The sequence below is a fragment of the Paenibacillus sp. JT22N12 genome (assembly GCF_056269365.1).
In genome coordinates this window covers 1-57,671 of the sequence record NZ_JBWDNU010000007.1, presented here as the reverse complement: position 1 = coordinate 57,671, position 57,671 = coordinate 1, and the positions used below count along the sequence as shown (strand labels likewise).

Here is a 57,671-nt window from a genome sequence, read left to right as displayed (position 1 = left end):
GATTATGTTGTGACGCGTTGCAGATTGATTCCATTTATTTCGGATGTGATTGTAGCAACCTCCTATCTTACTTCGGATAACCCGATCGAAGAATGGTGCCGTAATCATGAAGTCGACTATTTTCGCGGATCCGAGGAAGATGTACTATCACGTTATTACGAATGTGCAAAAAATTACAAGCCTGATTATATTATTCGAGTTACAGCGGATTGTCCTTTTCTGGACTACCATCTGGCAGAAAAGATAGTGAAAGCTATACTTGAGCAACCCTCAGATTTGGTTGTAGTAGAAGGGGAATTACCACGAGGCTTGTCAATCGAAATCATTTCTTTTAGTGCGCTGAAACGTATTCATGAGATTGGTCAAGAGCCTAGACACAGGGAACATGTTACTTATTTTGCATATGAAAATCCTAAAGACTTTAAACTTGTAGTTGTTCATCCGGAGAAGTCTATTCAACATCCGGAACTACGCATCACGCTTGACACAGATGAAGACTACTTGTTATGTCAAGCGGTAGCTGAAGTCTTTTCATGCCATAAGGATACACCTTCCCGCGACATTATTGCCTATCTTACTGAGCATCCCGAAGTAGCAAGTATAAACGCTCATATTGAGCAAAAGCCGGTGATCTGAGTATGACACGAAAAGTTGTCTTTCGTGTGGACGCTTCTTTTGTTATCGGGACGGGTCACGTTATGCGTTGTCTTACGATTGCAGATGATTTAAATGCACAAGGGGTCGAGATATCTTTTATCTGTCGTTCACTGGAAGGGCATATGGTTGATTACATTAAACAGCGTGGATATCAGGTCTGCCTTATTAGAGAGACATATGCTCTTTCAGAACTGAACTATGAATCAGATGCACTTTTTACGGCTCAAGCTATTGCTGATGATATTGCCACCGATTGGTTAATTGTGGATCATTACGAGATTGATGAGAGATGGGAACGAATCGTTCAACCGGCCGTCCGTAAACTATTCATTATCGACGATTTGGCCAACCGCAGACATTGTGCAGATATGCTTCTCGATCAAAATGCCCATGACCTTCCTGAAGCCAGATATGACAGTCTGGTTCCTGAACATTGCCGTCTCCTCTTGGGCCCAAGATATCTTCTTCTTCGTCCATCCTTTTATGATGAACGTAAAGAGCTCGGTCTAAGGACAGGTGAACTACACAGACTGCTTGTTTTTTTTGGGGGAAGTGACCCTACGGATGAAACCACTAAAGTTCTCGAATCACTTTTAGAACTTGGAAAACTAAAGCTGAAGGTTGATGTTGTCGTTGGGCAAGCCAATGGACAGATTGAAAATATTGAAAGACTTTGTACTTTACTTGCTGATACTACGCTGCACATTCAAATTGAGAATATGGCTCAGTTAATAGCCCGAGCTGACTTTGCGCTTGGTGCGGGGGGCATATCTATGTGGGAGCGATGTTATCTCGGTTTGCCATCGGCGGTTACAATTGTGGCGGATAACCAATCTGATTCTGTCCATAAAGCAGCGACCTATGGAGCGGTTTGGAATATAGGATGGTATGAACAAAAGAATTCCAGCCTTTATTCCGATATATTACTTAATGCGGCCTATGCACAATCAGAATTGCGACAAATGAGTCGCCTTGCCTTGAAATTGACGGATAGTCGGAGAGATAATGCACACAGCCTCGCCATTAAAGCTATTATGGGGGAATAATTATATGTTTAAAGCCGTTCAGATAGCTGAACGTTTCATAGGAGAGCAATATAAACCTTTCTTGATCGCTGAGATGTCTGGTAATCATAACCAGTCGCTTGCAAGAGCTTTAGAAATTGTGGATGCAGCCGCTGACGCAGGCGCTGATGCCCTCAAGCTGCAAACCTATACAGCTGACACAATGACATTAGATATTCATGATGGTGATTTTTATATTAACGACGCCAATAACCTTTGGCAAGGGACGTCTCTCTATAAGCTTTATCTGGAAGCCTACACACCTTGGGAATGGCACAAACCAATTTTTGACCGGTGTAAGGAACGAGGGATGCTGGCATTCAGTACGCCTTTTGACTTTACGGCTGTAGAGTTTCTGGAAACATTAGAAGTACCTGCATACAAAATTGCTTCCTTCGAAAATACGGATCTCCCTTTAATTCGTAAAGTAGCAGCTACGGGAAAACCATTAATTATATCGACCGGAATGGCGTCAATTGCTGAGCTGGATGAAACGGTACGTGCAGCTAGAGAGGCTGGTTGTGACCAACTCGTGCTGTTGAAATGTACAAGTACATACCCAGCCACGCCAGCTAAATCAAACTTAAATACTATTCCCCACATGAAGCATTTATTCCAATGCCAAGTTGGCCTTTCTGACCACACAATGGGTATTGGTACAGCTGTGGCGAGTGTTGCTATAGGGGCTGCAGTGATTGAGAAACATTTTACCTTATCTCGCGATGAGGGGGGCGTGGATGCGGCATTCTCACTAGAACCTCAAGAATTCAAAGCATTAGCCCATGAGATAGAGAGAGCCTGGGAGTCCATGGGTGAAATCGTGTATGGTGCTACGGACGCCGAACTTGCTTCCAAGAAGCATCGCCGATCCTTATATATCGCAGAGGATATAAAAGCGGGAGAGAGCTTTACGGACAAAAATGTGCGTGCCATTCGACCGGGTCTCGGATTGCCTCCCAAATATCTGGATCAGATTATGGGTAGACAAGCCAAACAAGACCTGGTAAAAGGAACCCCGTTGTCTTGGAACATTCTTTAAAAAATCACTTACCGGCATAGAAAGTTGAGGGTATTCATGGTAGATAAACAGCGAGAATTATCAGAAATGAATCGGTTATTTGATCAACTCTTTCCTATTTGCCGCAGTATTACAGGACAGGGTGTGCGGGACACTATCTCTCTGCTGTCGGAACAGCTTCCTTTGGAATTATTTACCGTCTCTACGGGAGAACAAGTATTTGATTGGGAGATTCCGAAGGAATGGGTCATTCGAGAAGCATGGCTGAAGGGCCCGAATGGTGAAATTATAGCGGACTTCAAGAAGCATAATTTACATGTACTCAATTACAGTACGCCAATCGATAAACATCTGACATTATACGAGCTAAAAGAACATTTGCATTCCATTCCTCGTCTGCCTGACGCTATTCCTTATGTAACATCTTACTATAAGCCCAGATGGGGATTCTGTATTACACATCACCAGTTGGAGATGCTGCCTGAAGGCGAATATCATGCTTATATTGATAGCGAGATGATTAAGGGAGAATTGAATTACGCTCATGCGATATTGCAGGGAGAAAGTGAACAGGAAATATTAATTAGCACATATATTTGTCATCCATCTATGGCAAACAACGAATTAAGCGGACCAATAGTAGCGGCCTTTTTATATAACCGGATTTCAAAATGGAGAAATCGCCGATTTACTTATCGTTTCGTCTTTGTTCCTGAGACAATCGGCAGCATAGCTTATTTACATCGGTTCGGCAAACAAATGAAAGCACGTACACATGCAGGCTTAGTATTAACCTGTTTGGGTGGCCAAGAGAAATTAAGCTATAAATTGTCGCGTTCCGGTGAGAATCCACTTGACCAAATTTGGAAAAAAATGGTTGATTCTGGTCAATGGGAGGGGAGAACAAGACCATTTACCCCTAAATCTGGTTCAGATGAAAGGCAGTACTGCTCGCCGGGTTTTAATTTGCCAGTTGGGCAGATGGCTCGTACCGTTTACGGTAATTATCCAGGATACCATAATTCGTTAGATACGAAAGAATCCATGACGATCGAGGCACTTCAGCAAAGTCTCGATGAGCTAGAGACTTTACTGCTTATCAATGAAGCGGAAGGATATTATATCAATCGATTTCCTTATGGAGAAGTCAAACTTGACAAGCACGGGCTATATCCGGATATGAACTCCCCCACTACACGATCCTTTTCGTCCAATGAAGTTATGGATAGCCGAACTCAGCTTAATCTTATTCTAATGCTGCTTAATTATTCAGATGGTATACATTCGTTGCTGGATATTGCGGAATTAAGCAAATGCAGTATTTCTGAGCTTATGCCCTTTGTGAAACAACTTATTGACAAAGAGATTCTGAGAGGACCATTTCATGATAAAGGGAGAGAGTTAGGGTGAAAATGATTTTGCTCACTGGGTCACATCCCCGACACCTGTACGTCGCAAAAAAATTATACGATGAAAACTTACTATCCGGATTATTGATTGAAACTCGTGAAGAATTCATGCCAGTTCCCAGCCACGAATTATCAAATATTGATCGGCAAAACTTTGAACGACATTTCCTGAGCCGTCAAGCAAGTGAAGAACATTTCTTTGAATATATGGATGATTCTTATTTCAGGGATATTCCGGTTTTTCATATTTCCAAAAAAAAACTCAATGAAGATTCAACCAGGCAGTGGATACAAAAGCTCCAGCCGGACGTTGTTGTGAGCTATGGTATTCATAAGCTCAATAACGATATTTTGGACATTTTGCCGGCGTTCGCCTGGAATATCCATGGTGGGTTGTCTCCCTGGTATCGAGGAAACACGACTTTGTTCTGGCCGTTCTACTTCCTGAAGCCAAACTGGGCAGGAATGACCATTCACAATTTGACTTCAAAGCTGGATGGAGGAGACATTATTCATCATTCTGTCCCCCTATTGGAACGAGGCGATGGTATACATGATGTCGCCTGCAAAGCGGTTATCCAAGCATCGGAGGATTTAATACGTCTCCTCCAGCTAGTCAGAGAAGGCGCTGCTATTCAGGCGGTTCCGCAGAAATCCAATGGAAAGTTATTTACTTCAGCCGATTGGATGCCACAGCATCTAAGACTGATTTATAATACCTTTAATAATGATATTGTAGATCATTATTTGGACGGAAAGCTAGAGAGAACCGAGCCGAAATTAATAAGAGCTTTATAGTTTACTTGCCCAGAACGCAATTGTAGCCACAAAATTAATGTCAGATCTATAAGGCCAGAAAGGATCCCCAAAACATGAATATACTACTTACCGGCGGAGCCGGCTTCATCGGCCGCTGGGTCACGGATCGTCTGTTGAAGGACGGCCACCAGGTTTGGATACTGGATGACCTCTCCAATGGCAGAGAGGCGAATCTTGCAGAATTCCGCGAACATAGCGGCCTGAGGGCTTTTATCCCAGGCTCTATACTCGACGAAGTCCTGCTCAGCCAACTATTCAACCGGCACCAATTCGATATTTGCTATCACCTCGGCGCCTCCATCAATGTTCAGGACTCTATCGATGACCCGCGGACGACTTTTAACAACGACACGACAGGCACTTTTTACATCTTGGAGCAGTGCAAGCAGCACAACGTCAAAGTGGTCTTCATGAGTACCTGCATGGTCTATGACCGTTGCACGGAGGAGAGCGGTATCACGGAGCTTCATCCGACCAAACCGGCTTCCCCATATGCGGGTGCAAAGATTGCTGCCGAGAATATGGTTCTCTCCTATTATCACGCCTATGGGCTTCCGACAGTCGTGATTCGCCCCTTCAATACATACGGACCTTATCAGAAGACCGGCGGGGAAGGCGGCGTAGTCGCTATATTCCTAAAAAATAAGCTGGCAGGCAAGGACCTGAATATCTACGGGGAAGGTACGCAGACGCGTGATCTGTTGTATGTCGAGGATTGCGCGCGTTTTGTTGTGGAAGCGGGCTACAATGACAGCGTTAATGGCGAGGTCGTAAATGCGGGACTTGGCCGTGATATCAGCGTTAATGAACTCGCGCTTATGATTGCCGGTAACGGGAGCCGAATTAAACATGTTGAGCACATCCATCCTCAAAGTGAAATCCAGAAGCTGCTGTGCAACTCCAGCAAGGCAGAGAGATTGTTGGGCTGGAAGCCGCATACTACACTTGAGGAAGGAATCCGCAGAACGGAAGAGTGGATTCAATCGACGGATTTGATCTAATGCATCGAAGGTGGGAAGGAGGTTAGCTTCTTGTCAAATAAAACGATTCCGGGCACACAGCCCGTACGCAGCACGTTGCTTCCTTATGGCAGGCAGTGGCTGGAGGAAGAAGATATCGACGCTGTTCTTCAGGTGCTCAGGAGCGACTTTATTACACAAGGCCCGCAAATCGATCGTTTCGAGCGAAAGGTGGCGGATTATGTCGGCGTGAAATACGCTGTTGCCTTCTGTAATGGCACAGCGGCACTGCATGGTGCATGCTTCGCGGCTGGTATCGGTCCTGGTGACGAAGTCATCACGACTCCAATTACATTTTTAGCGAGCAGCAATTGTGTTCTCTATATGGGCGGAAATCCCGTATTTGCAGATATCGATCCTGAAACCTACAACATCTCTCCCGAGCAGATCAGGGCTAAGATCACCTCCCGGACAAAAGCCATCATTCCAGTCGATTTTACGGGTCAACCCGCTGAAATGGATGAGATTGAAAAGATCGCATGTGATCACGGCCTCACCATCATCCATGATGCTGCGCATTCCTTGGGAGCATCTTACGAAGATCGCAAAGTTGGGACATTCGGCGATATGACCATGTTCAGCTTTCATCCGGTCAAGCATATAACGACGGGTGAGGGCGGGATGATCGTAACGGATAATGAGGCATTCTACCAACGTTTGCTGCTCTTCAGGAATCACGGGATGACGCGGGACGCGAAGCTGCTGCAGGATAATGATGGTCCGTGGTATTACGAAATGCAGGAGCTTGGGTTCAATTGCCGGATGACGGATATTCAAGCTGCGCTGGGTGTGACGCAGATGGACAAGCTGGATCGGTTCGTGGAACGGAGGAGGCAAATTGCGGTGCAATATAATGAAGCTTTTTCCGGTTTTAACGGTCTGATTATTCCTCACCAGCATATGTCCGCTCAGTCCAGCTGGCATTTGTATGTGCTGCGATGGAACCTGGAGCACTTCATAACTGACCGCAAAGGAATCTTCGAAGCCCTGCGCGGCGAGAATATCGGGGTCAATGTTCATTATATTCCTGTATATAAGCAGCCATATTATCGGGAGCATGGATATGCGGATGAATCATGTCAGAACGCCGAACAATTTTATCAATCTGCAATATCTCTTCCTGTCTTCCCAAAAATGTCACAAGAAGATATTCAAGACGTCATTTTGGCTGTTTCAAAAGTCTATTATCGCTTTATAAAATAGTAGGTATAACTGCCGGTATAAGTGCAATGTATTCGCTTACACAAATTCGTTGACAATTGTGTGACAACGGTGGTATATTCGATTTGCGGGCCACGCTTACCGTGATCTCGCAGCTATTTGAAGATGAAGGGAATGTTATGCATGCAAGGTAAAGTAAAATGGTTTAACGCTGAGAAGGGTTACGGATTTATCGAGACTGAGCAAGGCGGCGACGTATTTGTTCATTTCTCCGCAATCCAATCCGAAGGGTTCAAAACGCTGGAAGAAGGCCAATCGGTCGAATTCGACATCGTGGAAGGCGCCCGCGGACCGCAAGCTGCAAACGTTAATAAACTGTAATCATCCGGCTGTTAAGCGGCCACACCATATATGGTTCACGCTTAACCAAGAATGCAAGCAGTGCCCTGGGAAACCAGGGCTTTTTATATTTGATCACACCTGAATTTCCTCTTAAATCTTAAACAACGAAATCTTCAAAAGTTTTATCTAAAATATTCAAATTATTCAGAAAAAAACAACAAAATGCTTTTGAGATCGCCCAGAGGGGTATGATATAATAAGAACATGTAAAGGAGGAGTGCCCATGAAATACAATGTTCGAGGTCAGCACATTCAAGTGACAGACGCTATGCGTGATTATGTCGTGAAGAAGCTTAGTCGCCTGGATAGGTATTTTGAAGAGCCAATCTCCGAATCAACCGTGACGATGTCCGTCACAAAAGGGAAACACGCCGTTGAGGTGACGATCCCTCTGACCAATGCTTTTCTCCGCGCCGAAGAAAAGAGTGATGACATGTACGCCTCAATTGACGTTGTGGTGGACAAACTGGAGCGGCAAATTCGTAAACATAAAACAAGAATCAATCGCAAGTTCCGCCAGGAGAGCGGAATCAAAATGTTGTTCAAGGATGAAACTTCCCCGGTCAAGGTGCTGGAGGAGGATGATTATGAGCTTGTCCGCACCAAACGCTTCATGCTGAAGCCGATGGATGTGGAGGAAGCGATCCTTCAAATGAATATGGTCGGCCATTCGTTCTTCATGTTCGCCAATGTGGATACCAAGGAAGTGAACGTGGTTTACAAAAGAGACGATGGCAAATACGGCTTGCTTGAACAATACTAAACTTAACTTCTATCATTCATGAATATTCAAGGGCAGGCTTCCTCGTGAAGCGCTGCCCTTTTACAATGCAAGAATAACCATTGGCGGAAAATGTCGCTGACGCTATACTCGCATTGCGGGAAGTGCCGCAAACTGATACAATTTATCCATTAGGCGTAACCACGAAAGGGGAAGACCATGCTCGGACTTGTAAAGAAAATATTCGGAGATGCGAACGAACGGGAAGTCAAGCGTCTCATGCGCACTGTAGAGCAAATTAATGAATTGGAACCAAAGATTTCACAATTATCTGACGAGGATCTTCGGGGAAAAACCGCCGAGTTCAAGATCCGTTTGGCCGAAGGCGGCGATGAGCTGATTGACCTGCTGCCGGAAGCATTTGCCGTTGTACGCGAAGCCTCCGTTCGCGTGTTTGATAAACGTCATTATGACGTTCAACTGGTTGGGGGAATGGTTCTTCATGAAGGCAAAATTGCCGAAATGAAAACAGGGGAAGGGAAGACGCTCGTTGCGACTCTCCCGGTCTACTTGAATGCTCTCCTCGAAAAAGGCGTCCACGTGGTAACGGTCAATGATTATTTGGCCTCCCGCGACAGCCAGCAGATGGGGCAGCTTTATAACTTCCTCGGACTTACGGTAGGCTGCAATATGCATGGCTTATCCCATGCCGAGAAACAAGAGGCATACGCCTGCGATATCACATACGGAACGAATAATGAATTCGGCTTCGATTATTTACGTGATAATATGGTGCTGTACAAGGAACAAATGGTACAGCGTCCGCTTTATTTTGCCGTTATAGATGAAGTGGATTCCATCCTAGTCGATGAAGCGAGAACGCCGCTTATTATATCCGGACAGGCCGCCAAATCGACAGAGCTTTATTTTGCAGCCGACCGTTTCGTAAGCCGGCTTCAGGCGGAGGATGATTACACGATCGATGTCAAGCTCCGCTCGGTGACGTTGACGGAAGCGGGCGTGGAGAAGACCGAACGCGCTTTTGGCATTGAGAATTTATTTGACCATGCCAATGTGCTGCTGTACCACCATATCCAGCAAGCGCTCAAAGCGCATGCGATTATGAAACGCGATGTCGATTATATCGTGCAGGATGACGAGGTTATCATCGTCGATGAGTTTACCGGCCGTCTGATGGCAGGTCGCCGCTACAGCGATGGGCTGCATCAAGCGATTGAGGCCAAGGAACAGATCAAGGTTCAGAACGAGAGCATGACGCTCGCAACGATCACATTCCAGAACTACTTCCGGATGTACCGCAAGCTGGCCGGGATGACCGGTACGGCGAAGACGGAGGAAGAAGAGTTCAAGAAAATCTATGGTCTGGATGTCATCCAGGTTCCAACGAACCGGACCATGATTCGTGATGATATCGCCGATGTCGTCTACAAAACCGAGAACGGGAAGTTCAAGGCGGTTGTAGAGGAAATCGTGCAGCGTCACGGCAAGAATCAGCCGGTGCTTGTCGGTACCGTCTCGATCGAAAACTCGGAAAAGCTGTCGGAGATGCTCAAGCGCCGCGGTGTGGCCCATAAGGTACTCAATGCCAAATACCATGCCGAGGAAGCGGAAATCATCTCACGCGCCGGGCAAGCCGGATCTGTCACCATCGCAACGAACATGGCGGGCCGGGGTACGGATATTTTGCTCGGTGATGAGGTTGCCGGTATTGGCGGACTGCATATCATGGGCACGGAGCGACACGAGAGCCGGCGGATTGATAACCAGCTTCGCGGTCGTGCCGGACGTCAAGGCGACCCGGGTTCTTCCCAGTTTTATTTGTCGCTTGAAGATGAATTAATGCGCCGTTTCGGTGCGGACAACATTATGAGCATGATGGAGCGTCTGGGCTTCGAGGAAGACCAGCCCATTGAGAGCCGTCTGATTTCCCGGGCCATCGAATCCGCACAGAAGCGTGTGGAAGGAAGCAACTTTGACACGCGGAAGATCGTACTCCAATATGATGATGTTATGAATCAGCAGCGTGAGATCATATACAAGCAGCGCCGTGAAGTGCTGTACTCGGATAACATCCGCCAAATCGTGCAGGATATGATTACACCGGTTATCGACCGGATTGTCGGCGCGCATTGTCCCGATGATGAGGTGCCGGAGAACTGGGAGCTGCAGGAGATCGTCGATTATGCCCAGGGCACGTTCCTGTATGAAGGCATGATCACGAAAGACGATCTGTGGGGCAAAGAGAAGGAAGAAATTGTAGAATTTCTGAACGAAAAAGTGAGTGCCCTGTACGACCAGCGCGAGGAAGAAATCGGCGTCGAAACGATGCGCGAATTCGAGAAGGTTGTTGTGCTGAGGGCTGTTGACAGCAAATGGATGGATCACATTGATGCGATGGATCAACTGCGTCAGGGGATTCACTTGCGTGCATACGGCGGAACGGATCCGCTGCGCGAATATCAATTTGAAGGCTTTGAAATGTTCAAGGAAATGATTGATAACATTCAGGAAGAAGTCACCAAATATATTATGAAGGCCCAGGTTGAAAGCAATCTGGAGCGCCAGGAAGTCGCCAAGGGACAGACGGAGACCGGAGGCAGCAGCGAGCCGAAGGAGAAGCGCCCCGTTAAGAAGGACGAACGTGTAGGACGTAATGATCCATGTCCGTGCGGCAGCGGCAAGAAATACAAGCAGTGCCATGGTCAACAGGCCTAAGCGCGCTGCAAGATGCAGGGCAATCGACAGGATGAGGTGAAGGCGTAACATGATAGATATTACAGTGAAACAAGATATGCGTGAAATGGCTAAGCGACTCCAGGAACTTAGGGGGTCTCTTTGACTTAGATCTTAAGCAAGAGATGATTGCCAACTTCGAAGAGAAGATGACAGCACCTGATTTCTGGGATGATAATGACCGGGCGCAAAGCACCATAGCGGAGCTGAATGCCGTTAAGTCCGTAGTCGATGACTACAACCAAATGAACAATGAGCATGAGGATTTGTCTACTATGCTGGAATTGGCTGAGGAAGAGGGAGATGAGTCCCTGGAAGCTGATTTGGCCAAGAGTGTGACTGCGCTTGTGAAGAAGGTAAGCGACTTCGAGCTGCAGCTCCTTCTCAGCGAACCCTACGACAAGCTGAATGTAATCCTTGAGCTCCATCCTGGAGCTGGAGGCACCGAGTCGCAGGACTGGGGTCAGATGCTCTATCGGATGTATACGCGCTGGGCCGAGAAGCATGGCTTCAAGGTGGAAGTGCTGGACTATCTGGCAGGCGATGAAGCAGGCATCAAAAGTGTGACCATCTCCATCAAGGGCTATAATGCCTACGGGTATTTGAAAGCGGAGAAAGGCGTTCACCGTCTTGTGCGCATATCGCCTTTCGATGCCTCGGGACGCCGGCACACTTCGTTTGCCTCATGCGATATCATGCCGGAAATTGATGACACCATCGAAATTGACATTCGCTCGGAAGATCTGAAGGTCGATACGTATCGGGCCAGCGGCGCAGGCGGGCAGCATATTAACAAAACGGAATCGGCTATCCGCATCACGCATATTCCGAGCGGCATTGTTGTATCCTGTCAAACACAGCGCTCCCAGATTCAGAACCGCGAACGTGCCATGCAGATGCTCCGCTCCAAGCTCTATGAACGCAAGATCGAAGAGCAGAAGAAGCATCTGGCGGAGATTCGCGGCGAGCAATCAGAGATCGGCTGGGGCAGTCAAATCCGCTCTTACGTGTTCCACCCTTACAGCATGGTCAAGGATCATCGGACCTCTGTAGAGACAGGAAATGTGGGAGCCGTGATGGACGGCGATCTGGATATTTTCATCGACGGCTATTTGCGCAGCCAGATTCGTCACGAACAAACATAAACTTACTCAATTCATGCATAGGCAAGGGCAAGAGTTCCGACACTGTTAAAGTGTTGGAGCTCTTTTTTTTGTTCAACTATAGAGAGTTTAAAATTGGATCTGTATTTTGCTTGTTTTAATAGGGGCGCCGCCTGAGGACAGATCCGGGACGTCTGGCTCGAGATTCGTACAGCTTCGCAGAGACCGTGAATATTGAACAGCCGCGTCCTCCTCCGCACAGGAGGATGCGAACATACAACCATATTATAAGTTGAGGATGGTATCCTCAATTTGAGAAGGAGGAGCCCCCATGATCGAAAAACAGCAAACGAGGAGCAGAAGCGAGACGTTCTCCCCCCAACGCAAAAAGCCAAATAAAGGCAACGGCAGCAGAAGCCGCTACTCGGAGGCAACGATCAACATCGCGCTCCTGCTGATCGGCTCTCTGCTGATTGCGGCGAGCTTCAATCTGTTTCTCGTTCCGTTGGGTATCGCATCAGGCGGGGTGTCCGGTATCTCCATCCTGGTACAGCGGGCGACGGGATTCCCGCCGGCGTTTACGCAGTGGGCGATCAATGTGCCGCTGTTTCTGCTGGGGCTATGGCTGCTGGGCGGCCGTTTCGCGATGAAGACGGCGCTGGGTTCGTTTGTTTTGCCGCTGCTGGTCCTCCTGACCTCACACTGGCCGGCTCCCACGGACAACGCGCTGCTTGCGGCGATCTATGGCGGCATTGGTGTCGGGGCAGGTCTGGGCCTTGTTTTCCGCGGGCGCGGGTCCACGGGCGGACTGGATCTGGCGGCACAGCTGCTGCATCGTTATACAGGCATGCGCCTGGGGCTTGCCGTGGCTTGTTTCGACGGTTTTGTCATCGCCGCTGCAGGAATATTGATTGCGCCTGAGAATGCGCTTTATGCTCTGATCGGCTTATATGCGACGAGCAAGACGATTGATTTTGTCCAGACCGGAATTGCGATCTCCAAGGTGGCTTTCATTATTACCGATTGCCCGGAAGCCATCATCCAGGTGGTGCTTCATGATTTGGACCGCGGACTGACCAGGCTTGACGGCCGCGGCGGATTCACCGGCGATGAGCGCTCCGTGCTGATGGTAGTGGTTGGGCGGGGTGAGGTGTCCAAGCTGAAGCAGCTGGTGAAGGCGGTTGATCCGAAGGCTTTTGTCATCATCAGCGATACGGCGGAGGTTCTGGGGGAAGGCTTCAATTTGCCCTGAAACAAGCTGTGGCGACCAGGAATTTAGTATTGAATTATTATAATTATGAATGTATAATAATACAAAAACCTGGCTATTTCCTCTGTCTCTCGCTTCGTGTAAAATGGATAGTTAGGAAGTTAGCGGATGGGAGAGGGCATGTATGGGCTCAAAACTGAAAACAGCCATTATTGGTTCAACCGGCTACGGGGGCGTGGAACTGATCCGGCTGCTCGCCAGCCATCCTCTGGCAGAGGTGACATCAGTCATATCCTCGTCGAGCGCAGGATCGCCAATAGCCGAAGGTTATCCTCATTTAACAGAAATTCGCACCGATTTGCTTGATGATGTGGATCCTGCACTTATCAAAAGCAAAGCGGATGTTGTTTTTATAGCGACACCCTCCGGAATCGCCAGCAAGCTGGCGCCATCAATGCTTGAAGCAGGTCTCAAAGTGATTGATCTCTCCGGCGATCATCGTTTGAAGTCACCCGAAGTCTATGAAACCTGGTACAAAAAAACACCTGCCTCCCAGAATGCTCTGGATCTTGCCGTATACGGGCTTGCGGAAATATACGGCGATGCGGTGCGCGATCAGACGCTCATCTCAAACCCCGGCTGTTATTCGACAGCCACGCTGCTGGGTTTGATTCCAGCCGTTAAGGCGGGCTACATAGATCCGGCCACGATTATTATTGATGCCAAATCCGGTGTATCCGGAGCGGGGCGCGGCGTTAATCTGGGCTCGCATTATTCCGAGGTTAATGAGAATTTCAGCGCTTATAAACTGAATAAACACCAGCATATTCCGGAGATTGAGCAGGTGCTTTCTGCGGAAGCCGGTTATCCGGTCGTTACCACATTCTCCACTCATTTGGTGCCGATGACCAGGGGCATTATGAGCACGATGTATGCCACGGTCAAGGATGGGAGAAGCACGGACGAGTTTATTGCGTTGTACCGCAGCTTTTATGAAGGACGACCTTTTGTCCGCGTTCGCCAAGCCGGAACCTGGCCTTCCACCAAGGAAGTATGGGGATCCAATTACTGCGATATCGGCTTCGCCGTGGACGAGCGGACGGGGCGGGTAACCATCGTATCGGTCATTGATAATTTGGTCAAGGGCGCGGCAGGGCAAGCCATCCAGAATTTAAATCTGATGATGGGCTGGGACGAGACGCTTGGCCTGCAATTTGTACCCGTTTATCCGTAAGCAATCATTCATCTATCCACCTGAAGAAGGAGACTCGATCAAATAATGGGACAGGGGAACATAGCGGCCGCCTACACGGTTGTGCCGGAGGGCTCGATTACAACTCCCAAAGGTTTCACGGCGGGAGGTCTTCACTGCGGTCTGAAAAAAACGACGCGCAATGACTTGGGAGCAATCGTCTGCGAGGTGCCGGCAGCAGCAGCAGCCGTTTATACGTTGAATGCCTTTCAGGCAGCGCCGATTGCGGTAACCCGCGAAAGCATCGGCTCAGGCGGCGTACTTCGCGCCGTCATCGTCAACAGCGGCAACGCCAATGCCTGTACGGGCAAGCAGGGCGATGCCGACGCTTATGAGATGCGCAGCCATTTTGCCGAAGCCGTTGGCGTGCCGTCCGATCAAGTCGCCGTCGCTTCAACGGGGGTCATTGGCGAGCCGCTCAAGATGGACCGCGTCCGCCAGGGCATCGCGGAGCTTCCGGAGAGGCTGGCTGCGAGCAGCAAGGGCGGGGATGATTTCTGCCAGGCGATTCTGACAACGGATCTGGTGAAGAAAGAGGTCTGCGTTTCGGTCATGGTGGACGGCAAACCCGTTCACATTGCCGGAGCGTCGAAGGGCTCGGGCATGATTCACCCCAATATGGCAACGATGCTGGGGTTCGTCACCACGGATGCGGCGATCGGCAGTGCGGCACTGCACACCCTTCTGCGTCAAGTGACGGATCTTACTTTCAATATGATTACGGTGGACGGCGATACAAGCACCAATGACATGCTTTTGGCAATGGCAAGCGGCCTGGCGGGCAACCGGGAGCTGGATGAATCGCATCCGGATCTTGCGGCATTCTCTTCCGCGCTTCGCTATGTTTGTGAAGTTCTGGCCAAAGCGATCGCACGCGATGGCGAAGGGGCAACGAAGCTGGTGGAGGTTCAGGTGAGCGGTGCGGTATCGGATGCTGCGGCGCAGGCCATCGCCAAAACCGTCGTCGGCTCGTCCCTTGTGAAGTCTGCGATCTTCGGCGCGGACGCCAATTGGGGCCGCATTATTGCCGCAGTCGGCAGGGCAGGCCAGCCGGTCAATCCGGATACGGTCGATATTCAGCTGGGGGACATTGTGACGCTTGCAGAGTCGCGGCCGGTCGCTTTTGACGAGGAAGCGGCGCTGGAATATTTGAAGGGCGATACGGTTGTCATTTATGTCGACCTGCATATGGCTGAAGGCTCCGCAATTGCATGGGGCTGCGATCTGACCTATGATTATGTGCGCATTAATGCGGCATATCGGACGTAAGGGAAAGGAACGAGCGGATTATGGAACAGCGGTTTGTCATGAAATGCGGCGGAAGCACGCTTGCCGCGCTGTCTGATTCTTTTTTTGATGATTTGCGCGGGCTGCAGGAGAAGGGCGTGAAGGCGGTTATCGTGCACGGAGGCGGTCCGGCGATTTCCGAGACGCTGCAGAAGCTTGGCATTGAGAGTGAATTTGTAAACGGCCTGCGCAAAACCAGCGAAGAAGTGCTGGATGTCGTGGAGATGGTGCTGAGCGGACGCATTAACAAGGAGATTGTTCGTAAAATACAGCAAAGCGGCGCCCAGTCTCTTGGCCTATCGGGCGTGGACGGCAAGCTGATTCAAGCGCAGCCCGTTGCCAATGCGGCTGAAATCGGTTTTGTAGGTGATGTGACGCAGGTGAACGCATCCATTATCGAAGGTGTCATGGATATGGGCTACATACCGGTTATTGCTCCCATTGGTATTGACGATGCCGGTCAACGCTACAACATCAACGCCGATACCGCAGCCGGTGCGGTAGCTTCCCATCTTGGGGTGGAACGAATGATTGTCGTTACCGACGTTCCGGGGATTCTGAAAACCGTGGACGGCGAGAAACGGGTGCTTTCTTCGGTCACGATCGAAGAGATAGAGGCTATGATTGCCAGCGGCGAGATATACGGGGGCATGATTCCGAAGGTGCGTGCAGCCATTCAATGCATACAGGGACGCGTGCGCGAGGTTGTTATTGTCAGCGGCGATGAACCGGGCGTGCTGAGCAAAGCGGTGCTGGAGGGTGGAATCGGAACGCGCATCGTACAGTCCTAGATTATTAGGCACCAGGCGGGCTCGGCAGGACGCTATAATATTCATGAAAGAGGTGTGCCAATCATGAGCGATGTCAAAAAAACAGCAGCGGATGGTCAGAAGACGGGCGGAATTGGAACGAAAATACAAGAGCAATCCGAGGCTAGCCCTCAGACTGGTTTGAACGCTCAAGCCGCAGGAAGCGTGAACAGCTCGCTGCTTCCAACCTACGCCCGATATCCGATCACGCTTGTCAAAGGCGAAGGAAGCTGGCTGTGGGATGATAAAGGGAACAAATATCTCGATTTCATGTGCGGTTTGGCCGTTACGAACCTGGGCCATGCCCCTCAGCGCATCAAGGAAGCGTTGATCAAGCAGCTGGATGAGCTGTGGCATGTGTCGAATTTATTCCATATTCCAAACCAGGAGGCAGCGGCGAAGCTGCTGACTGACAACAGCAGCGCGGATGCCGTATTCTTCTGCAACTCCGGCGCCGAGGCGAACGAGGCGGCGATCAAGTTGGCCCGCCGCTACCATCAGAAGGTGGCCGGCACCGGGCGCTATGAAATCATCACCTTTGAACAATCCTTTCACGGGCGCACGTTGGCAACGCTGACGGCTACGGGCCAGGAGAAGGTCAAAGAGGGCTTCGGCCCGCTGCCGGAAGGGTTCCGCTATATTCCGCTGCATGATATCGAAGCGCTGGAAGCAGCCATTACAGACAAAACAGCAGCTATTATGCTGGAAACAATATTGGCCGAAGGCGGCGTAATACCTGTCGAGCCGGCATTTCTACAGCACGTTGCGAAGCTCTGCAAGGAGCGCGGGTTGCTCCTGATCATCGATGAGATTCAAACCGGAATGGGCCGTACGGGCAAACTGTTTTCATTTGAGCATTATGGCATCGAACCGGATATCTTCACACTTGCCAAAGGATTGGGAAGCGGCTTTCCAGTGGGCGCCATGCTGGCGAAGGGCCATCTTGTCGAAGCATTCAGCGCCGGCAGCCACGGTTCCACGTTTGGCGGCACTCCGCTCGCAACGGCAGTGGTCAAGGCAACGGTCGAAACCATCGTAGGCGATAATCTGTCCGCCCGTGCTGCGGAGATGGGGGATTACCTGATCGCCAGGCTTCATGACAAGCTTGACGGACATCCGCTGGTTCAGACTATCCGCGGCAAAGGGCTGATGATCGGGATCGTCTGCAAGGAGCCGATCGCGGCGTTAATTGCGGAAGGACAGAAGCGCGGTCTGCTCGTCGTGAGTGCCGGCCCTAACGTGATCCGTTTGCTGCCGAACCTGCTCGTATCGCGCGAGGAGATTGATCAAGCGGTGTCACTGCTGGCCGCCATCTTTGCGGATCAGACGGCTACGGCTTAATCAAGAGAGTCACAGAAGGGAGCAACAGCTATGCAGCAAGCTTTGAATGAACAATTAGCGGTCAATCTCAAGGGGCGCGATTTTCTCGCTTTGGCCGACTACAAGCCAGAGGAAGTCCGCTACCTGATCGACCTGGCTATAGAGCTTAAGAATAAGCAAAAAGCGGGCGAAATCTACCACCCGCTTCAAGGCAAAACGCTGGGAATGATTTTTGAGAAATCCTCAACCCGTACCCGGGTATCCTTCGAGGTCGGGATGTACCAGCTTGGGGGACATGCGCTGTTCCTGAGCGGCAATGATTTGCAGATCGGACGGGGAGAGACCATTTGGGACACGGCGCAGGTGCTGTCGCGTTATCTTGACGGCATTATGATCCGCACCTTCGCACACCGCACGGTGATCGAGCTGGCACGCGGAGCGACCATCCCGGTTATAAACGGCTTGACGGACGCTTCCCATCCTTGTCAGGCGCTGGCCGACTATCAGACGGTGCTAGAGCATAAAGGACGCCTGGAAGGCCTGAAAGTGGCCTACATCGGGGATGGCAACAATATGGTGCATTCCCTGCTCATGGGGGCTGCCAAGCTCGGCATGCATATGTCCGTAGCGACTCCCGAAGGCTACGAGCCGGATGAAGAGATTATCCGCTCGACGAAGGATATTGCTTCGGAGACGGGCTCGCACATTCATATTTGCTATGATCCCAAAGAAGCGATTGCCGATGCGGACATTGTATACACGGATGTTTGGGCGAGCATGGGCTTTGAAGCGGAGCAGAAGGACCGCGAAATCGCTTTTGCCAACTATCAGGTCAACGAAGAGCTGGCCAAGTATGCGAAGAAGGATTTCTTGTTCATGCACTGCCTGCCTGCGCATCGGGGCGAAGAAGTGAGCGAAGGCATTATCGATGGCAAGCATTCTATTATTTTCGATCAGGCTGAGAACCGTCTGCATGCGCAAAAAGCAATCATGGCTGCCATTATGTAGCATTCTACAGACAAAGACACAAATGGCTTCGAATCCAAGAGGGACGCGGATTTGCCAGCCGGGCATTTAGAACAGCGGAGTGCATGCAGACATTTTTTTTTCACTTATAAGGAGTGTTAACTTACACAATGGCAAAAGACAAAATAGTATTGGCATACTCGGGCGGTCTGGATACGTCCGTTATCTTAAAATGGCTCAAAGAAACCTATGATGCTGAAATTATTGCTTTTACGGCTGATATCGGGCAAAAGGATGAGCTGGACGGCCTGGAGGCTAAGGCGCTCGCTACTGGAGCTTCCAAGGTTTTTATCGATGACCTGCGCGATGAGTTCGCACAGGATTTTATTTATCCGATGTTCCAGGCTGGAGCTTTGTATGAAGGCCAATACCTGCTGGGCACATCGATTGCCCGCCCGCTGATTGCCAAAAGAATGGTCGAGATCGCCCGTGCGGAAGGCGCTACGGCCATCGCACATGGCGCTACGGGCAAAGGCAACGACCAGATCCGCTTCGAATTGACGGCTGCGGCGCTTGCGCCGGATATTGAAGTGATCGCGCCATGGCGCATCGAGGAATTCCGCCAACAGTTCCCGGGACGCGCCGAGATGATCGCATACGCCGAGAAGCATAACATCCCGGTTCAGGCCTCGGCGGCCAAACCGTACTCGATGGACCGCAATCTGCTGCATATCAGTTTCGAAAGCGGCTTGCTGGAAGATCCGTGGTTCGATCCAAGCGCCGACTCCAATAAGGATATGTTTGTTTTGAGCGTTGCACCTGAGGATGCGCCGGACCAAAGCGAGTACATTGAGCTTTCATTTGATGCAGGGAGCTGCACCGCGATCAACGGGGAACAATTGAGTCCGCTTGCCGTGATGGAGAAGCTGAATGAGCTTGGAGGCAAACACGGCATCGGGCGCGTTGACATGGTGGAGAACCGTTTCGTCGGCATGAAGAGCCGCGGTGTATACGAGACGCCGGGCGGCTCCATTCTGTTTGCGGCACACCGCAAAATGGAATCGCTGACGATGGACCGCGAGGTTATGCATCTGCGTGATTCGCTCATTGCCAAATACGCGACGCTGGTCTACAACGGCTTCTGGTTCGCTCCCGAACGTCTTGCCATGCAGGCGCTCGTGACGGAGAGCCAGAAAAATGTAAGCGGCGTTGTCCGCCTGAAGCTGTATAAAGGCAATATTATCGGAGCAGGTGTAAAAAGCCCGGTCAGCCTATATAATCCGGATATCGCCACTATGGAAGCCGATCCTTCCAAAGCGTATGACCAAGGCGATGCAACAGGTTTTATCCGTCTGAACGCTCTGCGCCTGAAAGTATCCTCCGGTGTGGAGCAGAGCAAGAAACAATAATAAGTGAAAAACATCACGTTTAGGTCGGACTATCAGGCAATTCGATAGTCCGGCCTGCGTTGTGTTCGGAATGAACGCGATGCAAGATGTGAAATGATAAAGGGGTGTACCAGCAGTGAGTAAATTGTGGGGCGGCCGGTTTACCAAGAAAACCGACCAATTGGTAGAGGAATATACAGCGTCGATCATGTTCGATAAAGAGCTGGCTGAAGAGGATATTCAAGGCAGTATTGCGCATGTGACGATGCTCGGCAAGCAGAGAATTCTGTCTGCGGATGATGTGGAGAAGATCAAGGACGGGCTGCATCGCGTCATGCAGCGCATCCGCCGCAATGATATCGAGTTTTCGATTGCCGACGAAGATATTCATATGAATATCGAGAAGACGCTGATCGACGATGTGGGCTCAGTGGGCGGCAAGCTGCACACCGGGCGCAGCCGGAATGATCAGGTTGCTACCGATATGCATCTTTACCTGCGCAAGCGCGTGGTTGAATTCGTGGATTTGCTGGGCAAGCTACAAGCGGCGTTGATCACTCAGGCCAAAGCCAATCTGGATACGATTGTTCCCGGCTACACGCATTTGCAGCGGGCGCAGCCTATCCTGTTCGCGCATCATTTGATGGCTTATGTCTCCATGTTCGGGCGGGATATCGAGCGGCTTCAGGACAGCTACAAACGCATCAATACGCTGCCGCTGGGCGCGGGGGCGCTGGCGGGGACGACGTTTCCGATTGACCGTCATTTTGTGGCCAGCCAGCTGAAGTTTGACCGTGTCTATGAGAACAGTCTGGATGCGGTCAGTGACCGCGACTTTATACTGGAATTTTTATCCCATGCTTCGATTATAATGATGCATCTCTCGCGCCTTAGCGAGGAGCTCATCCTGTGGTCCAGCACGGAGTTTCGTTTCATAGAGCTTGACGATGCTTTCTGTACAGGGAGCAGCATTATGCCCCAGAAGAAAAATCCCGATGTACCCGAGCTGGTCCGCGGCAAAACGGGCCGTGTGTACGGCAACCTGGTCGGCCTGCTGACTGTGCTCAAGTCACTGCCGCTTGCGTACAACAAGGACATGCAGGAGGACAAGGAAGGGATGTTCGATACGGTTCGCACCCTGCAGGGGGCGCTTCAGTTGTTCGCGCCGATGATTGCGACGATGAAGGTCAACAAGGACCGGATGCGCCAGGCCGTGAACCAGGATTTTTCCAATGCGACGGATATTGCGGATTTCCTCGTAGGCAAAGGACTGCCGTTCCGTCAAGCGCATGAGGTAATCGGCAAGACTGTGCTGTACTGCATCCAGCAGGAGAAGTATTTGCTTGATCTGACGCTTGAGGAGTTCAAGCAGTTCTCCCAGCTGTTCGATGAGCGGATCTACGACGTACTGCAGCCGGAGAATGTCGTCAATGCGCGCAATGTATACGGCGGCACTGCCCGCACACAGGTGGAAGAGGCGATCTCACGCGCCGAAAGCGAGCAGGAGCAAACTGCTGCATGGACGGTCGAATATATCGAACGCAGCCGTTAAGTGATGCCTCAACGAATATAGATTTAACCAAAAGCTATCTGGGGAATTTTTCTGCTTGAAGCAGAAAAGCCCCGGATAGCTTTTTTAAGTACCAGAAGGTATAACATATGTTTCATCCTTTTCTGATATTTTTGAGGAAGAAACTAATTTTGCCGCCATAGGACGGCGATAGCGGGTTCTTCTTACTCCGCAACACCATCTTCAATAATCTGCTTGCCCTTGCGCACATTGTCAGTTCCGCTTCCCGACTTATCTGCAGAAACGCCATAGACGGCAGGCTGCGCCCGGTATGTATCCCGCGATATCCGCTCCCGCGAGACGGTCTTGCCGTTCTTCGTCAGAGTGCGGTAGGTCTCTACGATGTAACCCGACTTGCCGGATGAAAGCAGGAGCCGTCCGCCGGGTGGAACCGCCTTGGAGGGAACCTCCCGAACGGGCGGATCTATGACCTTCACGGTTCTGGAATCGATGCTGTATTTCACATTTGCGGGCATGGTCCCGAACAGCTTCACTGTCAGCCGGCCGTTCTCGACAACGGTCTGTATGATCAGATGCTTCCCGGTCGTATTTTTGAAGCGGAAATTGATTGCGCCCTCGGCAAAGGTGGCGTCCTGTCCTTTGGGAAGATAAGAAACAGGAAGTGAGTGGTTTCGCCGCTCCACCATTTCAAGGCCAGCCAGCAGGGCGGCATTGTACAGGGTGCTCGAGACCTGACAGATCCCTCCGCCAATGCCTGGCACCAGCTCGCCGTTCAGAATGACCGGCGCCTGCCGGTAACCATATTTCTCCCTCGTCAGGGCGATGACCTTGTTATAGTCGAATACTTCGCCGGGAGCCAGCTCCCAGCCGTTCAGCGTCTTGGCGGTCATGCTTACATTAAACGCGCGGCCGGCTCCGCTTGAACTGAAGTCCGTCGTGAAGGAAATGATTTTCCGTTCCACTCCCTCATTCTTTAAGCGTTCCAGCGTCACATTGGGGGAAACCACGCGTACGGCAAGCGGAAGCGTAATTCCGGCGGGTCCATTGGCATCGGCCCCTCCGCTGCCTTCCGGCCCCCCCTTGTCCGAATCAGGACCAGCCTTCAGACGATTTTTCCAATCTTTGGCGAGGAGTTCCTCTACTGCCTTCTGCGCCTGTGCGAACAGCTTCTCCGTATCCAGCCGGTACGCGTTGGAATGGGGCTGATACACCACTTTATCATCGTTTGTAATGTTCCGCTTGGCATTGGCCGGTTCATTGGCGTCCAGCCATCCCCACTGCCCGCGGATCTTTTTCATAAATACGGTTTTATTCCAGCTGAGCTGCCCGGTCAGCTCCTTGGGAAAATGCCACCTGAACTTCGCCCTCTCCCAGATGCTGCCCTCGTGCAGCTTCATGAGAGCTTGTTTGGCTTCCCCCAAATCGACGACCACGCCCATGTCGGCCAAAGTCCAGATGCGCTGCTGCTGCCCGGATTCATTGGCCTCGATGCGCAGAGGAAGGCTCATAACGTTGTTCAGTCTGTTGTCCAATTCCTGAAGGGCCGTATCGATGTTCAGTCCGCCGAGATCAACGGTTTCGGTATTCTTCAGAACGATTGCCCCGTCTGCCGTCTTCGTTGTCCCTGGATCATGTCCAATCAGAATAACACCGCCGGGAACGGTATCTCTGGAAGCATAAATCCACAGGTAGCCCCACCCGGCGGAGCATACAAGCAACAGGGCAGAGGCAAGGATCAAGGCCAAATGCAGTTTCTTCATATCCACAATCACCCCAGGTCTGCAATTCATACATGTATATGCGAATAACCCGCGCTTCTTTCCTCGGGTTTTCCGAAAGCCAAAGGGAGCAGACAAATTGTATAACGCCAATAACCACCTGGCAGAAGGCAGGTTTTTCCTTTTTAATGTCGAATGAGATGTAATTATTTGGTCGAAAGCCGCAGGCTAATGAATTATGAAATATAGGAAAAATGCAGAAAAACAGGACAATCATAGAGGATTTGAAGCAAACGTGTCGAAATCCTATAAGCTGAATATCTACAGGATGTGATAATGTGATCGAATTGCAAGACATTTGGAAGACGTACGCAGACGGCACTCATGCGCTGCGCGGCGTTTCTGTTCTCATAGACCGCAATGAATTTGTTTACCTGGTCGGGCCGTCCGGAGCGGGGAAATCAACCTTCATGAAGCTGATTTACCGTGAGGAAATACCGACTAAAGGGCAGATCTCGGTCAATGGCTTTAACATCGGCAAGCTGAAGCCTCGTAAAATTCCTTTCGTGCGCCGGAACATAGGCGTCATCTTTCAAGACTTCCGGCTGCTCCCTAATTTGTCGGCTTATGAGAACATCGCCTTCGCAATGGAAGTTATAGAAGCCCCAAGACGCGTCATCAGGAAAAGGACATCCGAGGTGTTGGAGCTCGTAGGGCTCAAAAACAAGCAGAACAGCCTGCCGCAGCAGCTATCCGGCGGCGAGCAGCAGCGGGTGGCCATCGCCCGCGCCATCGTGAACAATCCGGCGGTCATTGTCGCGGACGAACCGACCGGCAACCTTGATCCCGAGACTTCATGGGGCATTATGAATCTCCTGGAGGAAATCAATTTCCGCGGAACGACGATTGTCATGGCTACGCATAACAAGGAAATCGTCAACACGCTTCGTAAACGGGTGATCGCCATTGAGCATGGCACCATTGCCCGCGATCAGGCGAGAGGAGAATACGGCTATGAAATTTAGCACTTTTCTCCGGCATATCCGCGAAGGTCTGAAGAACGTGATCCGCAACGGCTGGATGACGTTTGCCTCCATCAGCTCGATCGTTATTTCGCTGTTTATCCTCGGTGTCTTCCTGCTGCTGGCGCTGAATGTGAATAATCTGGCTGACCAGTTTGAAAGTCAGGTTCAGGTGCAGGTATACCTGCAGCTGGATACGGACCAGGCCAAGATCGATGAACTCAAGACAGCGATCGGGAACATTCCGGAAGTGAGCAAGGTGGAGTTTGTATCCAAGGAGAAGGGTCTTGAGCTGATGCGCAAGAACCTCGGCGAGGATGCTTCCCAGATACTGGATGGCTATGACAAGGACAATAATCCCCTTCCCGACAAGTTTACGGTTGATGTATACGAGCCACAGACCATCGCGTTTGTGTCCAAAAAAATCGAAGCGATCGGCATGGCCGATGAATCGAATCCCTTTACCAGCGTGAATTACGGCAAAGGTACTGTAGAAACGCTGTTTAGAATTACGAACGCCGTCCGCAACATCGGGCTTGTTATCGTGATCGGTCTTGCTGTTACGGCGATGTTCCTGATCTCCAATACCATCAAGATGACTATTCTTGCACGCAGGCGTGAAATCGGAATTATGAAGCTTGTCGGAGCAACCAATAACTTTATCCGCTGGCCGTTTTTTATTGAAGGCACATTGATCGGAGTCATCGGTTCGAGCATCACGATTGCGATCCTGCTGTTTGGTTATTCAAGGCTTGTGCAAGTGTCCGAGGTCGAGCTGGGACTTATGATGATCAAGCTGATTACCCTGAAGGACGCCGGTTGGCTGGTTGCGGGTCTGCTTCTCGGGCTTGGAACACTAATTGGCATCTGGGGCAGCACATTATCGGTAAGAAGATACTTGAAAGTGTAGGTGAAGGTAGACGTGAAAAAAGGACTTGCCCTCCTAGCCGCAGTCGTATTCGCAGTTTACATCTTTCAACCCTTCGGCGGAGAAGCTGCATCACAGGTAGACAAGATTAACAGCGAGCTGGATAAGGTTCGCAAGGAAATGAATGCCGCCGCCGAGAATCGCAAAAAAGCGGACGAGAACAAGCAATACGCGCTTACAATGAAGGAAGAGACCGCTAAAACAGTTAATGAAATCATAGCGCAGCTGAACGATGTTGGAACCCAGATGAACTCTGTTCAAACGCAAATCGATACAGCGGAAGAGAAATTGTTGAAGGCGGGGGAGGAGCTTCAGGCTACGGAAGACCGGATCAAATCCCGGGACAAGCTGCTGCAATCCCGCATTCGTCTAATGTATACGGATGGTGTTGTTTCTTATCTGGATGTGCTGATGAGCTCCACGGATTTCAGTGACTTCATTGACCGCTTTGACTCGCTCAAGTCAATTCTGGGCCAGGACCAGGAAATTCTGGAGGGCCACAAGAAAGACAAGGAACTGATTACGCAGCAGAAGCAGGGAATTGAGAAATCGCTTGCGGATGTCAAGGTCATGTATGCGAAGCTTGACGATTACAACGAGCTGCTGAAGGACAAGGAAAGCCAGAAGGAAGTCATGATTCTCAAGTATAAAGACCAGGCCGAGGAATCCGAGGAAATCAGCGCAGAGCAGGAAAAGCTGCTGATTGATCTGGCCAAGAAAGCGTCTGATCTCGAGAAAAAGAAAAAGTCTCTCAAGACCTACTATACCGGCGGCAAGCTTGGGATGCCGCTGCGGGCGGAATACCGCTTGTCATCCCCGTTCGGCTACCGCATCCATCCCATCACGGGGGTGAAGAAGCTTCATGCCGGAATGGATATGGCGGTGGGAAGCGGCACTCCGATATACGCGGCGGAATCCGGAGTCGTACTGGTTGCGCAGTGGTGGAGCGGCTACGGGAACTGTGTCATCATTGATCATGGAGGGGGACTTTGGACCGTCTACGGGCATATCCGCAATGGCGGCATCAAGGTGGAGAAAGGTCAAACCGTCAAGCGCGGGCAAAAAATCGCGGAAGTGGGCAGTACCGGCGATTCCACCGGCAACCATCTGCATTTTGAAGTGCGCAAGAATGAAGTGCCGGTGAACCCGGCGCCTTACTTGAAATAACCGCATACAGCGCAGCGAACCCGTGCTTTTTATGATGCCGTACCCGTTTATGCAAATAATTGGGTGCGGCTTGTCATATACTAGGAAGGTTGCAATCGGATACATATGCCAGCCTTACGGCTCGTTGTGCGAAACGCAAACATTTAATGAGGTGAGGAAACATGCATTTCAAAGGTCGTACAGTGGCGGCATTCATATTGCTGACGATGGTGGCGTCGGTGCTCGTTACGTTGACGCTTGCCGACCGTTGGATTGCGCTTGGCAGCGGGGGAGTGGCGGCAGGCTCCGCTTCGAATTCGCCGGGGCAGGATGACCTCAGCGAGAAGGAGCTGGGCAAGCTGAACACGGTGATGGAGCTGATCGAGACCAAATATTTCCGTGAGGTCGACCGGACGAAAGTGCTGGACGGTGCCATTAACGGGATGATGGAGGCGCTTGACGATCCCTATTCCGTATATATGGAGAAGCAGACCGCAGATCAATTTTCCGAATCCATTGAGGGCTCGTTCACTGGCGTCGGAGCCAGCGTGACGATGAAGGACGGCAAGATCACTGTGGAATCGGCGATTAAGGACTCTCCGGCCCAGCGTGCCGGCGTGCTTGCGGGCGATGTGCTGCTGAGCGTGAATGAGGATAAACTTGAGGGACTTTCTCTCAGCGATGCGGTGGCCAAGATCCGCGGTCCCAAAGGGTCGAAGGTGAAGCTGGGCATCCAGCGCCCCGGGGTGGCGAATCCGATTCATTTGACGATCGTCCGGGACGATGTTGATTTTGAGACGGTATTTGCGAATCTGCGCAGCGACGGCATCGGCGTCATTGAAATTCGCCAGTTCTCGCTTAATACGGGCGAGCGGTTCATTGAAGAGCTGGACCGGCTGGAGAAGCTGGGGATGAAAGGACTTGTCATCGATGTTCGCGATAATCCCGGCGGTGTCCTTCCAGTCGTCGTATCGGTTGCCCAGCCGTTTGTCCCCAAAGGCAAGCCTATCGTGCAGGTCGAAGACCGAGGCGGCAAACGCGAGCAGACCTTGTCCAAGGGCGGAGGCAAATCCTATCCAATCACGGTGCTGATGAATAAAGGCAGCGCAAGCGCCTCCGAGGTGCTTGCGGGCGCTTTGAAGGAAGAAGGAAATGCGGTGCTTGTCGGGCAAACCTCTTTCGGCAAGGGAACCGTTCAGGTGAGCTATGATAAAGTGCTGGATGATGGCGGTCTGGTCAAAATGACAATCGCCAAATGGTTGACGCCGCTTGGCAACTGGGTGCATGAGAAGGGGCTGAAGCCCGACGTGGAAGTACTGCCTCCGGATTACTACACCGTTGCCCGGCTATCGAAGACCAAGACGCTTACCCGTGATACCATTGATGAAGATATCAAGAGCCTGCAGATCATGCTTGCCGGGCTCGGTTATGAAACAGACCGCAAGGATGGTTATTTCAGCGAAGTGACGGAGAAGAGCGTCAAGGCTTTCCAGCAGCAGACCGGATTGCCGGTCACAGGAAAAGTCGACAAAACAACAGCGGAGAAGCTGGAAGAAAAGCTCATTGAGCGCGTTCGGGAAGACAACAATGATACACAGCTGCTGAAGGCGGTAGAGGTCTTGAAAAGCAAGCTGGATATAACCCCTTAAAAAGCAGGCAGGATTTTGCATGGGGGCGTCGAAATTGTAGAAGGTTGAAGCTGCGAGTGTTGCCGGCAGCTTTAGCCTTCTTTTTTTGACCTTATGGCATTTAAAAGGCATCACTATCTCGATAAGGGAGTTGAAGCTGTGGATGTATTGTTGGAAATGCTCCGGCAGGCGGGGTCAGCTGCAGTTCAGCTGTTGTTGTCCCCTTTTTATTATATTTCTGTGATTCTGATCATGCTTCAATATATGCGGCAAACCCGGCTTGAGCGGAAACTGTTCCATGTCCGTCTACATGCCTGGCCGGGGCAGCTGGGCCGCACGATGCTGGCGGGATTGATCGTCGGGGTGCTTCTGTCATGCATAGGTCTGTTTCTGGGTATCGCCATTACAGGCGAAGCTGTGCTTTGGATGTGGGGTGCTGCTGTGGTGCTGGCGGTTATCCGTATCCGTTTTTTGTGCTTTGCCTACAGTGTTGGCCTTCTTGGCATACTGCAATGGACGGTCGGCTGGACTGCTATCGCAGAGCGAAGTGACTGGATGGGCCGCGCAGCGGCTTCGCTGGACGGTCTGGACATCCCTGGCCTGCTACTGCTTGTCGCGCTGATGCATTTGGCGGAGGCGCTGCTTGTCCGCAAACAGGGAGCCAAATTCGCGAGTCCCCTGTTCCTGGAAGGCAAGCGCGGCAAAATCGTCGGAGCATACGCCCTTCAGGGGTACTGGCCGGTTCCGATGCTGATGCTTGTTCCGGCAGTTTCGGGCGGTTCCGGTGATATCCTGCTCCCGTGGCAAACGCTGCTTGCCGATACCTCCATGTGGAGCGGAGGCTTCACGATGATCGGTTTTCCAATGATGATCGGGTTCTCGGAGCTGACGCGGACGCTCCTGCCGGAGGCCAAAGCCCGCAGCACCTCGCAGGGTCTGCTGGTGTACGGTTTGATTCTCGCAGCCGCGGCGCTTGTGTCCGTCTACTGGTCCCCGCTGACGCTTGCAGCAGCCATATGCGCCTTGCTGCTTCATGAGGCGCTGATTATCGCCGGGAGGGTGCGTGAAGCGGCTAACAGCCCGTTCTACGTACATGACGAGCAGGGACTGCGCGTGCTGGCGGTTATTCCTGGAACACCGGCGCACACGCTTGGCATTGAAGCCGGCGAGGTGCTGCAGAAGGTCAACGGCGTTCGTGTCCGTACGAAGAGCGAGCTTTATGCCGCGCTGCATATCAACTCGGCCTTTTGCAAGCTGGAGGTGCTCAATCACGAGGGTCAAATCAAATTCGTGCAGCGGGCGCGTTATGCCGGAGAGCATCATCAGCTTGGCGTCGTGCTGGCTCCCGATGACAAGGCGGACCAATTTGCAGCGCCTGGACCCGCATCGTTGTTTGAATTAATCAGCCATAGGCGGGCCGCCCGGCAGCGGGAATCCTCATCAACCTCGTTGTAAGTGTTCTTCCAGTGATCAGTGATGACAAAAATCCCCGTTTCAGTTCAAAATCGAGCTGAAAGCGGGGATTTATTAGGATACTTAAGTATATTAAACCTTTATACAGCTTATATTTAACAAGAGGATGAAGCCTGCTTCACCGAAGGGGCACACGCCGATCGGCGGTAGATGGCTGGGTTCTACCCAAGTCTTCGGCAAGAAGAAACCATCTCAGCGCTGAAGCGGGGCATGAACGTTTTCTCTCGCTTGCCTATATTGGTGTTTATTATGACTGCTAGCCTAAATTCCGCAGTACCGTAATTTCTACGCGACGGTTTTTTTGTCTGTTCGCATTGGAGTTGTTCGGCACGATAGGACGCGTGTCCGCGTAGCCCGCGATCTTGAATTTTTTTGGATCGATTTTGGCGGTGTCGACAAAATAGCGGAGCACCGACAGCGACCTTCCCGCCGAGAGCCCCCAGTTATCCTGGAACGTGCCCCCTGTCTGAATGGGCAAGTCGTCGGTATGGCCTTCAATGCTGATAATATTATCCAGCTTTTCGAACAGACTGGCCAATTTGCCAAGCACGGGGTTAGCGCTGGTTTTCAAATCCGCTTTTCCCAGGTCGAACAGAAACTGATCGGACAGCCGGATGTTAATCCCTTCGGGCGTATCCGCAACGAAGACCTTGGTTTCCAGATGATTTTGCTTGATATAGGACTGGACGATCTTCAGCAGCTCCTGCAGCTCCTGCTCCATTAATTTCTTTTGCTGCTCCTTGAGCGTCTCCTTGTCGGGTGTATCCACCTTTTCTGAGGTTTCCGCGGGTTTGGGCTGCTGCGCCGTCTGCAGGCCGCCTGTAATGCCTGAGCCCATTTCCAATATTGTATCGGATTTGAGGAACTCCAGCTGGAGGGCTTGGGACAGAACTTCATATTTTGCTATGTCGATACGGCTCATGGAGTACAGGATGACGAAAAAAATCATCAACAGCGTGATCAAATCAGCGTAGGTAATAAGCCATCTCTCATGATTCTCCGGTGCCTCACCCTTTTTTCTTCTACTCCGCCGACGCATTGTCTTCCACCCTCTTTGCCCGCTGATCTTCCGGTTCAAGCAGCATAAAGGAATTCAGCTTCTTTCGGATAAGCTGCGGGTTTTCGCCCGCCTGAAGCGCCAGTACGCCTTCGAGCATAAGCTCCATCAGCTGGATTCGCTCATGGGTATTCGTTTTAATTTTCGTAGCCAGAGGTAAATAAATCAGGTTGGCACTTGCAACGCCGTACAGAGTAGCCGTGAACGCAACGGCGATGGAGGGGCCGAGCGAGCTGGGATCGGACAGATTGCTCAGCACGTGGATAAGGCCCATGACTGTTCCGATGATCCCCATGGTCGGGGCGAAGCCTCCCGCCGTTTCGAAGATTTTGGCCTGCTGCTCGCGTTCGCGCTCCACCGCATTAATCTCCAGCTCCAGAATTTGATTCGTCAGCTCCGGATCCGTGCCGTCGACCACCATGAGAAGGCCGTTGCGCAAAAATGGCTCTTCCAGCTCATTTGCCTCATTCTCAAGCGCCAGCACACCCTCGCGGCGGGCTACCGTTGCCATGTCGACGATCCGGTCAATCATCGATTGCGGGTCAATATCCGCTTTACGGAACGCGTGCCTGAGCGCGCCCGGTATGCGTTTGAGCTTGGAAAGCGGGAAACTGACGGCAGTAGCGGCGAAGGTTCCGCCGAACACAATAAGGATGGCCGTTTTCTCAAAAAGGCTGGCCGCATGTCCGCCTTCCCAGATAAAACCGAAAAATAAAGCGCATAATCCCGCGATGAGTCCTATGACCGTAGCTAAATCCATTTGATTGCTTCACACTCCATCTCCAAGGTTGACAACATTTACTTCCTTGCCGGCGGTTGTTTGTCAAGATCCACCGATTGCAACCGGCACCCAAAGTCGTTATAATAAATGGGAACACATATTCTTATGATTTTCCCCGCAGCGGTCAGAAGCCGCCACGCGTTCATTCATAAATAGCAAATATGAAACATTAGCCAGTTCTGTCTATTTTATCGGGAAATATGGGCATACATTTTAATAGGTCTTTCTTCATAGATACCATTGAATTGAGGTGTATAAAGACATGGTTGAGAAAATAACGGAGCCGAAACTGTTTGATTTGCAGTCGGAATACACGCCCCAGGGCGATCAGCCGGAGGCAATCCGCCAGCTTTTGGAGGGAATCAAGGAAGGCAAGATGCACCAGACCTTGCTGGGAGCAACGGGCACGGGGAAAACCTATACCATTGCGAACACGATTGCGCAGCTTAACCGGCCGACGCTTGTTATTGCGCACAACAAGACTCTCGCAGCCCAGCTGTGCAGCGAGTTTCAGGAATTTTTCCCGAATAATGCGGTTTCTTATTTCGTCAGCTACTACGATTATTTCCAGCCGGAAGCGTATATCCCGTCATCCGATACGTATATCGAGAAGGATTCCAGCATTAACGATGAGATCGATAAGCTTCGCCACTCGGCGACGAGCTCGCTGTTTGAGCGTCGGGACGTCATTGTCGTAGCGAGCGTTTCGTGCATTTACGGTCTGGGTTCTCCGACGGAATACGGCAGTCTGGTTCTCAGCCTGCGCAAGGGAATGGAGAAGTCGCGGGATCAAATCCTGCATAAGCTTGTCGATATTCAATACCAGCGCAATGATATCAACTTTGTGCGGGGAACATTCCGTGTGCGCGGCGACATCGTGGAGATTTTCCCGGTGGCCAATAATGAGCGGGCAATGCGCGTCGAGCTGTTCGGAGACGAGATCGAGCGGATAACCGAGATCGATGTACTGACCGGCGAGATTGTCGGAGAACGCGATCATGTTGCAATTTTTCCGGCCTCTCACTTCGTTACCCACGAGGAGAAAATGAAAATCGCGCTCATTCATATCGAAGCCGAATTGGAAGAGCGGCTGGCCGAACTTCGCAGTCAGGATAAGCTGCTGGAAGCGCAGCGGCTGGAGCAGCGGACACGCTATGATCTGGAAATGATGCAGGAGATGGGCTTCTGCTCAGGCATCGAGAACTATTCAGGTCCGCTGACATTCCGCGAACGCGGGGCCACCCCGTACACCTTGATGGATTATTTCCCGGACGATATGCTCATAGTCATCGATGAGTCGCATGCAACAATTCCGCAAATCCGGGCGATGTATAATGGAGACAGGGCTCGTAAAGAGGTGCTGGTCAACCATGGCTTCCGTCTGCCGTCGGCAATGGACAACCGGCCGCTGCGGTTTGAGGAATTCGAGGAGAAGAGCAGGCAGACCATCTTTGTCTCGGCGACGCCGGGACCTTATGAATTGGAGCTTTGTCCGGAGATGGTGCAGCAGATTATAAGACCTACCGGCCTGCTGGACCCTGTTATAGAAGTGCGTCCGACCAAAGGACAGATCGATGATCTGCTGACAGAGATACGGGACCGGATCGCCAAGGATGAGCGTGTTCTGGTGACGACTCTGACCAAGAAGATGTCGGAGGATTTGACTGATTATCTGAAGGAAGTAGGCATCAAGGTGCGTTATCTTCATTCCGACATCAAGACTTTGGAGCGGATGGCCATACTGCGGGATTTGCGGATGGGGACCTTCCATGTTCTGGTGGGAATCAACCTTCTTCGGGAAGGTCTGGATCTGCCGGAAGTATCTCTGGTTGCGATATTGGATGCGGACAAAGAAGGCTTCCTGCGGTCGGAGCGTTCGCTGATCCAGACAATCGGACGGGCGGCGCGTAATTCCGACGGTCGGGTTATCCTGTATGGCGACAAGATCACCAATTCCATGGAGCTTGCCATACGCGAGACTGAGCGCCGACGTACCATCCAGATCGCATATAACGAGAAACATGGCGTGACTCCACTGACCATTCAAAAGAAGATTCGCGCTGTCATCGAGGCAACGAAGGTTGCCGAGGAGAAGAGCGATTATTTGACAGGCATCGGTGCGAACAAAATGTCCAAGAAGGACCGCCAGTCGCTTATCCAGCGTCTGGAGGCAGAGATGAAGGATGCGGCGAAGAGCTTGCAGTTCGAGCGAGCCGCCGAGCTTCGTGATGCCCTGCTGGAGCTTAAAGCGGAAGCGGGATAAGCATATAAGCAAACTGGATAAAAGAAATATATTCATACAATTTGGAAGGAGCAATAAAGTGGCCAGCGATTCCATCGTCATTAAAGGGGCAAGAGCCCATAATCTCAAAAATATCGATGTTACCATTCCCCGCGATAAATTCGTCGTTCTGACCGGATTGAGCGGCTCCGGCAAATCATCGCTCGCCTTCGATACGATCTACGCCGAGGGACAGCGCCGCTATGTTGAATCGCTGTCCGCTTATGCCCGCCAATTCCTTGGTCAAATGGAAAAGCCGGATGTCGATTCCATCGAGGGGTTATCCCCGGCTATCTCAATCGACCAGAAGACGACGAGCCGCAATCCCCGCTCAACTGTTGGTACCGTTACGGAGATCTATGACTACCTGCGACTTTTGTTCGCGCGTGTAGGCAAGCCTCATTGCCCGGATCACGGAATCCAAATTACTTCGCAGACTGTCGAGCAGATGGTGGACCGAATAATGGAATATCCGGAACGGACGAGGCTCCAGATCCTGGCACCGCTTATTTCTGGCCGTAAAGGGGAGCATACCAAGCTGCTCGCTGATGTTCAGAAGCAGGGCTTCGTACGGGTTCGGGTCAATGGCGAACTGCGCGAGCTCAGCGAGAAGATCGAACTCGAGAAGAACAAGAAGCACAGCATCGAGGTTGTCGTGGACCGGATTGTGGTGAAGGAAGACGTTCATACCCGTCTTGCCGATTCACTGGAGACGGCCCTCAAACTTTCGGACGGCCAGGTGATAGTGGATGTGATGGAGAAGGAAGAGCTGCTCTTCAGCTCCAACCTGGCTTGCCCGATTTGCGGGTTCAGCATTGATGAATTGGCGCCGCGGATGTTTTCCTTCAACAGTCCTTATGGCGCCTGCCCGGAATGTGACGGACTCGGTGCCAAGATGATCGTGGATCCGGATCTGCTTGTCCCGCATCCGCACAAATCGATTGCCGATGGCGCATTCGAGGCATGGGCGGGAAGCACCTCCAATTATTATCCCCAGTTTCTTGATTCGGTCTGTCAGCACTATGGAATTAAGCGGGATATTCCGGTAAGCGAGCTGACGGCTGAGCAGATGAAGAAGCTGTTATATGGAACAGGCGGCGAGAAAGTCCGCTTCCGTTATCAAAATGACTTTGGCCATGCCAAGGAAGCTTTTGTCCCTTTTGAAGGGATTGTCAATAACCTGGAGCGCCGGTACCGGGAGACCGGTTCCGACGGCATCCGGGAGCATATTGAGCAATATATGAGCGCAAAGCCCTGCGGCAGCTGCAAAGGCAAGCGGCTTCGCAAAGAGAGTCTGGCTGTCACTATCGACAGTGAGAACATCGCCCACGTCACCTCTTTATCCATCGGCGAGGCGCAGCGCTTCTTCGACTCGCTCAACCTCAACGAGAAGGACAGGACGATCGCCCATCTCATATTAAGAGAAATCAACAGCCGGCTGGGCTTTCTGGTTAATGTGGGACTGGAATACCTGACGCTCAGCCGGGCGGCAGGTTCCCTCTCAGGCGGAGAAGCCCAGCGGATCCGGCTGGCGACGCAGATTGGCTCTAGCCTGATGGGTGTGCTCTACATCCTGGATGAGCCGAGTATCGGATTGCATCAGCGGGATAACGATAAGCTGATCAAGACGCTGGAGCATATGCGTAATCTTGGCAATACGCTTATTGTGGTCGAGCATGACGAGGATACTATGCTCGCCTCCGATTATATTATCGATATCGGGCCTGGCGCGGGCATCCACGGCGGCAAGGTTGTGTCCATGGGCACGCCTCAGGAGGTCATGGATGACGAGAATTCACTTACCGGCGCCTATCTCAGCGGTCGCAAATTTATCCCTGTCCCCATGTCGAGACGCGAGACCAGTGACAAGTGGCTGGAAATCCGCGGCGCCAAAGAAAATAACCTGAGGGGGGTCAATGTCAAAATTCCTCTGGGTGTCTTCTCCGCCGTAACCGGGGTATCGGGATCGGGCAAATCGACTCTGATTAACGAAATTCTCTATAAAACACTTGCCCGTGATCTGAACAAAGCCAAGACGCGTCCTGGCCAGCACAAGGAAATCCGGGGTCTCGAGCATATCGAGAAGGTTATCGATATCGACCAATCTCCCATCGGGCGTACGCCAAGATCCAATCCGGCGACCTATACCGGCGTATTCGATGACATTCGCGATGTTTATGCCTCGACGACCGAATCGAAGGTGCGCGGCTATAAGAAGGGGCGTTTCAGCTTCAACGTCAAGGGCGGGCGCTGCGAAGCCTGCCGCGGAGACGGCATTATCAAGATCGAGATGCATTTCCTGCCGGATGTCTATGTTCCTTGTGAGATTTGCAAGGGCAAACGCTACAACCGCGAAACGCTGGAAGTGAAATACAAAGGGAAAAGCATTGCGGAAGTGCTGAAATTAACGATCGAGGATTCCTGCGAGTTTTTCAAAAACATTCCGAAAATCCACCGCAAGCTCCAGACGCTGCTGGATGTCGGCCTCGGCTATATGGACCTTGGACAACCTGCCACGACACTGTCCGGAGGAGAAGCACAGCGTGTGAAGCTGGCAGCGGAGCTGTACCGCCGCAGTACGGGGAAGACGCTGTATATTCTCGATGAGCCTACTACCGGCCTTCATGTGGATGATATTGACCGGCTGCTTATCGTACTGCACAGGCTAGTGGACTCCGGCGAATCCGTGCTTGTAATTGAACACAATCTGGATGTCATTAAGACAGCGGATTATCTGATTGATCTTGGTCCGGAAGGTGGCAGCGGCGGCGGAACGATCGTAGCAACCGGTTCGCCGGAGGCTGTAGTCAAGGTGAAAGGCTCTTACACCGGCCACTACCTGAAACCCATCCTTGAGAGGGATCGCCAGCGTACAATTGAACAGCAAAGCTCCGAGGGCAGCGTGGCGGCCGGCATGGCAGATTAACCGTCTGGGCAGCCATCTGCATGTAATCAAAACCTCCAAACGAGCCTGATCGTTTGGGGGCTTTTCAATGAAAGCCCGGTTATACTTACATGTTGGATGCCCGGATCATGGATATTTTGCTTGCGTCTTGTTATAGATGCTGGCAGAGATGGACATTTTATAGGTACGGGGCCAATAGTGGAAATAACAGTTCAAAAAAGTGACAGCTGCAAAGATTGTTTTTTCCTTCACCGGTTGGAAAAAGGCAGCTATGAACGTATGCTTTCTGATTTTTTATGCAAATGGTGACAAACTTGTTACGATTCGCATTTCGGACTTGCAACAAAGGCCCGCTCAGGCTAACATAAACTAATATAGGCTATGTGCGAAAATGAAGGAGGTTCACCCATGTTTCATCTTGCTGCCGAGGCTGCCGCAACTGCAAGCACCATCAAAAAGTTCGATCCCTTCGATATTATGATGCTGGTGTTCACGATTGTTTTGCTGATTGGGCTGGTTCGTCTGTGGAAAGCCCGTTCGAAGAAAAACATTTTTGCTATCGGATTTACAGCGCTTTCGACGCTAGTGTTCCTTTTTGCTGATTATGTCATGATATTCAAAGTATGGTTAGCTTAGGTCATCGACGCTGACAATAAGATCCGCATGCCCACATAACAAGCCGTTGAAGTCTTGCATAACAAGACTCCAGCGGCTTTTTTTAATCAGTATTGTATACGATGTCACATCCACAAAATTTTTTGCCGCAAGAGGACGGCGAACCCGCTTTTTCATGCGATGCCCGCAATAATGCTGTTGGGGCGGCTCCTGCCGCTCTGTTTGAAGCTCTGCATTGTCCCGGTTCCGCAATTGCCTCGTTACAGAAAAAGAAACCAACCCCTTGTTGCGGTGTTGGTCTCTACAAGTCTGTAATCCATTCCCTTCAGATAAATCCTGGCGGGTCCGGCTGCGGATTAAAGGAAGTATACGTTACCCCAGGGGGATCCGGCTGCGGGTTGAAGGTAAACATGAATGCGAGTGCGGCTAGAGGAATAATCAGAAAAACAAGCAGTTTCCGTTTCATCATACGTCATCCTTTCATGAGGCTTTGTTGTGCGTGGAGCGGCACTTCGAAAGCTAGCTTACAACAGAATTAAACAATGCCGATATACTCAAGTTTTTGAGTATGCTAATTTCGTTTGTCCTGTTCCAGGAGGCCCAGCTGTTTGGAAAGCTCGATCAGATGCCGGGTGTTATGTTTTTTCAGCCGCAGCCATTCCAGATAAGGAAATTTGCCTTTTATAATCTTCTGCGCCTTGTACAGCTCGTTATTGATGGATTGCCGTGTATAAAATAGAGCTTCCGCTACCTCATTTCGGGAATATCCCTGGTCAAGCTTCCTTAAAATATCGATTTGAACGGGAGACAGCATCTGTTTAAGCTCGTCATGCCGGGAGACAATGAATCTGTTCAATAATTTCCCTGCCGAAGAATAATGCAGATTCGGTCTTCCCGTGTAAGCGGCCCGAATTGCATCCGGAATATCCCGAAAATGCTCTTTGGTGATGTAATTATTGACGCGGGCATAAGCGAGAGCATCAGTCATCACTTCCTCACTGTCGAAGGAGGATAACACTATAATCTGCAGTCCGGGTTGCATCGCTTTAATTTCTATGGCGGCTTCTATGCCGTCAAAATTCTTTTCCGTCAAATTCAAATCCAGTAAAAGCACGTCCATACTCGCATTGCGAACCTCGTTAAGCAGCTGCTGCTTATGGGATGCGGTTCCAATCACTTCCATATCGGACTCTCGATTAATGTAGTCCGTCAGCATCTGGCAAAATAACTCATCATCCTCGCATATGAACGTTCTAATCCGGGTCATCATCATCCCCCCATCCAACCTGATTATACCGTAAATACTTAGTAATTCTGTTGTTTTATCCCAGTATCCCATTCACTATAGCTTAAGTTTTTCACCCTTACAAGATTCTTGTTTCATCTGTCAATCATCATTATTCTGAGTATATTTCCACCCGGGCCATTGGATTATGATAAGGATCGGATCAGCCAATTTGGGGAGGAATGAATAATGAATGTGATTGGAAAACTGCACGAGGTTACAAATGTGACGTTGTTTATCTCCAGCTACTCAACGAATCCTGCGCACCCGAACCCGGCATCGTACAAACCTATGGCAGATGCTCAGATATTTTTGGGAACCGACTTTCCCGCAGGATTTGCGAATAGTTTCATACCGGGCTTTTCCTTTCAAACAAAAACGGATGCAACCGGCTCATTCAATATTGCTGTACCCGATGCCTATCCCAAAACCATTAAGGGTTATCTGTTGGCAACACATACGATCATGAAGATCCCGCCATTCAACATTCCGATCTACGCTCCGGTGTACCGCTCACAGACCTTCCAGTTCAATCAGATCAATTCCAAAGTCCAGGATATTTATGTAATGCGGGTGGACGGCACAACGCAGCAGAGCTTTACACAAGCGCAAATTAGCGCCATGACCACGGGAGTACAGCAAAAAATGGGCCTGGATAGCCTTTCGGCATTCATCAACGACGGTTCTATCGGCATCGTGGGTAAAGATCAAGGGGCGACACTCAAAGCTGACCTTTACTTAAGTCCGTTTACAGGACCGGATCTGAACACTTTTATCAGCGAAAAGGTGGATAATATCGACATTGATCTTCCCGGACCGGATTTCATCGTCGGGCTTTTCGTAAGCAAGGATGAAATAGCGAAACAATTCAAGCAGGGAATTCATAATATGATGCCTTCGCTGAACAAACAAATTATCGACAGAATTCAAAAGGAAATGGGCATGCTGATCAGCCAGCTTGAAACGAGCACAAACAGCAAAGTAACAATGACCTTCGAGAAGCTGCGCTATCCTGTGGTGGAAACCAAAACCATCGGCGGTCTTTTCACGATAAAAACACGCGCGATCATACCGGATCTTTTCGTTGGTATTTCCCGCAAACTGTTCAGTTAATATTCGAACCAAGCTTGCAGCAGAGAAGGATCGAATCGCAGCTCAAAATAAACAACCACGCACGCCTGATGCCCCATGCATCAGGTGTTTTTTCTATTTATCATCACCGCGTATATTTCCGGCAGATGGCAAGCCAAATATGGTCGACAGCATCGCATATACGATATAATAGGAAAATGTGGATGTGTGCACTTGTGAACGTTCTCTATAAATAGCCGTTTACTTAAGGAGAGTTGAGTACGCGATGACGTGGAAATCCAAAATATTTTTCCTTGGACTGTTAATGACCGTTTTTATAAGTGCTGCCGGAGCAGCAGCCGTGAACGGCAATAATGTGCAGGAGAGCTCTCAGCAGCGCACCAAACAGGATATTATGCAAAAATGGAACCAATACAAGCCAATGGCCATCGGTTTCGATTATATGAACACACCCGAAATTTATGAAATGCAGCCTGCGCTGACATCGCCTTATGCGGCAGGCAAACTTGAATCCGGTTACATATTGGATGGAATCAAAGCCGTTAATTTTGTGAGATACTTGGCCGGCCTCCCGGATGACATTCAACCGGACTGGAACCTGCAGCTGCAGCAGCAGACAACGGCGCTGGTCAATGCCGTCAACGATAAGCTGACACATACGCCGACAAGACCTCCGGATATGGAGGAGGAGATGTTCAATCTCGGCTACAAAGGTGCAGGCTCCAGTAATTTATACGCCGGGGATCCGACATTGTACAGCAATGTTCTGGGTTATATGTCGGACAGCGATACGAGCAATATTGACAGAATCGGACATCGCCGCTGGATTTTGAATCCGGCCATGAAGAAAACGATGTTTGGATTCGTACCGTTAAACAGCGAGCATTTATACCCCTACGCGTCCATGTATGCGTTTAATCATGATCGCCCGAAGGCGGAAGTGAGCTATGATTATGTAAGCTGGCCCTCCTCCGGATATTTTCCGCGTGAAATATTTGCGCCGCGGGACGCTTGGTCGGTATCGCTTAATCCCGATATCTACGACAATCACCAAACGGCCGGGATACGCGTCACACTGACCCGGACGAGAGACCAGAAGACATGGAGCTTTCAGACGCTGGATAAAGATAAGGAAGGCCAATACATGAACGTAGAGACGAGCGGCTTCGGCATTCCGTTCTGCATTATTTTCAGACCGGACAAGCTTTCCGAGATTGAAGACAATGATCAATTCAGTGTCCGCATAACGGGGATTTACGACAAAAGCGGCCAGGCAGCCGAAGTGAATTTCAACACGACTTTTTTTCAAATGCTGCCGGTTGTGAAATCTAGAGCCCAGGAAATGAAGCTGAATCAGGGAGAAGAGGTCCAGCTGGCGACAAGGATAAAGGCAGGCACGGAGTCCGCCGAGGGAGCATTCAGCTTTGTATCGGAGAATCCCAAGGTTGCAGCTGTGGATGGGCAGGGGAATATTAATGCGGAGGGCATCGGGCAGACGCGCATTGTGCTGAAATCATATTTTCAGGAGAAGCAGACGATTTTTGTCGATGTGGTAAAGCCTGATATGAACAAGCAGGTGAGCGCCTGGGCGCTTGGCGATTACCGGAAAGCGAAAAGCAACGGAATCATCAGCAGCTTCTTCGATGAGGCTTATCAGGAGCCGATCAGCCGCTACGGTTTTGCCGTGATGGCGGCCCAACTATGCGAGAACATACTTGACAGGCCTTTGGAGTCGACCCCGACACCTTTCAAGGACATTGATGACGATTACATATCCAAAGCGGTTCATGCCGGAATTATTGTGGGGACATCCCCTGATGCCTTTGCTCCAGATCAGACCATTACAAGGCAGGAGGCGGCAGTAATGCTTATCCGGCTGTTCGATCTGTTGAATAAATCCGGAGAGGGAACAGCGGGAGCGGAACAGGACAGAGCTATTTCGGCTTTCGCCGATGAAGGACAGATTTCACTTTGGGCACGCGGGCAGGTCTATCGGGCAGTCGAGCTGCAGCTTATGAATGGAACGGGAAAAGAAAGCTTTGATCCAAAGGGACGGCTCACACATGAGCAGACCTATATTCTTTTACAGCATATATTCGAGGCTTTCGTGAAGGAGTAAGGGTCAAAGCGGCAGTCATACCACTCCGGAGGATAGGGGTTGTATGCTCTCCTTCTATAGAAAGAGACGTGTGTCAGCACCGCAGTGAATGCATCCGCAGTCTCAGAAAAAAACTCCAGCGCCGCCTAATAAAAGCGGGACTGGAGTTTTAATATTTTTCTTAAAGGAACTACACCCACCACATATCGCCAACAGGCTCGCGAATGAGGATTTGCTGCAGATTTTCAACCGCTTTGGTGAAGCCTTCATCAACGGACATCAGGCCGTCTTCATGCTCGATGCTCACCACATAATCATAACCGACAAGACGAAGAGCGCTGATGATGTCAGCCCAGGTTTTCATATCGTGGCCATAGCCGACGGTACGGAACTGCCATGCGCGGTCAAGCATTAACGTATAGGACTGCATATCGGTTACGCCATGGCTGTTGACATTGATCGGATCAATGGAAGTATCCTTGGCGTGGAAATGGTGAATCGCTCCGGCACGGCCCAGAATATGTACAGCCTGTACAGGATCGATGCCCTGCCACCACATATGGCTTGGATCAAGATTGGCGCCGATTGCATCACCGGCAGCTTCACGAAGACGAAGCAGCGTTGCAGGCGTATGGACAGAGAAGCCGCCATGCAGCTCAAGACCGATTTTCACATTATGCTCGGTAGCAAGCTTGGCGATTTCGGACCAGTAAGGAATGACCTTCTCTTCCCACTGCCATTTCAGAATATCCTGATAGTCATTTGGCCAAGGCGCAACAGGCCAGTTCGGATATTTGGCATCCTCATGGTCGCCCGGGCAGCCGGAGAATGTGTTGACAACCGTTACGCCAAGCTTCGAGGCCAGTTTAATGGAGTTGCGGATCGCAGCATCATGCTCGCTGGCAATCGCTTTTTGCGGATGCAGCGGATTTCCGTGGCAGCTGAATGCGCTGATCGTCAGGCCGCGTGCGTCGATGGCATCCTTGAACGCTTTGAGCTTGCTTTCATCGGCCAAGAGCTCAGCGGGATCGCAGTGGGCGTTGCCCGGGTATCCGCCTGTACCGATTTCGATGGCATCCAACCCTTTGGATGCAATGTAATCGAGAGACTCTTCAAATGTTTTTTGCGCAAATAATACAGAAAATACACCAAGTTTCATAAGTTTTCAGATACCTCCCAATCGTATTGGACAGCTTGTGAATGACATTATTATAACATGTGCCATTAATGAAGTATAAGGGCCTGAAGAGGCAATAGCAAAATGACATAAAAAGAGGGCCAATAGTTGAAAGCGCTCACTCCAGCAGCAGAAGGCGCTCTGCAGACGAAATGCTGGTAACACTTGCATGAGTTGCTGGTGGAATCATCTTGTCTGCTCTGGTACACTTATAGAAATAGGAACGAACAGATAGGATGGCGAGAAGGAAAGATGGTAACATTGAACAGGCAAGACGTTGAGCTGCTTGCACCGGCGGGCGATTGGGATTGTATGCGTGCGGCGGTGGCCAATGGAGCGGATGCCGTGTTTTTTGGTGTTGAGAAATTCAACGCGCGGGCGCGGGCAAACAACTTTTTGACGGAGGAGCTCCCCGAAATCATGGCTTTTCTTCACAGCTATGGTGTGAAGGGCTTCTTAACCTTTAATATATTGGTGTTTGAGAGTGAACTGGAAGATGCCAAACGTCTGATCGAGGCTTGTATCGACGCGGGTGTGGATGCCGTGATCGTGCAGGATCTGGGACTGGTCAAGCTGATCCGGGAGATTTCCCCGGATTTTCCGATCCATGGGTCAACCCAGATGACGATTACTTCGCCGGAGGCGGTCGAATTCACCAAGCCGTTCGACATTGAACGGGTCGTGCTGGGGCGGGAGAACAATCTGAAGCAGATCAAGACGATTGGTCAACAGGCCAAGCTTCCCATGGAAGTTTTCGTTCATGGCGCGCTGTGTGTCTCCTATTCCGGTCAATGCCTGACCTCCGAAATGTGGGGCGGACGCTCGGCGAACCGCGGTGAGTGCGCGCAGGCGTGCCGCTTGCCTTACGATCTGATGGTTGACGGCGTGCACAAGCCGATGGGGGATGTGACCTATCTGCTTTCGCCCAAGGACCTGGCCGCTATCGATATCATGCCGGAGCTGATTGAAGCGGGCGTCACATCGTTCAAAATCGAAGGCCGGCTCAAAACTCCGGAATACGTGGCGAACGTGGTGAGCAAATACCGCAAGGCGATTGACCGTTATTTCGACGGCGACCGCTCGGCTCCTTCCAGGGAAGAAGTCAGAGAGCTGCAGCAAAGCTTCTCCCGCGGCTTTACCCACGGCTTCTTGAGCGGAACGAACAACAAGCAGCTGGTCGAAGGCACATTCCCCAAGAGCCGCGGCGTTTATCTGGGCCGGGTTGAACGGGTGCTTCGCGATGGTGTTGTCTGCCGCCTGGAGGCTCCGCTCAAACGCGGCGACGGCATTGTCTTCGACGCCGGAGATCCGACCAAGAAGGAAGAGGGCGGACGCGTCTATGATATCCGCCGGCAGGGCGTGAAGCTGGAGGGCGAAGCACAGGAAGGCACTCTGCTGGATATTGTGCCGGGACGCAGCGACGTTGATCTGCACCGTGTTCATGTCGGTGACCGTGTCTGGAAAACAAGTGATCCGGCCCTGGACAAGCGGCTGCGCGCTTCCTTCGAGACGGAGAAGCCGTATCGGGTGTTCCCGCTTCATATCTCGGTCCGAGGGCAGCTGGATCAGCCCCTGCATACCTGGTGGACGGATGTACAGAAGGGTACAACTGTAGAGGTTGTATCCGAGCTGCCGCTGGAGCAGGCGCAGAAACGCCCCATGGACCAAGCGCTGCTGGAAGAGCAGCTGGGCCGTCTTGGAGGCACGGTGTATCAGCTTGAATCGCTGGAAGCGGAGCTTGTGGGCGATTTGATCGTGCCTATTCGGGAGCTGAACCGCATGCGCCGCGAAGCGGTGGAGCAGCTTACGGGTGAGAGACCCAAACCTCCCGTCTATGTAAAACGGACGGTTGAGGTGTACGCGGATTCGGCGGGATCAGCCGCCAGTCCGTTGATGAAGTCGCCGGGCAGCGGCATATCGACGCCGCAGGCCGCACCACGGGCGTCAGCGGCGCCGGCTGGACGCGCAGCTGCGCCCCGCTCTGAAGCGGCCAGGCTGACGGCGCTGTGCCGCAGCCTGGCTCAAGTAGAGGCGGCGGTGCATTCGCAGGTCGGCATGGTTTATGCCGACTTCGAATTCATCAAGCAGTTCCCAGCCGCCATTGAACTGGCGCGAAGCGCCGGCATGCCGATCGCGCTCGCGACTCCGCGTATCCATATGCCTGGTGAGAACGGCTACCATGCGAATATTTTGAAACTGCAGCCGGATGCTGTGCTTGTGCGGAATACAGGAGCGCTTTATTACTATTTGAAGGCGCGGGCCGAGCGGCCGGGAGAGCCATTCCCCCAATTAATCGGGGATTTTTCGCTTAATATCGCGAACCATAAGGCAGCCTCGCTTTTCACCGATGCGGGCTGCAGTCTGGTTACGCCGTCTTATGACTTGAACGTTCAGCAAATGTTTGATCTGCTGGGCAGCTCGGACACCTCGAAGCTGGAGGTTGTCATTCATCAGCATTTGCCGATGTTCCATACCGAGCACTGTGTGTACTGCACCTTCCTTAGCGAAGGAACTGATTTCACCAACTGCGGCCGTCCCTGCGAAGAGAAGCGCGTTTCCCTGCAGGACCGGATCGGCATGTCGCATCCGGTCCGTGTGGATGAAGGCTGTCGGAATACCGTCTATAATGCCATTGAACAGTCGGGCGCCGAATATGTAGGGCAGTTCATGGATCTGGGCGTATCCTCCTTCCGCGTTGAATTTCTGGAAGAAACAGCAGAGAAGGTGCATGAAGTTATCGATCTCTACAGCGACGCCATTGCCGGACGGATCAGCGGTACCCGCGTTTGGCGCAGCTTGAAAGCGACCAATCAGCTGGGAGTCACACGCGGACAATTGGTAAAATAAAGAAAGAGGAAGAGGGAGACTGCAGCCGGAGTCTCCCTCTTCCCCTCTTCATGCCGCTTCAGCCTGCCTGCAATAACGCTTATGGCAGGGAAGGAATTTCGTGAAACAGGGCGAATAGTAGCATTAATTAACTCTATTCTGCAAGCTTTTCAGGGCGATTTTAGTGAAATGCTTGGCAGGTAAAGGTGAATGTGGCGAGGATGCATAATGGACAAAACGATAAACCACTGCTGCATAACGATGCTTGGTTAAGTAAAACACTGAATATGGAGCAGGTACTGCTCGATGGAAGAACCCTCTCCATGGAGCAGTTGGCTGAAATTCCACAAGACATTCGTCTGAAGTCGCCGCTGCTGCTGCGGGCGGAGTGCGAGGATGGACTGCTTCACGGACGGCTTGTCGAGACGCAGCAGCTGCTGGAAATGGCTTTGAAGGGCTTCGCCGCACAGGCGGACGAGGCCTCGATGCTGGCGATGCTGGGTATGCTGGCACTCCTCTATGAGCAGGTGGGTGACGTCCAGGAATCACGCCCGTTAATAGAACTTCTCCGCCAGGAATGGGCGCGCACACCCGAGGCATGCAGCGGTTTCGTGCCTTGGGCAATTGCGAGGGCAGAAGCCAACGAAAGCGAAAACCTGGAGAAGAACCACTCCATCCCCGAAGCCCTTTTCCTGGCGTCAGCCGAGCGCTTTCGGCAGGAAAGCAAGCCTGTGTGGGCGGGTTTTGTCCTGCTGGACCGCCTGCTCTTTAATAATCAGTCGGTTGCGGAGCCCGAATGGAACTTGTCGATGCATTGGCTGAACCGGAACATGGCAGAGCAGCCCTACAGCGAAGCCTTATACCAAATTCTGAAAGACCAGACGGCTTCAGAGCCACTTATCAAGCAGCTGCCCGCCAGATATGCTTACCTCTGCAGGGCTGTGCTTATGGGAGCGGCAGACCCCAACCCGGAATCGTTGTTTGACGATGATATCGAAATTCAGATTTATGCGGCTGCGGCCAGAGCCAGCCAGTCGATTGCGAAGACAGAAGCAGAGTCTGCAGCTGTTGCGCTTGAGACGGTGGAGCGATTGCATCAGCTGGTGGCAACTCCCGCAACCTTAAGGGCAGCGGCTCACCTAGGGTCTTCCCTGCTGGAGATGAAGTCTTTGTCCACCGGTACGGCGGCAGTTGATCCGGATGCCGATGCCAATCAGCAGCCGATTACTCCTGACCCGGCCGGTCGTAACGGAAAATCGAATGCATCCCTGGGAGCAATCCAAGAGGCGGATGATGATCTCCCCTTGGCTCCACCGCGATGGCGGGTCAAATTGATCGACGGAATCAGCTTCACTTCCCTGCAGAACGGGTCTGTTGCCGAGCCTGTATGGAAGCGGCGCAAGGCAGGCGAGCTGCTTGTTTATTTGCTGCTCCAGCCCGGTTATAAGGCGAACCGGGAGCAGGTCATCGACCGTGTGTTTGGAGAAGGTGACCCGGCCAAAAGATCCAATCAGCTGTATGTCACTCTCCATGATTTGAGGCAATCCCTGAAGGATATGGGAATATCCGTGGATCCTGTTTATGCCAAACGGGGGCTGATTGCCGTGGATGAGCATATGGTAGACCAGGTGGATGCCGAAACCTTTATGACCCTGTCCCGGGTTGGCGACCAGCTTTGGGTGGACGACCGGGAAGCGGCCTGCCGCTTGTACGAAGAGGCTCTTCCGTTATACGGGCAGCTGGGCACAGAGCTTCCAGGCGCAGAATGGCTTGATCGGGTGCGCGATCAGATGATGGATAGACAGACGATTATGCTCAAGCGGCTGGCTATCTACTATTCGGACATGCAGGACGATATGATGGTGGAGCAGTGTCTGGGTGAATGGATTGCCCTGCGTCCTGAGCAGGAAGAGGCATATGAGACGATTATCCGTCATTATCTGGATAAAGGCCGCAGATCAGAAGCCGTCGGATGGTACAAGCGTCTGGAGAGAATGTGCATGGAGGAGCTGGGTACAGAGCCGGTTGAGGAGATTAAACGTTTGCTATGGAGATGAACCCGATATCCTCCTCTCCATTATCGATACTCCCCGGGCGGAAGCTCATTAAGCGTCTGCTGCTGGTTTATTTTTTTTCGCTGCTGGCGGGCATGCTGATTTTGCATGCGGAGAACATTTTCATTTTCAACCGCTCCATACACGATCTGCTGCCTGTTACTCTGCCGGCGACGCTGCTAGGAATTATTGCGGGGGCTTTCGCCTTGGCAGCTGTTTCGAATTGGCGCCTTGGGCCGGTTTTTCTGGCAATGGGCGGCCCTAATTCGGAGCAGCGCACCCGCAGCGCGCTTGAGCGGCTGTTTCGTCACCCATACGAGCTGCTGCTTGGTCTGGCCGTTTCCGGCATGATTGTGTTGATCATCTATCACGGGATTCTTCTGATACGTACGGGCGTGGTTCACGGCTGGGAGCAGATCGATTGGCTTTCGGTTATCGGTGTGATTGCCGGCGAGGTAAGCTTGGCGATTACGGTTGCCATTCTTATTTTCACATCGGTCCGGTGGCTGCTGCGTCCTATTATTTTGCAGCTGCAGCCTTGGCCCGGGAGCTTCGCCGGCCGGGCATCGATTGCGCATCCGCTCCTTTTCACCTTTGCCAGCACCTTTCTGGTGGCCCTGCTGAATTTGTTTCAGCTTGCCGTTATGGCCGAAGCCTCGCATGATCCGGAATACACGATCAAATTCGGTCAGATTGCCTTGTTTTATTTCATCATGGGGCTTGCCTTGTTTTACTATGTGACGCTGCAATTCAGACGAGAGCTGCGCGGGCTTGTCCGCAATATCAGAGGGCTGGTCGGTGGGCGCAAGCAGTTGAGCGGCAAGATGCCGGTCATCTCTCATGATGAAGCCGGTGAGCTCGCTGTGGCTTTTAATGAATTGCAGAGCCGTATCGACCGGGAATACGAGTCACTGGAGCGTGAGCTTAAGCTTGCGTATAATGTACAACAGAAGCTGCTGCCGCCCGGGGATCTGACGATAGGGTCCTATCGGATTGCGGCGCGCTGTCAGCCCTACCGGGAAGTAGGCGGTGATTTTTTTGATGTGGTGTCGGTCAGTCCCGGCCGCTTCGCCGTCATGATCGGGGATGTTTCGGGAAAAGGCATGCCGGCAGCTCTGCTGATGTCAGCCCTGCTGCTGCTGTTCCGGGCGGAAATCCGGCGAAACGGAAATCCGGCCAAGGTTCTTCAGCGGATGAACCGCCAAATCTGTGAGGCCATGGGCAACGAAGGTTCGGTTTCCATTGGGGTCGGGGTCATCGATCTGACGGCGGATACGGTTCAATATGCCAGTGCAGGGCATCTTTCTCCTTATATTGTTAAAGCGGATGGAGGTGTCCGCGCTGTGGATTGCAGCTCGCTGCCGATCGGATTCGATGCCGAAGCGGCATATGAGGAAATCTCGCTGCAGCTGCACCCCGGAGACCGGTTTGTGCTTTATACGGATGGATTGATTGAGGCTGTGGATGAGGAAGGACAAATGTACAGCTTCGAAGGACTCGAATCGGAGCTGTCCACCTGGAAAGCAAATGAGGATATTGTGCGGCTCGTAGACAGCTGGCTCAAACGGATGGACCAGAGATGCGGCGCCGGCAGCGACGACCGCACCGTTGTGATTCTGGAGCTTGCCGGACCTTACAGAAGCGCTCTCTCCCAGCTGGATGTGGTGGCATCAGAACGCGGCGACGCCGCGCAGTTTATCCAGAACCAGTTCATGTCCCGGGAGTGGTCGATATCCAGCCGGCTGGGCGAGGAACGGGCGGTTGCCCTGGAGCTGGGCGAATGGATTGAGGAAAGCTGGCCGGAATCGAAAATTCGCGAGGATGTGCAAAGCGCCATGGCCGAAGCCATGATTAATGCGATCGAGCACGGCAACAAACTTCATCCCTCCACGAATGTGACGGTGCTTGCCCAGATCGGCAGCCGCCTGGCGGTTTGCAAAATATATGATGAAGGCGGCGGCTATTTTCCACGGGCTTCCAAGGAAGAAGAAGAAATGACCAAGAAACGCGAGTCCGACGATCCCAGGGGATGGGGACTGGTTATCATAGATTCGCTGGCGGATTACTGGGCAACAGGCCGCGATGAACGCGGATTTTATACAGAGCTTTATTTCTTGAGAAAAATCAAACCGTTCTAAACATACTAAATTGGGAAGGAGGCGGTAAAAGCGATGGAACAACCCTTTAAGATGGAGATCCGGGAATTTCCCAACGGCATCGTGCTGAAGCTCAGCGGCGAATTGACCAAATCCGCAGAGAATGGTTTGTTATCCGGAATGGAGAATGAGGTGGAGCTTGGCAAAAGCATTCGTTTCATGGCGCTTGATTTGACGCAGGTGACCTATATAAACAGCGGAGGCATGGCTGTTCTCATCCGGCTCGCCAGAATGGGCCACAAGGTTGGCGTTCATACATTTGCCTGGGGAGTGACTCCCCATTATGAGAAACTGTTCCGGATGGTGGGGTTGACCGAATACCTCATGCTCTATCCCAATGAATTTGCCGTCATCCAGCGGATCGAAGCATTGGAATTGTAGAAGTTGGAGGTAGGAAAACCATGCAAGCGGCGATTTACAGCACGTGGAGACATATATTCAAGCTGGATCCGGACCGGAGCCTGACGGATGAAGCCCTTGACGAAATTTGTCTGTCAGGAACGGACGGCATTATTGTTGGCGGATCAACCGGCGTTACTTATGACAATACAGTGGAGCTTCTTTCACGGATCAGACGGTATGAGGTGTCGTGCGCGCTGGAAGTTTCAGACGAGGATGCGGTTGTAGCGGGATTCGATCATTATTTCATACCTTTGGTGCTGAATACGCCGAATGCGGAATGGATGATGGGTCGTCAGGTGCAGGCGCTGCGCAAATTCGGTGCCTTTATTCCCTGGAATGAGACGAGCGCACAGGGATATTTGATCTTGAACAGTCAAGCGACGGCGGCCAAACTCACTGAAGCGAGTACAGAGCTGAGCATCGAGGATGTGGAAGCCCATATTTATATGGCGGACCGGCTGTTGCATCTTCCGGTGGTTTACATGGAATACAGCGGGATGTTTGGGAACATTGCTTTGGTTGGACGGGTACGCGGGCTGCTGCAGGGTGCGCAATTATTTTATGGCGGCGGCATCGATACTGCGGAGAAGGCGCGGCAGGCGGCAGAGGCAGCCCATACGGTTGTTGTCGGCAATGCGGTATACGAGAACCTGGAGCAGGCATTGCAGACAGTGGAAGCTGTACGCGGTGTGGAAGTGAAGTTGGGATAAAAACGGTTTTCGTAAGCGAATCAGGTTCGTAAGTTCGCCTACGAAAGCCGTTTTCATTTAAATATAAGAAGTATAAAATTCCTCCATACTTTTGCTTATATTTCTAAGGGAAGAAACTTACTTTGCCGCCAAAAAGGACGGCACAGCCGTTTCTTCTTGCCGAAGGAAATTTGCTTTTTGCGAAGCAGGGCTTTTTGTACCTAAAAAAATCCTTCAGGAAAAGGATTACGATTGACACTGTCCCCCGTGTTGTCTATCCTGAAGATAGGCGAACAAATGCGAACACAGATCATTTCATCCCTACACGCAATCATAATGAATCGGGTTTCCCGACAAGCTGAAAGGAGCTTGTTTAACTCTATGCTAAATCATATTGGAATCGACGCTGCGGTTCAAAAATTGAATCCCCCGCAGCAGCAGGCTGTGCAGGCAACGGATGGCCCTCTGCTCATTATGGCCGGCGCAGGCAGCGGCAAGACCCGTGTGCTGACGCACCGGATTGCCTATTTAATTGAGAAGAAGCGTGTAGCGCCATGGAGTATTTTGGCCATTACATTCACGAATAAAGCGGCAAGAGAGATGCAGCAGCGGGTGTCGGCGCTGGTAGGGCTGAGCGGACAGGATATCTGGGTCTCGACCTTTCACTCCATGTGCGTCCGCATCCTGCGCAGAGATATCAGCCGGATCGGGTTTTCCTCCAGCTTCTCTATCCTGGATTCGGCCGATCAGCTCTCTGTTATCCGCAACTGCATGAAGGATCTCAATATTGATATCAAGAAATTTGAGCCCAAGAGCGTACAGGCCGCAATCGGCGGAGCGAAGAATGAACTGATTACGCCGGAGCGGTTTGAGAACAAAATCGGTGATTATTTCGACGGGATCGTCGCGAAAGTATATAAGTCGTACCAGAAGCGGCTGAAGAGCAACAACTCTCTGGATTTCGACGACCTGATTATGATGACGATCAAGCTGTTCACCGATGAGCCGGATGTCCTGAATTTTTATCAGAACAAGTTCCGCTATATCCATGTGGACGAATATCAGGATACGAACCGGGCCCAATATATGCTGTGTAAAATGCTCGCCGACAAGCATCACAATATATGTGTTGTCGGTGACAGCGACCAGTCGATTTATCGCTGGAGAGGCGCGGATATCACCAATATTTTGAATTTTGAAGGCGATTATCCGGAAGCGAGAACGATTTTGCTGGAGCAGAATTACCGCTCTTCGGCCAATATTCTGAATGCGGCGAACGCCGTCATCAAGCAGAACAGCAGCCGCAAGCCCAAGAAGCTTTGGACAGACCGGGGAGAGGGAGAATCGATTACGGTCTACCAGGCGGATTCGGAGCATGAAGAAGGCTATTTTATCACTTCGGAAATCCGCAAGAATGTATCGGCGGGGCGCAAGTTTGCCGATCATGCCATTTTGTACCGGGCCAACGCCCAGTCACGGGTTATAGAGGAAACGCTGATCAAATCCGATATCCCTTATCAAATCGTGGGAGGCATTCGCTTCTACGACCGAAAAGAAATCAAGGATCTGCTCGCTTATCTGCGGCTGATTTCGAATCCCGACGATGACATCAGCCTCGCGCGGATCGTCAATGTACCGAAGCGGGGGATCGGCGATACAACCGTCGCCAGACTATCGGAGCAGGCGGGGGAGAAGGGGATCTCCATATTCGCCCTCCTGGAGCAGCTGGACTGGCTGGATATCACCGGCCGGGCGCGCGGCGCACTGAAGGAATTCCGCGATGTTATCGACAACGTGACGCGCATGGTCGAGTATTTGTCCGTGACGGAGTTAACCGAGAAGGTGCTGGAACTGAGCGGATATCGCGATGAGCTTGAGCGCGAGAATACACTGGAGTCCAAGGCGCGTCTGGAGAATATCGACGAGTTCCTGTCCGTAACCCAGGATTTCGAGAAACGCAACGAGGACAAATCACTGGTATCCTTCCTGACAGATCTGGCTCTAATCGCGGACATTGATTCCATGAACAAGGAAGAGCCTGATGGCGGAGTCAAGGATGCGATAGTGTTAATGACCATGCATAGTGCCAAAGGCTTGGAGTTCCCGGTTGTTTTTATTATCGGGATGGAGGAAGGCGTCTTTCCTCACAGCCGTACACTAATGGACAATGACGAGCTGGAGGAAGAACGCCGCCTCGCGTATGTAGGCATTACCCGGGCGGAGGAGCGGCTGTACCTTACCTGTGCGCGGATGCGAACGCTGTTTGGGCGAACCAGCGCAAACCCGCCCTCGCGCTTCCTTGAGGAAGTGCCCGGCGAGGTGAAGGCGGTCGCCTCATCCTCCTACGGGGGGCGGCAGGCCGGCGCCGGTATCGGCGGGGGCAGCCGCTATGGCGGAGCCGCAGGCGGCAGCGGGGCCGGGTTTGGCTTTCGCGGCGGAGCTGCGGGCCGGCAGGCGGCGCAAGGCGGGCCTGCGGTCGGCGCAGGCGGCGTAAGGGTCAGCACGCCGCTTGATGCAGCCCGCGCGGCGGGCGGCGCGGCGGCGGCCAGCGGGGAAGCGGCACGCGATTTCGCGGCAGGCGACAAGGTTTCGCATGCCAAGTGGGGTGTCGGGACGGTGGTCGCCGTCCGCGGCAGCGGCAACGACAAAGAACTGCAGATTGCTTTTCCGGCGCCGGTCGGGCTTAAGAAGCTGCTGGCCAGCTTCGCACCCATTACGAAAGTATAGGCTTGCATGATGCGGAAGAACTATAATTCAGGCACTGCGCCATGAACCTTCAGTGACAATCTCGTATCCCTTTAAGAGCTATATATTAAGGCTGCCTCCTCATTCAGTGATAAAGATTATGACGCGCTCTATTATGAACTGGTTTCATTAGAGCAGACAACTCTTCATGTGCTGACCGATTCGCCTACTCTGTATACAAGACAAGTCGGCGCAGCTGATGTCTAAGAACAGCTTTTCACTTAATCAAGCCGCTAGCTGCGGTGCGCTGTCCTCGTGCCGATACTGATCCTGCGAGCAGAAGCGGGTTAAGGGTATGTTATAAAGTCTGTTGGCTTATGCTGGTTTATAGAAGGATAAGACGTGTAGAGAGGAAGATTCGTCCGATGACCACCCCAATCCAGCCGGAAAACAGCATCGAGCCGCAGCAGCTGGCACGTATGCGGGAGCTGATTGACCTAATTGAGCAGCACAATTACCACTATTACACACTGGATAATTCAACCATCAGTGATAAAGATTATGACGCGCTCTATTACGAACTGGTTTCATTGGAGCAGACAACTCTTCATGTGCTGCCCGATTCGCCTACTCTGCGTGTAGGCGGGGATATTCTTAAAGGATTTTTACCGCATCGTCATCTCTCGAGGTTGTGGAGTCTTGACAAAGCGCAGGACCAGGATGCGTTGGTCACATGGAATAATCGTGTATGCAAGTCAATCGCCGACTACAATGCCAAGAACCCTGATGTGGCGCCGCTTCCTGATCCAACCTACGTCATCGAACAGAAGTTTGACGGTCTTACCCTTAATCTTACCTATGATCAAGGCAGGCTTGTTCAGGCGGCGACAAGGGGAAATGGCGTTACCGGAGAGGGCATTCTGGCCCAGGTAAAAACGATCAAATCCATTCCCCTTACGATCCCGTTCAAGGATGGGGTTATAGAGGTCCAGGGTGAAGGGATTATGAATCTGTCTGTCCTGCATACCTACAATCAAACGGCGGCTGAGCCTCTCAAAAATGCACGCAATGCCGCGGCGGGAGCTCTGCGCAACCAGAATCCGCGACTGACGGCTGAACGCAAGCTGAGCGCCTTTTTCTACAATGTGGGTTATGCGGAAGGGGTGGCCTTCGATAATCATCGTGAAATGCTGGATTTTCTGAAGGAGAACCGCTTCAAAGTCAATTCGTATTCGGCTTATTTCGATTCCATCGAAGAGGTTCAGGAGGAGCTGGAGAGGATTGCTCTTAAGCGTGCTGAGCTCGATTATTTGATCGATGGTGCTGTCGTGAAGCTGACGGATATGCGGACCCGCCAGGTACTGGGCTATACAGACAAATTCCCTCGGTGGGCCGTTGCGTACAAGTTCGAGTCCGAGGAAACAACGACACGGCTGGAATCGGTCTCCTGGGAAGTCGGGCGTACTGGGAAAATCACCCCGGTTGCGCGTGTAGAGCCGGTTGAACTGGCCGGCGTCACCGTGCAGAACTGCACGCTGAACAATGCGGGCGATATTGAACGTAAAAACCTTAAATTTGCTTTGGGCACTCACGTTTTCATTCGCCGCTCCAACGATGTCATTCCCGAGATTCTCGGCAAGGTGGATGAAGAGCCCGGGGAGGAAATTACGATCCCTACCGAATGCCCATCCTGCGGCACAAAGCTTGAGCTTCGCGGCGCTCATCTTTTTTGCCTGAATAAGCTGAACTGCAGGCCGCAAACGATCGGACGGATCACTCATTTCTCATCGCGCGATGCCATGGATATTGAGTCATTCAGCGTAATGACCGCGGAACAGCTGTTTGAAGAATGCGGTGTCCGTGATCCTTCTGACTTATATACGTTAAAGTATGATAACTTGATCGGTCTCGAACGGTTTGGCGAAAAAAAAGCGAATAATCTGATTGCCGCCCTGGAGAAATCTAAGGAGCGTGATCTTGCCGCTTTCCTATTCGCGCTTGGAATCCCCAATACGGGTAAGGCGACGACCAAGATGCTGGCTGACAGCCTTGGCAGTCTGGAAGCTATCCGGAATGCCTCTATAGAAGAGTTAATAGCTCTGCCCGATGTCGGAGGGATTGTTGCCGAGAGCATTTACAATTACTTCCGCGATCCTGTTTCGATTATGAGCATAGAGCGCATGCTGGAGATGGGTGTGAAAGCAGAAGCCGAGCATGCCGCCCCGATCCGGACTGATAGTATTTTCAACGGCAAGACCGTCGTCTTAACCGGAACCTTGACGTCCATGACCAGGGACGAAGCGGCCAGAAAGCTGGAAGCTTGCGGCGCGAAGGTGAGCGGCAGCGTCTCCAAGAAGACGGATTATGTTATTGCCGGGGAGAGTGCGGGAAGCAAGCTGACCAAAGCCCGTGAATTGGGTGTGACCGTTATCGAAGATGAGGATGAGTTTGCCAGGCTTTTAGGCGAGTAGTCAATTCGAGAATGCTGGAAGCAAGGAATCGCCTGCGGCTTGCCGCAACCGATTCCTTTTTTGATTTTTCAGCATAATGAACTTCAAGCTTATCTATATTTCGAATAGTCTCCAAGCTTAAAAGCCGGTTTATTATTCAAAAAGCAGTGATTAACAATTCTATTTGCCTCCTCTAGAATATATCTATTGGAAAAATGAAAATTTTCTCTACGAGGTCGTCACCTGGTTGTTGTAGAAATTCATTAGAACATTTCGGAACCTGTTGGTAGCATTAGCATTCAAGGGATTCATCATCCGGACAGACGACTACAAGGTGGTATTCCTGTTTCCAATTACAACTGTGTATGCAGCATCACATCTGGACGATAATGCATTCTTGATTTCAACTAAGGGAAATAATGATGCTGAGATCCTATTTTCCAAAATAATTGTTGTGTTTTTTTTACGGCTGTGTTACATTATTTCTTGTCGCTTTTGAAGCAAACGAAAACACTCAACTCAAGCAATTGAAAGAAAGAGTTAACAAAGTGTTGACATCATCGACAAAAGCTGATAATATAAACACTTGTCACCGCAGAAAGTGACAAACAAGTTCCTTGAAAACTGAACATATGGATCGCGTCGATCCGACAAGATATTTGTTTTAAAGAATGAGCTGTTTTAGCTTATCTGTAAGGCACGAGATCTTCGGATCTCTTTTATGGAGAGTTTGATCCTGGCTCAGGACGAACGCTGGCGGCGTGCCTAATACATGCAAGTCGAGCGGATTCTGTTGAAAGCTTGCTTTCAACGGGGTTAGCGGCGGACGGGTGAGTAACACGTAGGCAACCTGCCTTCAAGGCTGGGATAACATCCGGAAACGGATGCTAATACCGGATACACCATTTGGCTGCATGGCGAAATGGGGAAAGGCGGAGCAATCTGCCACTTGGAGATGGGCCTGCGGCGCATTAGCTAGTTGGTGGGGTAACGGCTCACCAAGGCGACGATGCGTAGCCGACCTGAGAGGGTGATCGGCCACACTGGGACTGAGACACGGCCCAGACTCCTACGGGAGGCAGCAGTAGGGAATCTTCCGCAATGGACGAAAGTCTGACGGAGCAACGCCGCGTGAGTGATGAAGGTTTTCGGATCGTAAAGCTCTGTTGCCAGGGAAGAACGAGTGGGAGAGTAACTGCTCTTGCTATGACGGTACCTGAGAAGAAAGCCCCGGCTAACTACGTGCCAGCAGCCGCGGTAATACGTAGGGGGCAAGCGTTGTCCGGAATTATTGGGCGTAAAGCGCGCGCAGG

42 protein-coding genes and 1 rRNA gene (1 of these 43 running past the window's edge) are annotated in these 57,671 nt (G+C 51.5%); 37 read left to right on the top strand and 6 right to left on the bottom strand.

The window, feature by feature from the left end; all coding sequences use genetic code 11:
• The 19 genes from AC0YOA_RS23655 to argH all read left to right on the top strand — a co-directional run.
• Nucleotides 1-636, top strand: partial view of a cytidylyltransferase domain-containing protein gene (locus AC0YOA_RS23655; RefSeq protein ID WP_475788735.1) — the 3' portion only. Its footprint begins 90 nt before the window's first position; 636 of the gene's 726 nt are visible here — the last part of the coding sequence; its start codon lies beyond the left edge, outside the window; its stop codon occupies nucleotides 634-636.
• 2 nt (nucleotides 637-638) lie between these two features.
• Nucleotides 639-1,703, top strand: coding sequence for a UDP-2,4-diacetamido-2,4,6-trideoxy-beta-L-altropyranose hydrolase (gene pseG / locus AC0YOA_RS23650; RefSeq protein ID WP_475788734.1), 1,065 nt, complete (start codon nucleotides 639-641; stop codon nucleotides 1,701-1,703).
• A 4-nt stretch (nucleotides 1,704-1,707) separates the two neighbouring features.
• The gene (gene pseI / locus AC0YOA_RS23645; protein WP_475788733.1) at nucleotides 1,708-2,760 is read left to right on the top strand and encodes a pseudaminic acid synthase; all 1,053 of its coding nucleotides are present in this window, start codon (nucleotides 1,708-1,710) and stop codon (nucleotides 2,758-2,760) included.
• A 36-nt stretch (nucleotides 2,761-2,796) separates the two neighbouring features.
• Entirely contained in the window at nucleotides 2,797-4,149 is a 1,353-nt protein-coding gene (locus AC0YOA_RS23640; RefSeq protein ID WP_475788732.1) for a DUF4910 domain-containing protein, read from the top strand.
• Nucleotides 4,150-4,151: 2 nt separating this feature from the next.
• Nucleotides 4,152-4,946, top strand: coding sequence for a formyltransferase family protein (locus AC0YOA_RS23635; protein WP_475788981.1), 795 nt, complete (start codon nucleotides 4,152-4,154; stop codon nucleotides 4,944-4,946).
• Between the two features lie 74 nt (nucleotides 4,947-5,020).
• A complete protein-coding gene (locus tag AC0YOA_RS23630; RefSeq protein WP_475788731.1) occupies nucleotides 5,021-5,968 on the top strand; it encodes a dTDP-glucose 4,6-dehydratase in 948 nt (315 codons plus the stop codon).
• A gap of 30 nt (nucleotides 5,969-5,998) precedes the next feature.
• On the top strand, nucleotides 5,999-7,189 hold the full coding sequence (gene pseC, locus AC0YOA_RS23625) for a UDP-4-amino-4,6-dideoxy-N-acetyl-beta-L-altrosamine transaminase (RefSeq protein WP_475788730.1): 1,191 nt from the start codon (nucleotides 5,999-6,001) through the stop codon (nucleotides 7,187-7,189).
• A 141-nt stretch (nucleotides 7,190-7,330) separates the two neighbouring features.
• Nucleotides 7,331-7,528 (top strand): cold shock domain-containing protein, encoded by a 198-nt coding sequence (locus AC0YOA_RS23620; protein WP_125666700.1) that lies wholly within the window; start codon nucleotides 7,331-7,333, stop codon nucleotides 7,526-7,528.
• 244 nt (nucleotides 7,529-7,772) lie between these two features.
• Nucleotides 7,773-8,312, top strand: a complete 540-nt coding sequence (gene hpf, locus AC0YOA_RS23615; protein WP_210038982.1) for a ribosome hibernation-promoting factor, HPF/YfiA family — start codon at nucleotides 7,773-7,775, stop codon at nucleotides 8,310-8,312.
• Between the two features lie 177 nt (nucleotides 8,313-8,489).
• Nucleotides 8,490-11,006, top strand: coding sequence for a preprotein translocase subunit SecA (gene secA, locus AC0YOA_RS23610; protein ID WP_475788729.1), 2,517 nt, complete (start codon nucleotides 8,490-8,492; stop codon nucleotides 11,004-11,006).
• 49 nt (nucleotides 11,007-11,055) lie between these two features.
• Nucleotides 11,056-12,169, top strand: a protein-coding gene (prfB, locus tag AC0YOA_RS23605) for a peptide chain release factor 2 (RefSeq protein WP_475769670.1) whose coding sequence is annotated in 2 segments (ribosomal slippage) — nucleotides 11,056-11,127 and nucleotides 11,129-12,169 — 1,113 coding nt in all. Because the reading frame shifts where the segments join, the coding sequence is not laid out codon by codon here.
• Nucleotides 12,170-12,458: 289 nt separating this feature from the next.
• Nucleotides 12,459-13,379, top strand: a complete 921-nt coding sequence (locus AC0YOA_RS23600; protein ID WP_475788728.1) for a YitT family protein — start codon at nucleotides 12,459-12,461, stop codon at nucleotides 13,377-13,379.
• 142 nt (nucleotides 13,380-13,521) lie between these two features.
• Nucleotides 13,522-14,571 (top strand): N-acetyl-gamma-glutamyl-phosphate reductase, encoded by a 1,050-nt coding sequence (argC, locus tag AC0YOA_RS23595; protein WP_475788727.1) that lies wholly within the window; start codon nucleotides 13,522-13,524, stop codon nucleotides 14,569-14,571.
• Between the two features lie 45 nt (nucleotides 14,572-14,616).
• Nucleotides 14,617-15,858, top strand: coding sequence for a bifunctional ornithine acetyltransferase/N-acetylglutamate synthase (gene argJ, locus AC0YOA_RS23590; RefSeq protein WP_475788726.1), 1,242 nt, complete (start codon nucleotides 14,617-14,619; stop codon nucleotides 15,856-15,858).
• A 20-nt stretch (nucleotides 15,859-15,878) separates the two neighbouring features.
• Nucleotides 15,879-16,667, top strand: coding sequence for an acetylglutamate kinase (gene argB, locus AC0YOA_RS23585; protein ID WP_475788725.1), 789 nt, complete (start codon nucleotides 15,879-15,881; stop codon nucleotides 16,665-16,667).
• Nucleotides 16,668-16,730: 63 nt separating this feature from the next.
• Entirely contained in the window at nucleotides 16,731-18,026 is a 1,296-nt protein-coding gene (locus tag AC0YOA_RS23580; RefSeq protein ID WP_475788724.1) for an acetylornithine transaminase, read from the top strand.
• A 30-nt stretch (nucleotides 18,027-18,056) separates the two neighbouring features.
• Nucleotides 18,057-19,013 carry an ornithine carbamoyltransferase gene (gene argF / locus AC0YOA_RS23575; RefSeq protein WP_475788723.1) on the top strand — a complete coding sequence of 319 codons (957 nt, stop codon included), beginning with the start codon at nucleotides 18,057-18,059 and terminating at the stop codon, nucleotides 19,011-19,013.
• A 128-nt stretch (nucleotides 19,014-19,141) separates the two neighbouring features.
• Nucleotides 19,142-20,380, top strand: coding sequence for an argininosuccinate synthase (locus AC0YOA_RS23570; protein ID WP_475788722.1), 1,239 nt, complete (start codon nucleotides 19,142-19,144; stop codon nucleotides 20,378-20,380).
• A 115-nt stretch (nucleotides 20,381-20,495) separates the two neighbouring features.
• Nucleotides 20,496-21,911 carry an argininosuccinate lyase gene (gene argH, locus AC0YOA_RS23565; protein WP_475788721.1) on the top strand — a complete coding sequence of 472 codons (1,416 nt, stop codon included), beginning with the start codon at nucleotides 20,496-20,498 and terminating at the stop codon, nucleotides 21,909-21,911.
• A gap of 182 nt (nucleotides 21,912-22,093) precedes the next feature.
• Here argH and AC0YOA_RS23560 read toward each other — a convergent pair whose 3' ends face one another.
• The gene (locus AC0YOA_RS23560) at nucleotides 22,094-23,650 is read right to left on the bottom strand and encodes a VanW family protein (protein WP_475788720.1); all 1,557 of its coding nucleotides are present in this window, start codon (nucleotides 23,648-23,650) and stop codon (nucleotides 22,094-22,096) included.
• Between the two features lie 296 nt (nucleotides 23,651-23,946).
• On the opposite strand from AC0YOA_RS23560, the gene ftsE reads away from it, so the two are divergent.
• From ftsE to AC0YOA_RS23535, 5 genes are all read left to right on the top strand, one after another.
• Nucleotides 23,947-24,633 (top strand): cell division ATP-binding protein FtsE, encoded by a 687-nt coding sequence (ftsE, locus tag AC0YOA_RS23555; protein WP_210038971.1) that lies wholly within the window; start codon nucleotides 23,947-23,949, stop codon nucleotides 24,631-24,633.
• Nucleotides 24,623-25,540 carry a permease-like cell division protein FtsX gene (ftsX, locus tag AC0YOA_RS23550; RefSeq protein WP_210038970.1) on the top strand — a complete coding sequence of 306 codons (918 nt, stop codon included), beginning with the start codon at nucleotides 24,623-24,625 and terminating at the stop codon, nucleotides 25,538-25,540. Before ftsE ends, ftsX begins: the two co-directional genes overlap by 11 nt.
• Nucleotides 25,541-25,552: 12 nt before the next feature.
• Nucleotides 25,553-26,725, top strand: coding sequence for a murein hydrolase activator EnvC family protein (locus AC0YOA_RS23545; RefSeq protein ID WP_475788719.1), 1,173 nt, complete (start codon nucleotides 25,553-25,555; stop codon nucleotides 26,723-26,725).
• Between the two features lie 161 nt (nucleotides 26,726-26,886).
• Complete coding sequence (locus AC0YOA_RS23540) at nucleotides 26,887-28,353, top strand: S41 family peptidase (RefSeq protein WP_475788718.1); 1,467 nt, start codon at nucleotides 26,887-26,889, stop codon at nucleotides 28,351-28,353.
• Nucleotides 28,354-28,491: 138 nt separating this feature from the next.
• A complete protein-coding gene (locus AC0YOA_RS23535; RefSeq protein WP_475788717.1) occupies nucleotides 28,492-29,787 on the top strand; it encodes a PDZ domain-containing protein in 1,296 nt (431 codons plus the stop codon).
• 274 nt (nucleotides 29,788-30,061) lie between these two features.
• Here the strand turns inward: AC0YOA_RS23535 and AC0YOA_RS23530 are convergent, their stop codons facing one another.
• Both AC0YOA_RS23530 and AC0YOA_RS23525 read right to left on the bottom strand, forming a co-directional pair.
• Nucleotides 30,062-30,844 (bottom strand): flagellar motor protein MotB, encoded by a 783-nt coding sequence (locus AC0YOA_RS23530; protein ID WP_475769684.1) that lies wholly within the window; start codon nucleotides 30,842-30,844, stop codon nucleotides 30,062-30,064.
• The gene (locus tag AC0YOA_RS23525) at nucleotides 30,828-31,622 is read right to left on the bottom strand and encodes a flagellar motor protein (RefSeq protein WP_210038965.1); all 795 of its coding nucleotides are present in this window, start codon (nucleotides 31,620-31,622) and stop codon (nucleotides 30,828-30,830) included. The genes AC0YOA_RS23530 and AC0YOA_RS23525 overlap by 17 nt, the downstream gene beginning before the upstream one ends.
• Nucleotides 31,623-31,905: 283 nt before the next feature.
• Here AC0YOA_RS23525 and uvrB point away from each other — a divergent pair, with 283 nt between their 5' ends.
• The 3 genes from uvrB (at nucleotide 31,906) to AC0YOA_RS23510 (ending at nucleotide 37,465) form a co-directional block, all read left to right on the top strand.
• On the top strand, nucleotides 31,906-33,906 hold the full coding sequence (gene uvrB / locus AC0YOA_RS23520) for an excinuclease ABC subunit UvrB (RefSeq protein ID WP_210038964.1): 2,001 nt from the start codon (nucleotides 31,906-31,908) through the stop codon (nucleotides 33,904-33,906).
• Nucleotides 33,907-33,964: 58 nt separating this feature from the next.
• Complete coding sequence (uvrA, locus tag AC0YOA_RS23515) at nucleotides 33,965-36,850, top strand: excinuclease ABC subunit UvrA (protein ID WP_210038963.1); 2,886 nt, start codon at nucleotides 33,965-33,967, stop codon at nucleotides 36,848-36,850.
• A gap of 387 nt (nucleotides 36,851-37,237) precedes the next feature.
• Nucleotides 37,238-37,465: a hypothetical protein gene (locus tag AC0YOA_RS23510; protein WP_210038962.1), complete on the top strand. Its 228-nt coding sequence runs from the start codon at nucleotides 37,238-37,240 to the stop codon at nucleotides 37,463-37,465.
• 304 nt (nucleotides 37,466-37,769) lie between these two features.
• Here the strand turns inward: AC0YOA_RS23510 and AC0YOA_RS23505 are convergent, their stop codons facing one another.
• Complete coding sequence (locus AC0YOA_RS23505) at nucleotides 37,770-37,913, bottom strand: hypothetical protein (protein ID WP_475788716.1); 144 nt, start codon at nucleotides 37,911-37,913, stop codon at nucleotides 37,770-37,772.
• Nucleotides 37,914-38,015: 102 nt separating this feature from the next.
• Complete coding sequence (locus AC0YOA_RS23500) at nucleotides 38,016-38,717, bottom strand: response regulator (protein ID WP_475788715.1); 702 nt, start codon at nucleotides 38,715-38,717, stop codon at nucleotides 38,016-38,018.
• 201 nt (nucleotides 38,718-38,918) lie between these two features.
• Between AC0YOA_RS23500 and AC0YOA_RS23495 the strand changes: the two genes are divergently transcribed.
• Both AC0YOA_RS23495 and AC0YOA_RS23490 read left to right on the top strand, forming a co-directional pair.
• Nucleotides 38,919-39,842, top strand: a complete 924-nt coding sequence (locus AC0YOA_RS23495) for a hypothetical protein (protein WP_475788714.1) — start codon at nucleotides 38,919-38,921, stop codon at nucleotides 39,840-39,842.
• A gap of 244 nt (nucleotides 39,843-40,086) precedes the next feature.
• Nucleotides 40,087-41,940 carry an S-layer homology domain-containing protein gene (locus tag AC0YOA_RS23490; protein WP_475788713.1) on the top strand — a complete coding sequence of 618 codons (1,854 nt, stop codon included), beginning with the start codon at nucleotides 40,087-40,089 and terminating at the stop codon, nucleotides 41,938-41,940.
• Nucleotides 41,941-42,109: 169 nt separating this feature from the next.
• Here the strand turns inward: AC0YOA_RS23490 and AC0YOA_RS23485 are convergent, their stop codons facing one another.
• Nucleotides 42,110-43,078 carry a sugar phosphate isomerase/epimerase family protein gene (locus AC0YOA_RS23485; protein ID WP_210038958.1) on the bottom strand — a complete coding sequence of 323 codons (969 nt, stop codon included), beginning with the start codon at nucleotides 43,076-43,078 and terminating at the stop codon, nucleotides 42,110-42,112.
• A gap of 270 nt (nucleotides 43,079-43,348) precedes the next feature.
• On the opposite strand from AC0YOA_RS23485, the gene AC0YOA_RS23480 reads away from it, so the two are divergent.
• The 8 genes from AC0YOA_RS23480 to AC0YOA_RS23445 form a co-directional block, all read left to right on the top strand.
• Entirely contained in the window at nucleotides 43,349-45,943 is a 2,595-nt protein-coding gene (locus tag AC0YOA_RS23480) for a U32 family peptidase (protein WP_475788712.1), read from the top strand.
• A gap of 200 nt (nucleotides 45,944-46,143) precedes the next feature.
• On the top strand, nucleotides 46,144-47,979 hold the full coding sequence (locus AC0YOA_RS23475) for an AfsR/SARP family transcriptional regulator (RefSeq protein ID WP_475788711.1): 1,836 nt from the start codon (nucleotides 46,144-46,146) through the stop codon (nucleotides 47,977-47,979).
• Nucleotides 47,970-50,114, top strand: coding sequence for an ATP-binding SpoIIE family protein phosphatase (locus AC0YOA_RS23470; protein ID WP_475788710.1), 2,145 nt, complete (start codon nucleotides 47,970-47,972; stop codon nucleotides 50,112-50,114). The genes AC0YOA_RS23475 and AC0YOA_RS23470 overlap by 10 nt, the downstream gene beginning before the upstream one ends.
• A 33-nt stretch (nucleotides 50,115-50,147) precedes the next feature.
• The gene (locus AC0YOA_RS23465; RefSeq protein WP_210038954.1) at nucleotides 50,148-50,513 is read left to right on the top strand and encodes an STAS domain-containing protein; all 366 of its coding nucleotides are present in this window, start codon (nucleotides 50,148-50,150) and stop codon (nucleotides 50,511-50,513) included.
• A gap of 20 nt (nucleotides 50,514-50,533) precedes the next feature.
• On the top strand, nucleotides 50,534-51,244 hold the full coding sequence (gene pcrB / locus AC0YOA_RS23460) for a heptaprenylglyceryl phosphate synthase (RefSeq protein WP_475788709.1): 711 nt from the start codon (nucleotides 50,534-50,536) through the stop codon (nucleotides 51,242-51,244).
• 360 nt (nucleotides 51,245-51,604) lie between these two features.
• Nucleotides 51,605-53,950: a DNA helicase PcrA gene (gene pcrA, locus AC0YOA_RS23455; protein WP_475788708.1), complete on the top strand. Its 2,346-nt coding sequence runs from the start codon at nucleotides 51,605-51,607 to the stop codon at nucleotides 53,948-53,950.
• Between the two features lie 437 nt (nucleotides 53,951-54,387).
• Nucleotides 54,388-56,379 (top strand): NAD-dependent DNA ligase LigA, encoded by a 1,992-nt coding sequence (gene ligA / locus AC0YOA_RS23450; protein WP_475788980.1) that lies wholly within the window; start codon nucleotides 54,388-54,390, stop codon nucleotides 56,377-56,379.
• A gap of 697 nt (nucleotides 56,380-57,076) precedes the next feature.
• A 16S ribosomal RNA gene (locus AC0YOA_RS23445) occupies nucleotides 57,077-57,671 on the top strand; the annotation flags it as partial.

Coding starts and splice junctions, on each gene's coding strand:
- AC0YOA_RS23495 (WP_475788714.1), top strand. CDS start 38,919: ATGAATGTGATTGGAAAACTGCACGAGGTTACAAATGTGACGTTGTTT.
- AC0YOA_RS23465 (WP_210038954.1), top strand. CDS start 50,148: ATGGAACAACCCTTTAAGATGGAGATCCGGGAATTTCCCAACGGCATC.
- AC0YOA_RS23480 (WP_475788712.1), top strand. CDS start 43,349: ATGGTAACATTGAACAGGCAAGACGTTGAGCTGCTTGCACCGGCGGGC.
- argC (WP_475788727.1), top strand. CDS start 13,522: ATGGGCTCAAAACTGAAAACAGCCATTATTGGTTCAACCGGCTACGGG.
- pcrB (WP_475788709.1), top strand. CDS start 50,534: ATGCAAGCGGCGATTTACAGCACGTGGAGACATATATTCAAGCTGGAT.
- AC0YOA_RS23510 (WP_210038962.1), top strand. CDS start 37,238: ATGTTTCATCTTGCTGCCGAGGCTGCCGCAACTGCAAGCACCATCAAA.
- argF (WP_475788723.1), top strand. CDS start 18,057: ATGCAGCAAGCTTTGAATGAACAATTAGCGGTCAATCTCAAGGGGCGC.
- hpf (WP_210038982.1), top strand. CDS start 7,773: ATGAAATACAATGTTCGAGGTCAGCACATTCAAGTGACAGACGCTATG.
- ftsX (WP_210038970.1), top strand. CDS start 24,623: ATGAAATTTAGCACTTTTCTCCGGCATATCCGCGAAGGTCTGAAGAAC.
- AC0YOA_RS23580 (WP_475788724.1), top strand. CDS start 16,731: ATGAGCGATGTCAAAAAAACAGCAGCGGATGGTCAGAAGACGGGCGGA.
- argB (WP_475788725.1), top strand. CDS start 15,879: ATGGAACAGCGGTTTGTCATGAAATGCGGCGGAAGCACGCTTGCCGCG.
- AC0YOA_RS23620 (WP_125666700.1), top strand. CDS start 7,331: ATGCAAGGTAAAGTAAAATGGTTTAACGCTGAGAAGGGTTACGGATTT.
- AC0YOA_RS23635 (WP_475788981.1), top strand. CDS start 4,152: ATGATTTTGCTCACTGGGTCACATCCCCGACACCTGTACGTCGCAAAA.
- AC0YOA_RS23530 (WP_475769684.1), bottom strand. CDS start 30,844: ATGCGTCGGCGGAGTAGAAGAAAAAAGGGTGAGGCACCGGAGAATCAT.
- ligA (WP_475788980.1), top strand. CDS start 54,388: ATGCGGGAGCTGATTGACCTAATTGAGCAGCACAATTACCACTATTAC.
- AC0YOA_RS23640 (WP_475788732.1), top strand. CDS start 2,797: ATGGTAGATAAACAGCGAGAATTATCAGAAATGAATCGGTTATTTGAT.
- AC0YOA_RS23485 (WP_210038958.1), bottom strand. CDS start 43,078: ATGAAACTTGGTGTATTTTCTGTATTATTTGCGCAAAAAACATTTGAA.
- pseI (WP_475788733.1), top strand. CDS start 1,708: ATGTTTAAAGCCGTTCAGATAGCTGAACGTTTCATAGGAGAGCAATAT.
- AC0YOA_RS23525 (WP_210038965.1), bottom strand. CDS start 31,622: ATGGATTTAGCTACGGTCATAGGACTCATCGCGGGATTATGCGCTTTA.
- uvrB (WP_210038964.1), top strand. CDS start 31,906: ATGGTTGAGAAAATAACGGAGCCGAAACTGTTTGATTTGCAGTCGGAA.
- pcrA (WP_475788708.1), top strand. CDS start 51,605: ATGCTAAATCATATTGGAATCGACGCTGCGGTTCAAAAATTGAATCCC.
- AC0YOA_RS23630 (WP_475788731.1), top strand. CDS start 5,021: ATGAATATACTACTTACCGGCGGAGCCGGCTTCATCGGCCGCTGGGTC.
- AC0YOA_RS23560 (WP_475788720.1), bottom strand. CDS start 23,650: ATGAAGAAACTGCATTTGGCCTTGATCCTTGCCTCTGCCCTGTTGCTT.
- AC0YOA_RS23505 (WP_475788716.1), bottom strand. CDS start 37,913: ATGATGAAACGGAAACTGCTTGTTTTTCTGATTATTCCTCTAGCCGCA.
- AC0YOA_RS23500 (WP_475788715.1), bottom strand. CDS start 38,717: ATGATGATGACCCGGATTAGAACGTTCATATGCGAGGATGATGAGTTA.
- AC0YOA_RS23600 (WP_475788728.1), top strand. CDS start 12,459: ATGATCGAAAAACAGCAAACGAGGAGCAGAAGCGAGACGTTCTCCCCC.
- AC0YOA_RS23570 (WP_475788722.1), top strand. CDS start 19,142: ATGGCAAAAGACAAAATAGTATTGGCATACTCGGGCGGTCTGGATACG.
- pseG (WP_475788734.1), top strand. CDS start 639: ATGACACGAAAAGTTGTCTTTCGTGTGGACGCTTCTTTTGTTATCGGG.
- argJ (WP_475788726.1), top strand. CDS start 14,617: ATGGGACAGGGGAACATAGCGGCCGCCTACACGGTTGTGCCGGAGGGC.
- AC0YOA_RS23490 (WP_475788713.1), top strand. CDS start 40,087: ATGACGTGGAAATCCAAAATATTTTTCCTTGGACTGTTAATGACCGTT.
- AC0YOA_RS23475 (WP_475788711.1), top strand. CDS start 46,144: ATGCATAATGGACAAAACGATAAACCACTGCTGCATAACGATGCTTGG.
- secA (WP_475788729.1), top strand. CDS start 8,490: ATGCTCGGACTTGTAAAGAAAATATTCGGAGATGCGAACGAACGGGAA.
- AC0YOA_RS23470 (WP_475788710.1), top strand. CDS start 47,970: ATGGAGATGAACCCGATATCCTCCTCTCCATTATCGATACTCCCCGGG.
- AC0YOA_RS23540 (WP_475788718.1), top strand. CDS start 26,887: ATGCATTTCAAAGGTCGTACAGTGGCGGCATTCATATTGCTGACGATG.